We start from the raw sequence: 57,482 nt of genomic DNA, 5'->3' as shown, positions 1-57,482 counted from the left end.
TATCATCACTGACCCAGCATGGAAGCCGGTGATTTGGGATATGAAGGACGTTCCTGGCAATGGCGACACTTGGATTGGAACAGATTTCCCAGTATCTTGGTGGACACAAGGAACACCGCTCACACCTGTGAAATCAGAGGAAGTCGCGAAGTCTTAATAGATTGATAGGATTAGTGACAAGTAGGTTTACTTTACGTTAACCCCAAGGGCAAGTGTTTCCTTTTTTTGAATAGGAACCTTTCGACTTTGTTGAAAGAAACGCTTGCCTAAAGGGTTGGTTTACATATGAGCTACCAAATTAGTCTTTTTAGCTCTTCTTTTGAGAGTCTATGAGGAAAACTTACTTTTTCCAGTAACCAAGTCTCTCGGAAATTAATTCTCCGGAACGGATCAATTCACTAGCAAAATACTGTATCCGTTGTTTGGAGATTCGCGAACTAGGTCCTACTAGGTTAATAGCAGCAATGACTTTTCCGGTATGGTCTCTGACTGGTGCCGATACGGATGTCCGTCCAATGGTATATTCATCGACACTAACAGAATAGCCGTGCTTTAAGATCGTTTTCAACTCTTGCCGGAATCTATCTGGGTCTATAATCGTTTTCGGTGTGATTGCATTGAGCCCATTTTGAATCACCAGATCAACTAAGTGGGTGCCACTATGCGCAAGAAGAAGTTTTCCTGAACTCGTACAGTGAGCATAGTTATGAAATCCTAAGTGAGATGGTACTTTATTCGAGGTTTTACTTTCGACTTTGTCTAAATAGACAACATGATTCCCATCTAAAATCGCCAGGTGGGCGGTTTCCCCACATTTATTGGCAAGGTCGGTTAGAATCGGATGTGCTTCCGTATGCAAATCGATGTTGCCTAGGACAATGGAGCTCAATTCAACAACGGAGAGACCCAATTCATATTTATTGGTCTCTTTATTTTTTTGTACTAAACCCTCGGATGCAAGGGTTGTAAGAATTCTTTGGACACTGCTTTTTCCTAGTCCAAGCTCATTCGCTAGTTCACGTACCCCTTTTTGCGGATTATTCATTTTAAAAGCACGCAGGATTCTAATGGCATTTTTTACAGAAGAGAGCAGCTTTTCTTGTTCTTGTATCATATTTTCCTCCGAATATAAAAAATTATATAAAAATTCAGAAATTGTCCCGTATAAAGGGACAATGGTGTTGTTAGTAGCTTGCCAACCCCTTAAAATAAAAGTATACATCAGGTTCTAGACAATTAAGAAAGATTTGGTGCCGAATATTATGAAAACGGTACCACTTTTCAGTATATTTCGTCAATATGATTTGTTCATGTTTTACAAAACAAAAATTTAGGAGGAACAGGGCATGACTAATTTTATCGAACCAATTTTTGATGTAGCACAACTAGCACACGTGGAGATTCTTTCTCCAAAACTGGAACAATCTGTTGAATTTTTCACAAGATTTCTAGGAATGGAAGTAACGGCTCGTTCCGGAGGTTCCGTTTATCTTCGGGCATATGAGGATTTTTACCATAATACATTAAAAATCACCGAATCAATAGAAGCGGGAGTCGGCCATATTGCTTGGCGGGCAACATCCCCACAAGCACTACAGCGCCGCGTAGAAGAAATTGAAAAAACGGGATTAGGTAAAGGCTGGATCGACGGAGATATCGGTCATGGAAAAGCTTATCAATTTACTACTCCTGATGGTCATTTAATGGAAATCCTTTGGGATGTCGAATACTACAATGTTCAAGAAGAGCAACGCTCAAAACTATTAAACCGTCCATCCAAACGTCCAGATCGTGGTGTACCGGTTCGTCGCTTGGATCATATCAATCTTATGACTTCCAATCCAGCAGCCGATACGAACTTCTTAATTGATAATCTTGGCTTCCGATTAAGAGAGCAAATTCAAGATAATGGTCATGTCCTTGGAAGCTGGATAAGCGTTTCCAATCTTGTTCATGAAATTGCTTATATGCAAGAGCCTAATAGCGTGAAAGGAAAGCTTCATCATCTTTGCTATTGGTATGGCATTCCGCAAAACCTTTATGATGTGGCTGATTTAATGAAAGATCATGATATCAAGATTGAAGTTCCTCCTAATAAGCATGGAATTTCCCAAGCGTTCTGTATGTATGTGATTGAACCAGGCGGCAACCGCATCGAATTGTTCGGAGATGCAGGCTATATCATTACGGATCCAGCTTGGAAACCAGTGATTTGGGAAATGAAAGATGTTCCTGGCAATGGCGATACTTGGATTGGAACCGATTTCCCAGTATCTTGGTGGACGCAAGGTACTCCACTAACATCAAGTGAGGCTGTTGAAGAAGAGGTTTTAAAACCTTAATTCATTGAATACTAGAAAAGCGGGGTGAAAGTTTTGACGAAAGTAAAAGTAGCGATTTTAGGATCTGGAAACATAGGAACAGACCTGATGTATAAAATTTTAAAAAGTGATGGAAACATGGAGTTAACCTTAGTGGCAGGGATTGACCAAAATTCCGAAGGACTAGCGAGAGCAAGAGAAAAGGGAATTGCAACAAGCCATCATGGAATCGATGCAATTTTGGAAGATTCTGAGATTAAGATTGTGTTTGATGCAACAAGCGCGAAAGCTCATAAGCTGAATGCGCAAGCACTAAGAGAACAAGGGAAATTAGCCGTTGATATGACCCCGGCAGCCATTGGACCGTTTGTCGTTCCAACTGTTAATTTACATGATCATCTTGAAGCGATGAATGTCAACTTGATTTCTTGCGGCGGCCAGGCAACGACTCCACTTGTTCACGCCGTCAATCGCGTGGTGCCTGTTCATTATGCAGAAGTCATTGCGACAGCGGCAAGTCTATCGATTGGGCCCGGAACAAGACAAAATGTTGATGAGTTTGTTCGCACAACGGCGAATGCGGTTCAGCAAATTGGCGGAGCGAAAATAGCAAGAGCCATTCCTGTTTTCAATCCAGCAGAGCCACCCATTAATATGACGAATTCAGTTTATGCGGTGATTAAAGAAGAATTTGATGAAGCAGCGGTCATTAAGTCGGTTCAATCGATTGCAGCTGAGATTTCTAGCTATGTTCCAGGCTATCGTTTAAAAGGTACGCCATTTGTTGATTATCGTGAAACTCCATGGGGCCGCTTGCCAACAGTAGTCATCATGAATGAAGTAATCGGAGCGGGAGATTTCTTCCCTACATATGCCGGGAATTTGGATATCATGACCGCATCCGCCTACCGAGTCGGAGATGTATATGCCGGACATTTTCTTTCTGCTAAGGAGGTAACACGATGAAGAGTCCTAGACTGACAGATACAACCCTAAGAGATGGCGATCATGCCGTTAGCCATAGTTATACGCCTGAACAGGTACGGACAATCGTAAAAGATTTAGATGAGGCCGGTGTGCCTGTTATTGAAGTGAGCCATGGCTCCGGTTTAAACGGCTCGACGATTCAGCAAGGGTTCTCCATTCATTCTGAATATGACTTGATTAAAGTGGCGGTAGAAACCGCGAAACATGCTAAAATTGCTTCATTATTCGTTCCGGGGATTGGGACGAGCAAAGAGTTAAGAGAAGCGGCTGAACTTGGCATATCTGTAATTCGAATTGCTGTTCATTGTACAGAAGCAGATGTTACGGAGCAGTACTTCCGCTTAGCGAAAGAATTAGGACTTGAAACGGTTGGTTTCCTCATGATGTCTCATACGCAGCCAGCAAGTGTGCTTGTGGAGCAGGCAAAGCTGATGGAATCGTATGGTGCCGATTGCGTTTATGTTGTTGATTCTGCAGGGGCTCTTGTTCAAAGTGGCGTTCGTGAAAGAGTGTCAGCCTTAAAAGAAGCCTTGTCCATTCAAGTCGGTTTCCACGCTCATAATAACCTTGGGTTGGCAATTGGCAATACAATAACGGCGCTTGAAGCTGGTGCCAATCAAATTGATGGAACGCTAAGAGGACTAGGGGCGGGAGCTGGTAATGCTCAAACGGAAGTCCTTGTTGCGGTGCTTAATAAAATGAACATCGAAACCGGTATTAACTTAGCGATTTTAATGGATGCTGCAGAGGAAAAGATAGCACCACTCATGCAGTCTCCAATCGTGATTGATCGAGGTAACTTATCAAGTGGCTATGCTGGAGTTTATAACAGCTTTTTATTACACGTTAAACACGCTGCGGAAAAGTTTGGTGTCGGTGTATCCGAAATTATGGAAGAGCTTGGTAAAAGGCAAGCGGTTGCTGGCCAGGAGGATTGGATTTTAGATGTAGCGGTAGAACTAGCTGAGAAAAAAGGGTTAAAAGTATAGTCCTAGGGTAAGGAGGAAACAGTTGTGTCAATTATTCAAGAAGCAGCCACTTATCTATTGGAAGCAGAGGAAACAAAGCAGGTTATCAAGCCGTTAACGGTTTCCTATCCAGGGATTACCGTCGATGAAGCGTATCATACACAGTTAGAGATTATCCGTCGGAAAGTTGCAAATGGTGGAATCATTGTTGGGAAAAAAATTGGTGCGACAAGCAAAGCGATTCAAAACATGTTTGGTGTCAATCAGCCTGATTATGGTCATTTATTAGCAGATATGATGTATGTCGAAGGTGAAGAGATTTCACTAGAACAATATATTCAACCGAAAGTAGAATTTGAGATAGCCTTTATTTTAAAAAAGGATTTAAAAGGCCCGAATGTTTCCATCCTTGATGTCATCGAAGCTACAGATTATATTGTTCCGGCAATTGAAGTGATTGATAGCCGGATTGACGATTGGAAGATTAAGTTTGAAGACACAGTCGCAGACAATGGATCTTCTGCTAGTGCGATAATTGGCGGGAAACCTACAAAGCTTGATGGCTTAGATCTCACTCTTATCGGCATGGTCGCTTATCGAAATGGAGAAATGATTGATTCAGGAGCAGGGGCAGCCGTTCTTGGAAATCCACTTCGTTCGGTCGCATGGCTGGCGAATTCATTAGGTAAGTATGATGTATCCCTAAAAGCAGGGGAAATCATTCTTTCAGGCGCATTAACAAGTGCTATTGAAGTGAAGGAAAATGATACCTTTACGGCGGAGTTTGCCCATATTGGTTCAGTCACGGCTTCTTTTAAAAAATAAAGAGAAATCTCGGGTCAGGGGGTTTTTCCCCCACTGATCGATGGGATATCAAAAGAAACAAGGTGATAACATGATTAAGACGGATGTAATCGATCAAATAGCTTTTGAACTTTTTGAGGCGGAAAAACAGAAAAAAGCTGTGAATAAATTTGTTGACGCCTATCCTGAACTGGACGAAGCGTTAGCTTATCAAGTACAAGAACACTTAGTCGAAATGAAATGCAAAGAAGAAAACACAAAAAGGATTGGGCTTAAACTCGGATTAACGAGCAAAGCAAAACAAGAGATGATGGGGGTTCATGAGCCATCTTACGGGATCTTGCTTGAAAGCATGCAGCTGTTTGAAGGGGAAAAGATTTCGCTTGCACCTTTCATCCATGCAAAGCTGGAGCCGGAAATTGCCTTTATTTTTAACAAAGAATTGAAAGGACCGCATGTAACGGTAGCAGATGTGCTTCAAGCAACCGAATATATTGCACCTGCTGTTGAAATCATTGACAGCCGGTTCCATGGGTTCAAGTTTACTTTAGCAGATGCAGTTGCAGATAATTCATCTTCTTCCCGCTTTATTATTGGCGAAAGATTCTATTCACCGAAAAATTTCGATTTGAAATTGATGGGAATGGTGTTTAAACAAAATGGAGAAGTTGTGGCGACAGGTGCGGGAGCTGCAGTGATGGGGCATCCAGCGAGAGCAATTGCTTGGTTAGCCAATCGGTTGTATAAAGTGGGTCAAAGTATTCAACCAGGAGAAGTCGTGTTAAGCGGCTCCTTATCCGCGGCGATTAAAATTGAAGCGGGTGACCATTTCACGGCTGGCTTTGATGGCCTTGGCTCGGTTGAAGCAATATTCACGGAATAACTTCATAGCGAAGGGAGAGGTTGATATGCCATTTATTCAGGTTAATATTCTTAAAGGGAGATCACCTGAAAAGAAAGAACGATTAATTCGAGAAATGACCGATTTAGTATCAGAGGTGTTAGATGCTCCCGTCCAAAGTATTCGCGTCATGATTAATGAACTAGATCCGGAACATTGGGGCATCGCTGGCGAATCAGTTAAAAAGAGAAATGAGGTTTCAAAATGACAAACGTACAGACCGGGGTCAGAGAAGTTGGTCTTTATATAAACGGGGAATATATAAAAGCTAGCAATGGTGCCACTTTTGAAGTGAAAAATCCTGCAACACAGGAAGTCATTGCGAGAGTAAGTGAAGCCACAAAAGAAGATGTGGATCGTGCTTGCACTATTGCACGGGACGCTTTTGAAAATGGACCGTGGAGAACGATGACCGTAGCCGAGCGTTGTGCAAAGCTTCGTCGTATGGCTGAAATTATCCTTGAGCGAAAAGAGGAAATCGCTCGCTTAGATGCGACCGATGTAGGAAAACCATTTCACTCTGCAGTACAGCATGAAGTTCCACGGGCTGCTAACAATATCAAATTTTTTGCCGACTTCATGGAGCAACAAGGCGGAGAAGTGTATCCAATGGGCGAAGAGTATTTAAACTATACTCGCTATGAACCAGTTGGAGTAGCTGCACTCATTACGCCTTGGAATGTTCCTTTTATGCTCACCACTTGGAAACTTGGTCCTTGTCTTGCAGCAGGAAACACAGCTGTTATTAAACCAGCTGAAATGACTCCGCTTTCTGTTTCTCTTCTTGGAGAAATTGCGAAGGAAGCAGGAATCCCAGACGGGGTAGTCAATGTGGTTCATGGCCTAGGTGGAGTTGTTGGTACTGCTCTGACTACACATCCTAAAGTAGATCTTGTTTCCTTCACGGGTTCGACAGCTACAGGAAAGCGAATTATGAAAAACGGCGCAGACACGTTAAAGAAGGTTTCTTTTGAATTAGGCGGAAAAGCGGCGAATATCGTGTTCGAAGATGCGAATCTTGATAAAGCGATTCCTGTTTCGATTCATGCAGCGTTCATGAATTCCGGGCAAATCTGTCTTGCGGGATCAAGAATATTGGTGCAACGTACGATTTTAGAGGAGTTCCTTGAAAGATTTAAGAAAGCGGCAATGGAACTAAAAGTCGGTGATCCACAAAATGTGGATACAAAAATGGGACCGGTTGTGAGTGAAGAGCATTATAAAAAGGTAACAAGCTATCTTGAGATTGCTAAAGAAGAAAATGCGACATTAATCTGTGGTGGAAAGCGCCCGGATCTGCCTGAATATCTACAAAATGGTTATTATTTAGAGCCTACAGTCTATTTGACTGAAAATCCGAAGTCGCGAATTTGCCAGGAGGAAATCTTTGGCCCTGTTGTGACAATTATTCCGTTTGATTCTGAAGAGGAAGCGCTGCGAATTGCCAATGATACCGACTACGGATTGAACGGTGTCGTATGGACAGAAAATCTCCAGCGTGCTCATCGGATTTCACATTCTGTACGTGCCGGTACGATTTGGGTAAATTGTTGGTTTGTTCGTGATCTCCGTGCTCCATTCGGTGGTTTCAAAAAGAGTGGCGTCGGTCGTGAAGGCGGCCATCACAGCTTGGAATTTTTCACTGAAGCGAAAAATATTTGTATCGCTTTGAAATAATTTTCGATTTTCTCAATGATATGAAAAGTATAGAGGGAAAGGCGAATAGCTGCATTTTGTACTATCAGCCTTTCCTATTAATCTATTTTGGGGCAGTGTTATATCAATATTTTGCGAAAAAGGTAATGAAGGTGAGATAAAAACTTAATGAAAAAACAAAATGGAGCCAGTATTGAAACCTGGCTCCATTTTTATGGAAAATTATTTCCTCTTTAATGTTTAAATAATACGAGTAGTTACCATACCAGAAATTTGTTTGATTTTTTCCTCTATTGACGGAATAACATCACCATTTACTTTATTTTCAATGTCAATCATCGTATAGGCATATTCTCCACGGCTTCTGTTGACCATATCCGCAATATTTAAATGGTAACTAGATATAGCGTTGGTAATCTGTCCGACCATGTTTGGAACATTGTGATGGAATGCCACTACTCGCTGCTTTCCTGTATATGGAAGAGAAGTATTTGGGAAATTCACTGAGTTTTTGATGTTTCCTGTTTCTAAAAATTCCTTTACCTGACGTGCGGCCATGATTGCACAATTTTCCTCAGATTCTTGTGTGGAAGCACCTAGATGCGGAATTGGAACTGTATTTTTCATTTTGAGTATAGCTTCATTCGGGAAATCTGTAATATACTTCCCAACTTTCCCGCTTTCGAGAGCTGCTGCCATGTCTGTTTCATTCACAAGCTCACCACGTGAGAAGTTTAAAATATGAACTCCCGGCTTCATCATGCTAAATGTTGCTAAGTTAAACATACCTCTTGTGTCCTCGGTTAATGGTACATGCACAGTAATATAATCAGATTCAGAGAACAATTGTTCAATGGTCATTGCCCTTTGTACTTTGCGGGATAAATTCCAAGCTGTATCGACAGAGATAAACGGGTCAAACCCAATCACATCCATATCTAAATCAAGCGCGTCATTCGCTACAAGCGCACCAATGGCTCCTAAACCAATGACACCTAATGTTTTCCCTTTAATTTCTTTTCCGACAAACTGTTTTTTCCCAGCTTCCACTAGCTTTGGAATTTGGTCACCTTCATTCTCCAAAGCCTTTGCCCAAGCAACACCGTCAAAAAGATTGCGGGAAGAAGAGATTAATGAGGTTAGTACCATTTCTTTTACGGCATTGGCATTCGCACCAGGAGTATTAAATACAACGATACCTTGCTCTGTACATTTTTCTACCGGAATATTATTTACACCTGCTCCAGCTCTTGCAATTGCTTTTAAATGATTTCCGATTTCAACTGAGTGCATATTGAAGCTGCGAACAAGGATGGCATCTGGATTTTCACTGCCGTTGTCGATCTGAAAATTACCCTTATTGAATACATTTAAACCACTTTCTGCGATATTATTAAGTGTTTTGATAGTTTGTATTTTTTCTAAAGTGATAGTGCTCATCATTAATTCCTCCTAATTTTCCCCTTTAATAAACAGAAAGAGGTAAGGGAAATAATTCCCTTACCTCTGCCCAGGCGAACGGCTGCGACACCATGTGCTCCCTCGCGGTTATCCGCGTTTCGCCAGTTACACATGGTCTTTTAAATTTATTTAATATTATCATAATTCTCTGTAGTTTTCTACCTAAACAACTTAAATAAATATATTTTCCAGTTTATGATATTTCTCAAGAAAGAAGGGAAATTTATCCATGCACAAAGCAACGAGTGTAAATATGATAGGGGTCAGTCCAACGGGCTGACCCCATTTTTTGCCGTTTTTTGTTTTTAGAAAAGGAGGAATATTCTTTAAATAAAAAGTATATATGTATAGTGGAAGTAATTAACCTAATGAAAGGATGATGTCTGAATGGATTGGCTATGGCTGGTTGGTCGGGCAGTATTTGGTCTTTATTTTGTTTATTCTGGTCTTAATCATTTCATCCAATTTCAAGGTTTAAAGCAGTATGCCTCTTATAAAGGGGTCCCAGCACCAGGTCTATCTGTAGTCGTTACCGGATTAATGCTCCTTGCGGGTGGATTAAGTATCCTTACGGCATATTGGGTTGAATGGGGACTCTATTTATTAGTAATATTCTTGGTTGTTTCAGCTTTCTTGATGCATAATTTCTGGAAGGTTGAGGATCAGACGGCAAAAGCAGGGGAGAAGAGTCAATTTCTTAAGAATATTGCATTAGCAGCTGCAGCTTTAATGTTACTCTCCATCACAAACTGGACTTGGTAAATGAAAATATGCAAAAAGGCAGGTTGCTGTTCGGGCAACCTGCCTTTTTTATTGTATAAATAAAGTGCCTGTCACTTGTTGAATGAATGGCATTTATAAACACCAAATATTTACATATCCTACGCGAAGAGTTTACCATAAAATTGGAAGGTGCCAGGCGCTTTTTGGAAATCGAAGCTGTGGCTGAATTATAAAGGTGGTATAGGAATATGAATTTTATTTGTTCAAAATGTGGGAACAAGGTCGATGTAAGCACAAGAGAATCTAAGTGTAGGTGTGGAGGACTTTGGAAGCTTGATTATCAACCGCCTACATTTGATGTGAATAAAATAGATAAAGATGCATGGGGAATTTTTAGATATCGTGCTTTTATGCCTCTTGAAGGTGATAGTTGGAAAGATATTACTTTGGGAGAAGGAATGACTCCTATTGTTCAGTTTGATGAAGATGTCTTGGTGAAAATGGAGTATTTTATGCCAACTCTTTCATTTAAGGATAGGGGTGCCGCTGTTTTAATCGCACATTGTAAAGCAATTGGGGTTGATTCGGTTGTTCAAGATAGCAGTGGTAATGGAGGAAATAGCGTAGCTGCCTATAGTGCAAAAGCCGCAATCCAATGTGAAATTTTCGTACCAGAAGGAACATCACCAAAGAAAATTGATATGATTAAAGCCCATGGTGCCACTGTAAATATCGTTCCAGGTACTAGAGATGATTGTGCCGAAGTTTGTAGAGATAAGGTAGATTCAGAAAGTAAGTATTATGCAAATCATGTTTATAATCCATTTTTCTATGAAGGAACGAAAACGTATATATATGAAGTTTATGAGCAGCTCCATCGTATACCTTCTAATATTTTTGTACCATTAGGAAATGGAACGTTATTTATTGGAGTAGTGAAGGGATTAGAAGAACTCATAGAAAGTGGAATTATACAGGAAATGCCTACTATAATAGCGGTTCAAAGTGAAAAGTGTGCACCATTTTATGAAGCTGTCTTAGAAGGAGAAAAGAAACCCGCAAAGGTTCAGGCACAGCCTACTTTAGCAGAAGGAATTTCAATTGGTGTACCAATGCGTGGAGAAGAAATACTAGAATATATTTATAAATATAATATTCAAGTCGTTACGGCTCCTGAAGATAAAATTTTAGATGCTAGAATGGCATTAGCACGTAAAGGAATATATTGTGAACATACAACTTCAGCATGTTATGCAGCATATCTAAAATATTGTGAACTGAATGGAAGAACAAGAGACAGTCTAATTCCTATGACTGGGGCCGGCTTAAAATCAGATCATTAATTTTAATAAGAGGTGTAGGAAATGGTAAAAAGTAATTATCAAGAAATCGATACGCCAGCACTGATCATTGATAAAGATATTATGGAGAACAACATCGTATACATGCAGGAAAAAGTAAACAGTTGGGGAATAAACTTGTGTCCACACACAAAAACACATAAAAGCCTGAGCTCGCTGGACTTCAAATGAAAGCAGGAGCTGTGGGCATAACAGTAGCCAAAGTGGGTGAAGCGGAGGTAATGGCTGTCTTGGTCGTGGCAAAATACAATAATATAGTGTCATGGTATATTCAAAAAGGTAGAGGTGCCAGCCTAATCATATGTTGATATGCCGAAAACATGCAAGTTTTTATTCATCTCCTGCATGTTTTCGGCTTTTTTTAATTGAGAATCATATACGATCTGCTTACCTTATTTGAATGCTATCAAAAAGTTATTTTACATTTGAATAGGCTGTTCAGTATTTTCTGCCATTCTCTGTTTCTTAGATTTTTTAAAATACAATAATTCATACACACATGGGATGACGATCAATGTTAAGAGTGTCGCGAGAGCCAGCCCGCCAATAACGACAACAGCCAAGCTTTGAGAAACCAAGCTTCCGGTCTGAGATGCTTTAAACAGGAGTGGAATCATCGCACATATCGTTGCGATTGCGGTCATCATAATCGGCCGCATTCTAGTAGCCGTTGCTTCAACAATCGCTTCACGAATTGTCATTTTTTCTTCATTTTGCCTAACACGGTCAATCAGAACAATCGCATTGGTGACGACAATTCCAATCAGCATAAGCGCTCCAAGCAGTGCAGTGATATCAACAGAAATCCTGCTGATTAAGATTCCTAGAATTGCACCGATGGCCGCAAGCGGCAGGGAGGTTAAAATCGCGATTGGTGCTTTAATCGACTTAAACGTGATGACCATAATCAGGAATACAATTCCGATTGATACGAGCATGATTAAGAAAAGATCGGTAAAATCGTCCATCTGCTGCGCACTTGCCCCTCCAACAAGAACATCTACATCTTCAGGAATGTCGATTCCTTTATTGTCTTTTTGATCACCGAATAATTCCAGGTTAATCTTCGTGGAGATATCAGAGAGCTTAGCAGGATCGACGGTTGCAATGACGCGAAGGTAGGTCTCTCCATCTTTATGGAATTGGCTGGTTGAGCTCTCAGCCTTTTGTAATGTTGCTATATCAGAAACCGGCACCATTCCGCTTTCAGTCATAATCGGAATGTTTTTCAAGTCGTCTTGTGTTTCTGTGTTAAGTAAAGGTTCAAGAACAACCATTGTTTGTTTTTCATTTACCTTAATCGTTCCCAGTGGTGTTTGATTTAACATAACACCAAGCTGCTGGGCAATTTGCTGTGTATTACCTTTTGCAGGATCTACGACTAACGAGTAGACGGTTTTCTTTTCATCTTGATTCGTTGTTACTTTTTCAACACCGTCAATATCAGACACGGTTTCTTTAATAGTATTTGCTGTTTTTTCCAATTGATCGATATCCTCACCAACAACATCAATCGTAATATTCGTTGCCGATCCGCCCATCATAAACGAAGCCGTGGCAACTTCTAATACAGCATCCTTATAGTCGTCCTTTTTCTGTTCAATTTCTTTTAAAACTTTATCGGTATCGTCTTTATCTTTTAATAGAATACTGATGATCGCTTCGGTTGGAGAACCAATTTCGCCAAATTGAGCGAAATCAGCCGAAGAACCGACTTGGTTAAAAACATATTCAACCTCATCCATCCCAGCAATCGAATTTTCAAGCTCGAGTGCCTTTTCTTTGACCGTTTCAAAAGGTGTTTCATTTGGATATTTCAAGGTAGCTGATACAAAGTCGGCAGATGAATTGTCAACGGCACCCTTCGGTACGGCAAAGTAAGCGACTATCGATCCGGCAAACAGTAGCAGGGAAATGGTGAAAATAATCCATTTATGATTTAACGACCATTTGACTACTTTTGGAAAGCGTACCGCCGGTTTATGTTCTGGAAGTTTGGTATTTTTCAACAAACCAGCACTCATTAACGGTACGACTGTTAATGCAACCAAAAGTGAGGCAAGCAATGAATAGGTAACGGTTAAGGCAAATGGTAAAAGGAATTCTTGAAGTCCACCGTTTAATAAGCTCATTGGCAGGAAAACCGCGACCGTCGTTAACGTGGAGGCCGTAATCGCGACACCCACTTGTTTGGTTGCATCAATCACCATTTGGACTGAAAATTTCTCTGTTTGCATTTTGCGGTAAATATTTTCAATGACAACGATACTGTCGTCAACAAGCCGCCCAACGGCAACGGCAACTCCTCCGAGTGTTAAAATGTTTAACGTTACCCCGGAACGTGAAAGTAAGAACAAGGTAAAGCAAAGTGACAGCGGGATGGAAACAATCGTAATAAACGTTGTTCGGATATTTCGTAAAAAAATCATAATCACAATCGTAGCAAATAAAGCACCAAGGAGGACTTCTTTCATCATCGTTTGAACAGATGTTTCAACCATATCAGCTGAGGCAACATAAATAGTAGATTCTTGTGTATCGTATTTTTTGTTAATTTCCTTTGTTACTTTTTCGATTTCTTTACTAATGGTTACAGCATTCGAATTACTATCCTTCGTTACACTGATGCTTAGGGCTTCGTTCCCGTCGAAACGGTTAACAAAATTGGATTGTGTTGTTTCCTCAATAGATGAGATATCATCTAGGGATACATTTGGCGCGACGGGCAGGCTTTTTAGCTTTTCGAGACTTGTTACGTCGCCAATCACCTTTATATTGCTTGTTTTTCCGTCAATATTCTTTTCACCAATGGCAAGAGCGGTGTTTTGACCTTGAAGAATTCCCAGTACCGACTGAAGAGATACCTGGTTTTCTGCTAACTTTTGATTATCGATTTTTATTGAGATAACAGGATCAACTAAACCATAGGTTTGAACTTGGGCCACACCGTCAATATCTTTGTATAACGGTTCAATTTTCTCTTTTATCAATTCCAGGTTTTCAGTCGTAAGGCCATCTTTAAAGGTTACAGCGATGTTGGAAATGGGAATCATCGAGGTATTTAGCTGTGAAATGATGGGCTTTGATAGATAACCTGGGAGTGCTACATTTGATAATGCCTCTTGAACATCTAATTTTGCCTGTTTCATGTCGGAACCAGCTTCAAAAAATAAATCAACTTTTGAAAAGCCGTCTCCCGTTGTAGAAAAGATAGAATTTTTTCCTGAAATGCCGGTAACCGCTCGCTCAATTGGAGAAGTGACATCACTTTCCATTGTTTTTGAATCGGTTCCTTGGCCCATTGTAATAATCGTTACTTGCGGATTATCGGCTGAAGGCAAGAATTCCATCGGTAATCTAAAATAACTAACGACCCCAATGATTAGAATTAATATCGTTATTAATGAGACAGCGGCTTTGTTCCGAAAAGCCCATTTCGTGAAAACTGACATAGGTACATCTCCCCTTTGAAAAAGTATAAAAACCAGGTTCAAACTTAACACATTCTTGTGATCATTAGGAATTATTTACCATAAATTATCAAACTCTTAATAAAGTCAATCAAGAATTTAAATTAACACCGCCTTTTTGCAAAATATTTTATAGTGCTTTATGACAATCACGTCATCCTCGAACCTGCTACCTAAATATCCCATATTTACTTTGTTTTGAGGAGACTGAATTTTTTCTACGACTTAAGTCTTACCGATTGCTTTATACATGAGGTGTGTGTGCTAGATGGGCACGGTCTTGGACCTGGTCTAATGCAGAATCTGAATAAAAAAGAAGCGTTTTAAAGACGCTTCAAATAATTAAAAGTGGAAATTCATACAATCTAACCGAAGGTGAAGAATGAATAGCATTGCTTAAGAATATCTTTCTAAAATTTGTTGTCTATCGTAATATTGTTCTCCATGTTAAAATGAATAAATTATACAAACATGATATTTTTTTCATAGATTATAATAGTACTTTAATAATAGGTGTGATGGAATTATGCAGAGAACAAAAGCAGCAATATTTATTATTACTGGGTTAATATGTGTGGGTGTGCTCCTTTATTTACTTCTGCCAGACCGTAATCAGGCAAGTCTGGAGAGTGTAGAGACGACCGCTTCTGTTAAGCATGAACAAGTTGAAAATACAGTCGTTACTGACGATGAAAATAAAGCAGCTGAAGAAGAGGTACAAATAGAAGTGGTTGAAAAAAATGATCACTCTATAACCGAAGAAATTAAGGCTAAGGTTCGGGAAGTAGTAGAGGGTGCCATTGATTTATTTAAAAAAGATCAAAGGATTGTGTCTATTGGTGACTCTCTAACCGAAGGGGTTGGAGACGAATCAGAAAATGGCGGTTATGTTGGCATACTCAATAATACGTTTGAAGACAATGACCTAAATATCACGATAGAAAACTTCGGTAAAAAAGGTAACCGGTCAGATCAATTATTAAAACGGCTAGAAAAAGAAGACATTACCTCTGCCATTAAAGAGGCTGATATTGTTCTCATCACCATTGGTGCTAACGATATTATGAAAGTATTAAAATCTAATTTTATGAACATTACAATGGACCTTTTCGACGAAGAAAAGGTGGAATATAGGAAACGATTAACAGCCATCTTTGATAAAATCAATGACATAAATCCAGATACCCAAATATATTTAATCGGTTTTTATAATCCTTTTGAGCAGCACTTTAGTGAAGTCAAAGAACTTGGCATGATCATTGACAAGTGGAATGAGGCTGGAAAATCACTTACAGAAGAATATGACAATGTTAGCTATATTCCAACAACAGACCTATTTAGTCAATCTCCCATCGATTTATTGGCAGAAGATGAATTCCACCCAAACACAAGTGGATATAAGCTTATGGCCCAGCGTGTTTTAGACTACTTGAAAGAATCCAATGAAGAGACCGAAATCAACACTGCGGATATAGAATCTTAATTTAAAGTGTTCCGAATTAAAACAAATAGGTAAAAAAGAAAGCCAAATAAAAACACTGTTGAAATGGTCCAATAAATTTATAGAATGAAGAAAAATGGAAGAATAGTGACCGATAATTTAAGGGGGAAAATTATTTGAATCAAGCTTTACTGATTATTGATGCTCAACAGGATTTGATAGAAGGTAATAAAGAAGAAAAGGGAGTTTTTGAAAAGGAAAAATTGGTTAATAACATTAATACAGTAATTGATAAAGCAATAGAAGCAAGTGCATCCATAATTTTTATACGAGATTTAGATGTTTCGACTGGAGTAGGACCTGGTTTCCAAGTACACAAAGATATTAGCGTACCATCCACTGCTGCCATATTTGATAAGACTGCTACAAATTCATTTTACGGAACAGCGTTACAAGAATATTTAAACCAAAACAAAATAGAGCATTTGGTAATTATGGGATGTAAGACAGAACACTGTATTGATACGGCTGTAAGAACGGCTACAATCAATCATTTTGATGTAACATTAGTTGGAGATGGACATTCTACTTCAGACTCGAAAATTTTATCGGCAGAACAAATAGTTTGTCATCACAATGAAACTCTTCACGGTCATTATAATGTAGATAATTTTTCAGTTGTTAGAAATACAGATGAAGATTTATTTATCCCTATTCACAATAAATACCGATAGAATCCTTATTAAACTAATGGGATTTAGTTGAACAAGGTTCGTCCTGTATATCAGGACGAGCCCTGTTTTTTATGCTTTTTAATCAGCCATTCAATTTGTGATTTTAGGTGTCATTTCAATTCGTTTTTTTGAATATGCACCTCAAAACGGTACAGCAGGATGGTTAGAGACCACTTCATTGTCATCTTTCACTTCAAATACAATTTAGTTGGATATGCCCCACTAAAGCAGGCGATACAGCGGCTGCTGGTTTCAGCTAAATCTACATCAACCGCCTCTAATAACCCTTCAGTACTTAAAAAAGCTAAAGAATCTGCTCCAATCACTTCTCCCATGGCTCGTTCATGTTCATGTATGTTGGCAAAAAGTTCTTCTTTTATTGGCATATCCACTCCATAAAAACAAGGGTTTTTTACCATAGGGGAACTAATTCGTACATGGACCTCTTTGGCACCTGCTTGACTGCAAGTCTCACCGGAGAATTAGAAAATATAAAAGTGAAATGAAAGGACAAGGCAGCTGTTTGTGTGGTCATGTCTTCAGCAGGTTATCCAGGTCCATATGAAAAGGGACAAGTCATACATGGATTGGACCAAGTCGTTAATCCAACGATTATTTTCCATACAGGTACCGCTGCAAAGGATGGAAAAATTATTACAAATGGCAGTCGGGTTGTCGGAATTACTGCCATCGGTGAAACTCTTAAAGAAGCGCGTGAATTGGCTTACCATTCGGTTGAAAAGGTATCCTTTAATAGTGCACATTACCGAACAGATATAGGAACAAAAGCATTCCATTGATTGGTTTGCAGCTTAATAAAAATAGGAAGAGTGAATGATTGTAATAACTCGAATACATAATTACCGAAAAAGTGGTGGTGCTAGGTTCAGGGGGCTAGGAAAAGAGTCGATTTTTTGAGGATCTATGTTTTATGTCTATGGGTAATCGCCTAATCCTGGGACAATTGTGAAACATAGTATGAGATTGTGGTTAATTTATATGTGATAAATAACCATTTCAGTTGTGAATAAGGATGATGAAAGTAAACAACTTGGGTGGGGGAATGTATCAAAATGAATGAACATAATCAATACCGTCACGATTTATTGGAATGGTGTCATGAAACAGCTAAAAGTTTATCTGAACAATTGGAATTGTTAACTAGAGAATTAAATGCTTATCAAGATCAAGAAGAGATTGAAGTTGATTATGTAAATCGTTTGGAGATGGAAGGACAAATCCAAATCGAGGAAGAAAAATGGGAAACAAATGCTTTTCAATACGAGATGGAGATTGAATCAGACCAATATGTTGATAGGGAGGAACTAAACCAATACAGAGAGGATTTATTGGAATGGTGTAATATCCTTTATTCAAATTGGAATAGAACGAAACCGAAGTTATCAAACCTTGTTGCGTACGAAAGCTTAGAGGGCTGGGAAGGAATGTGCTCTCGATTAAAAGAGAAATTACAGGAAGATCTGTCATTAGACTACGAAGACTATGAGACAGCTAATACCTTGTATGAACAGTGGGAAAAGCTTCTTGAGGAATCGTATTCTTATCAAGAAGAAAATGAAGTTTGATTAGAATTTAGACGCAGTCCTTAGAGCAAAATGGTTTTTTACGAAATAAGATGAATGATGCCAAACACACATAAAAACACTATTTCACTACTAAAAACAGCGAATGTTCCTCTTCATTTATTTGGGTGGGAACATTCGCTTTTGGTGTTTTGTGTTAATGGAAGGCTCTTTTCTTAAACTTTGTTGCTTTTTGAAACAAAATTTAATGATTGTGCTAAGTTTCAGCAGAAAATAGAATAAATTTAATAAGAAAAGAGCTTGCAAACTAAATTCTAAAGCGCAAAATTACTATTTCCACGTTAAAATCGGCTTTAAGATTTTAACAACAATCTTTACGAAAACAACCTAATGGAAAAACCTCGGGGATGTTCTCATGGCTCAAAATAGGGTTTGACCAAAAGAACCGTCCCCATGGTCGCCCTTCAATCCATTTCATCGACAATTCTCAACATAAATCTGCTATAATAAAATGTGATAAAAAGAAGGTGGTGAGAAAAAGTGGAAAAAACACTTAATTTGATTTTGGCTGAACAAAAAAGACAAGGTGATTTATTGCATCAATTAATTAATGCTGTTGCAGCAACAAATGTAAAAGTTGCCGAAATGGACGGAAAAATTACCGAAATGGATGGAAAAATTGTCGAAATGGATGGAAAAATTACAGAAATAAACGGAAAAGTGACTATAATTGAAAAAAAACTAGATTCAGTCTTCGAGGAGGTTAAAGAAATAAAGGCGACAATGGCAACAAAACATGACCTCGAATACTATGATCAAATGATTTCAGAGCATTCTAGGGAAATTTATAAACTAAAAAATCATTAAACCTCTCCAATGAAACTCCTCAATAATATACTTAATTCGTTCTGAGAATTTCATAACTTCTTTGAGTTTGTACCCTAACAAGACATGGCCTCTTTGTTCATCCTACACTTATATTAAAAAACAAAAAGGCAGCATCCGATTACTAAGTGCGAGCACCATCCATAAACTTGGAAGGTGCCTGCCACTATTTTAATAGTTTACACATTATTCATTTTGATGCAGGTACCAGAAAGAACTGTTCTATTCGTACACAACTTGGGCATATGAATGGAAACAGGAGTTTAATGGACATGGTTTATCTGCGTTTCTATATGCATGTAGTTATTTTTGAATGAATGGTAGGAGATAATATGGCGTCAAATACTTATTATTATTTAGGCTTGATTTTTGTATCCATTGTTTGGGGAATCAATTTTGGGATTTCACGGTGGGCAATGGAGGTTTTCCCCGCAGAGGTGTTTGTATTTCTTAGATTTGGACTAGCATTGCCCATATTATTTCTTATGTTAAAGTGGACAGAAGGCAGTGTAAGAGTAGAGAAAAAAGATTTGCTTAAATTAGCCTTCATTGGATTAATTGGCATCACGGCTTTAGAAATCATGGTAATGTATTCAATCAAGTATACAACACTTGCTAATGCTTCTTTATTGAATGTCGCTCCGTGGCCCATTTTTGCTGCTCTTTTTGCACCATTATTTATTCGTGAAAAAATAACAACCAGGGTAGCTACGGGAGGTTTAATTGCTTTAGTAGGGGTAACGATGATCATCCTAGGCGGGAAGAATGGCTTTGATTTAGGCTCTGAGTATATGATTGGAAACTACATTGCTCTAGGCATTAGTTTAATAGGTGCGTTATTTAATTTAGCCACCATGCCGTTGATGGAAAAATACTCTCCTCTTCGCGTGACCACATGGTTCATTTTTTTTGGTTCACTCTTTTTATTTCCGATTACATTCGATAAATGGAGTACAATCCAATGGGATAATCTATCGTTCGTCACATGGGGAGCCGTTGCCTACAATGTGCTAATGTGCACAGTCTTTGCTATTGTTATTTGGAATATATCGATGAAACATGTTGGTGCAGCAAAAGCGAACTTCTTCCGTTATTTCGTGCCAGCGGCCGCTACTGTGGCGGGTGCGTTTTTCTTTAATGAACCGATTTGGGCAGCTCAGATCGTTGGTGGAGTCGTCATTGTTTTTGGTTTAGTTTGGATTGGAACGGAGAGAAAGCAGCAAATTCCACCCATATTCTCCAACAACAATCGATAGCTAAATGAAACTAATCGAAAAACTTTCGATTAGTTTTTTTGTTGGTTGATTTTTAATAAGCAGATTGTGAAGAATGTACATCTAGTAATAGCTTAACAGTTGGTGACCATAGAATCACTATGATAGCATAATGTGAATAAATAAAAGAGGTGAATAAGATGAAAAGGATTTTAGATTGTAGAGGTTCTGATTTTCGGCAAATGGGTAGAAAAGAATTAAAGCAGGCAATCCGTGCAGCAGAAGGAAGAACGATATTGGCTGAAACGGTAGTGACATCTCAACCGTTACTTCCAGAGGTGTCCAACCCAGAAGTAATGAAGGCATTTGGAGCGGATATGATTTTACTGAACATGTTCGATTGTTTCAACCCTGTAGTTAATGGGGTTGAGTCATACAGCATATTTCAACCCAATGCTACAGACAGTGAAGTAGATGAAAAAATTATACAAAAAATAAAAGAACTAACGGGTCTGCCAGTCGGCATTAATCTTGAACCTGTTGATCCGCATGCTAATTCCTTAGAAAAATTGCATTCATTGCCTGAAGGGCGTACAGCTACTGAAAATTCACTAGCGATGGCAAAGCAATTGGGATGTGATTTTATTTGTTTAACTGGTAACCCAAAATCAGGGGTAACCAATGAGAAAATTGAACAGGCTATAACACTAGCGAATAAACATTTTGGAGGGCTTATCATAGCGGGCAAAATGCATAATGCTGGAACCTCAGGAAGCGTGTTTGATATGAATGCATTTTCTCGCTTTGCAGAAGGAGGGGCAGATGTCATTCTTTTCCCCGCTCCAGGTACAGTCCCTGGTGTTCGTGAGGAAACTCTTGCTAAAGCAATAGAAAACGTTAAAAATAAAGGGGCTTTAACCCTTGCTGCGATAGGCACCAGCCAAGAAGGAGCAGATGAAGAAACAATCCGTGCAATCGCTTTAAGCTCTAAAAGAGCCGGAGTCGATATTTTTCATATCGGGGACGCCGGGTTTTCTGGAATGGCATTACCTGAAAATATTCAAACCCTTTCGATTACGGTAAGAGGTAAAAGACATACATATATAAGAATGGCCGCTTCTGCCTTAAGATAATAACATCCATATTTTCCCTTTCTATAATAGAAGGAGATTTTTTGTTGAGTCTTGTTAAAGGTATGGACTACATTGTTTATGGATTCTCCCTCCATTTAATTCTGAAGTCATGTGTTATGCCTATGGGCATTAGTCTAACCCTGGGACAATCGTGGAACATAATATGAGATTGTGGTTCATTTATATGTGATAAATAACCACTTTAATTGTGAATGAGGATGATGAAATTAAACAATCTGGGTGGGGGAATGTATCAAAATGAACGAACAAAAGCAATACCGTCACGATTTGTTGGAATGGTGTCATGAAACAGCTAAAAGTCTATCTGAACAAATGGAGCTGTTATATAGAGAATTAAATGCTAATCAAGAAGAAATCGAAGTCGATTCTGTAAACCGTTTGGAAATGGAAGGGCAAATTCAACTCGAGGAAGAAAAGTGGGAAACAAATGCTTTTCAAGACGAGATGGAGATTGAAGCATACCAATATATTGATATAGAGGTACTAAACCAATGCCGAGAGGATTTATTGGAATGGTGTAATATCCTTTATTCAAATTGGAATCGAACGAAACCAAAGTTAACAAACCTTGTTGATAACGAAAGCCTAGAGGGATGGGAAGGAATGTGCTCTCGTTTAAAAGAGAAATTACAGGAAGATCTGTCATTAGAATACGAAGACTATGAGACAGCTAATACCTTGTATGAACAGTGGGAAAACCTTCTTGAGGAATCGTATTCTTATCAAGAAAAAAATGAAGTTTAATGAGAATTAAGGTGCAGTTCTTACCAACCAACATAGTCGAAGAAAGCCCCCGCCTTCTGGCGTGGGGATGAATTCGACACATATGAACAAAATAGACGGACAAGGCGAATAGTTTCCCTTGTCTTTTTCTATTAATTTAGAATTGAATGATAGAACATCTGTTCCTTGTAGAGAGGAGGAAACGAGATGGCAGATCGTACCCCAACCTTTATTATTGGCATAGAAATGGATGTTTCACCACAATTAAAGTGCAAGAATGAATGCATTGAATTTTAGGGAAACTAGATGTAGATTGAGTGTTTGGTTAGTGAATGTAACTTACTGATTACGGTATGATGATACAAAAATGGAGGAAAAACATGGAGCTCATTCGCAAACGACTACTTGAATATGAGATGGACCCAGTCCTTACTGATTATCTTGCTGCTATTATTATGATTCTTCTTTTAGTGGTTCTCTGTATAGCTGCGAATTTTATCACGCAGAAGGTAGTATTGAGGTACATTACTCACATTATTACGAGTAACAAATTCGAATGGGATGATATGCTTTTGGAAAGGAAGGTTTTTCACAGATTATCCCATATTGTTCCGGCACTTATTATTTATTACTTTTCATCTACCTTTCCTGACTATCAGCATTTGATAGAAAAAGGGGCGATGACCTATCTAATGTTAGTCGGATTAATGGTCACCAACAGCTTTTTAAAAGCATTTAATGATATTTATTTAACCTTTGAAATCTCCAAGATTAAGCCAATCAAGGGGTATATTCAAGTGGTTCAAATCATAATTTTCATTCTTGGAGGAATTGTCGTTATCGCTCATTGGATGGGGGAGAGTCCTTTTATTCTTCTCAGCGGGATTGGTGCTTTATCAGCTGTTCTCCTGCTTGTGTTTAAAGATTCGCTTTTAGGACTTGTAGCTGGTATTCAATTAGCGGCCAATGATATGGTTCGCGTTGGCGATTGGATTGAAATGCCTAAATATGAAGCGGATGGAGATATTATTGATATCTCATTGAATACGGTAAAAGTTCAGAACTTTGATAAAACAATTACGACAATCCCAAGTTATGCTCTTATATCTGACTCTTTTAAAAACTGGAGAGGGATGCAAGTTTCTGGTGGACGTCGAATTAAGCGATCTTTATTTATCGACACGAAAAGTATCAAGTTTTGCACGGAAGAAATGATAGAGAAATTCAAAACAATTCAATTCCTTTCCGAATACATAACTACTAAGGAACATGAAATTGCAGAATACAATGCCAAGAATGAAATTGATCGGGATAATCCAGTGAATGGCAGGGCACTTACCAATATCGGTGTATTCAGAAAATATATTAACACCTATCTGCAACATCGCCCAGGTATTAGTCAAGAAATGACCTTACTTGTAAGACAATTGGCTCCAACTGAAAATGGATTGCCACTAGAAATTTATGCTTTTACCAATGATATTCGCTGGCATGTGTATGAAACGATCCAATCCGATATCTTTGATCATCTATTTGCAGTAGCACCGGAATTTGGACTACATATTTTCCAGAATCCTTCAGGGAATGACTTTAGAAATATGATGGAAGAAGTTGAAGGGAATAAAAAGAGTAGAGAAACTGCTCACTACTCATAGGGATACCGACTTCAGGCGATAAGACTCAAAAAAAGAAATAATCCATAACCTATAGCTGTTCGGAATTGTGGCATTAGCGCACAATAGACTAAAACTAGTAGGCATCCCCCAGCTTCTTTCAGATAATAATCAAGATAATATAAAAACAAGTGGAGGAAAACGTTGTGTTTTCCTCCACTTGTTTTATTTTAGGGACTTATCGGACACCACCTTTGTTATATCTTCTTTTTTTTGCAATTTATCTATTTTATGCAATGTATGCATTGTTCCCCATTCGTGCATTGCTTCTAAAATTGGCTCCAAGCTTCTTCCGTATTCAGTAATCGAATATTCCACTTTTGGAGGAACCTGGGGATATACAACACGCTTAATAATATCCTCATCTTCTAATTCACGTAATTGGGTAGTCAACATCTTTTGGGTAATTCCAGGCAAACTTCTTTTTAATTCACTGAATCTTTGAGTACCGTTCTTCAATAAATGCAGTAAAATAATTGGTTTCCATTTCCCAACTAAAATCCCTAAAGCATCATCTACCCGACATAATTCTGGCTCTTTTTCCATTCCTGATTCTCCTTTAGTATCCTTTTGTATACTATACCACTTTAAAGTGTGTACTTCCTGATTTGGTGATTATGAGCAATAATAACATTGTAAATAGAAAAAGAAAACAACTTAATATAAAAAGGTGGTTGACTAATTTGGAAAAATATCGAATCGACCTAAGTAAGGGCCTAGAATTTGGAATTTATACGCTAGGTGACCATATACCCAATCCTCATACAGGAGAGCGTATTTCAGCACAACAACGCATTCATGAAATCATTGAATTAGCTAAGCTTGCTGAGCAAGCAGGAATTGATTTTTTTAGTGTCGGTGAAAGTCATCAGGAGTATTTTACTACGCAGGCACATTCTGTTGTACTGGCAGCAATTGCCCAGGCAACAGAAAGAATTAAAATTGCAAGTTCTTCAACGATTATTAGTACATCGGATCCAGTGCGTGTATATGAGGATTTTGCGACCATCGATTTGATTTCGAATGGACGTACCGAGATTATCGCCGGACGTGCTTCAAGGGTAGGTCTCTTTGAATTATTGGGCTATAGCCTTCGAGATTATGAAGAGTTATTCGAAGAGAAGTTTGAGTTATTATTGAAAATTAATAAAGAGCAAGTAGTCAATTGGAGTGGAAAATTTCGTGCTTCATTGAAAAATGCAAAAATCATCCCACGTCCGCTTAATGGCTCCCTGCCGATTTGGCGTGCAGTGGGTGGACCACCTGCTAGTGCAATTAAGGCAGGATTGGCAGGTGTACCAATGTTTCTTGCTACTTTGGGTGGTTCAGCTACTACTTTTAAACATTCTATTGATGCCTATCGTGAAGCAGCAAAACAGAGCGGATTTGAAGCTGCAGAGCTTCCGATTGCAACTGCTGGTTTCTTTTACGTAGCTGAAACAACACAACAGGCTCAAATAGAGTCCTATCCCCACGTTAATCAGGGGTTACAGCTAATAAACGGTCAAAGTTATCCAAAGCGTCAATTTGCCCAGGGAGCCGACCCGCGAGATGTAATGAATATCGGCAGTCCGCAGCAAATTATTGAAAAAATACTTTATCAGTATGAACTATTCGGTCATCAACGTTATATTGCACAAATGGATTTTGGCGGTGTGCCATTTGATAAATTAATGAAAAATATTGAACTAATCGGAACTGAAATATTACCAGCTATAAAAAAATATACTTCAAAAAATTAGGAGGATTAGAAAATGAAGATTGTCGGTTTATCTGGTTCTAATGTCGGCTCGAAAACGAGAACAGCTATGAATTACACAGTAAATGTTCATGTTGAAAAATATCCAGAGGCTGAAGTGAAATTAATTGATTTAGCTGAATATGAGGTTCAGCTCAGTGATGGTCGTAACTACATGGAATATGAAGGCGATACAAAATTTATAGCACAGACAATAATGGAAGCAGATGCCATTTTTATTGGCACACCTGTTTTTCAGGCATCGATACCGGCTACTTTAAAGAATATATTTGACCTACTTCCTGTAAACGCATTTCGCGATAAAGTAGTGAGTATGGTTGTGACTGCGGGGACTCCTAAGCATTACTTAATGGCAGAGCAACAATTAAAACCAATCTTGGCTTATATGAAAGCACAAATTGTTCAAACGTATGTATTTATAGAAGAAAAAGACTTTCATCGAAAAGAAATTGTAAATGATGATGTCCTCTTCCGAATAGATAGATTAGTAGAGGATACCGTTTTGTTAACAGAAACATATTCAAAAATTCGTCTTGAAAAAGAAGAGAAATATAATTTTTAAAAAATGGATACGGTGTTTCAACAAGTAATTCTGATGGCTCTTGAAATAGAACTCAGGGGGGAAATGGCATGAATAGAGTACATTCTCGTGATATACAGAAGGTTTGGACAGTCCTGGAAAGAAAAATAAGTGCGGCTCATCGTGCTGGAGCAGTCTTAGAACCTGGATATTGGGTAGATTATGATCCGTTTTTTTGACTACGAATGTTCAAACAGAACTAGTTCCAGTTCCTGTTTCCAAAGCCGTTCTCTTCCCGAAGAAAAGTATGTGTACGAATAGGAGAAGACTAGGAAGTTATGAACCCACTGCATTTATGCATGTGGAGCATCAGCAAAACATTCATAAATAAGATGCTCCCGTTCGTCACGAAGAAGGAGCACTCATTCGAGTATATTCTGGTTCAATTACTAAAATGAAACCTTGTCATTCAAATCATGACAAGGTTTTTATTTTTTCTGGTGCATATATCAATAGGCAACTGGAAAAAATTATGGAGACGTTCGGTTTTTACTAAGAAGCTAATTATAAGATAGTTAGAAGAAACAAATTAAAAATGGTTAGTCAAGCTTGACAGGTACTACGTTACTATGAATGTATTGAACTACTCACCCCTTAACACCCTTACGGGTTGTTGGAAGGGGGAGATTCCTACGAACACCGAAGTATCCTTCAGTTTTTTTAGTAGGCTATCCCCGTCGCACCGACGGTTAGAAGTCTTATGGCTTCATTTCTAAGATTGATACCTGCGTTAATATCTCGGCTTTTGTGTTGAGTTCCGCAAGAAGGACACTCCCATTCACGCAAAGCAAGATTTTTAACGTCTTTGTTTTGGTAGCCACAACATGAACAAAGTTGACTAGATGGAAAGTTTTTCGCTACTGTGACGACTTGTTTTCCATACCACTTGGATTTGTATTCAATCATGGTTTTGAATTGTGACCACGATACTTCACTGATAGCTTTTGAAAGGTGATGATTTTTCAACATATTGGATACTGACAAATTTTCCATGCCGATGATGTCGTGATTTTTGACAATCTCAGTGGAAATTTTATGCAAGTAATTGTTTCTTTCGCTTGTGATTTTCTCATGTAGACGTGCCACTTTGATCTTTGCTTTATACCAATTCGCACCGCCTATTATTCGTCTACTCATGATTTGCTGTGCTTTCGCTAATTTTTCTTCTAAAGTACGGAAAAATTTTGGATTCGAATAGGTTGTGCCGTCCGACAAAACAGCAAAATCTTTAAGACCTACATCTATACCAATAGCGGATTGTGTTTTTGGAAGTTCCCATACTTCTGTTTCTGTCCCTATGGAAATGAAGTATTTACCCGAAGGATTGCGTCTAACCGTTGCATTTAAGATTCGTCCTTCAACATCACGACTTTTCGCAAAGCGAATAAGACCAAGCTTAGGTAACTTAATATAGTTGCTTTTAACAGTGATGTTTCCGTTCGTATGCTTTGTTGTATAAGACTGAACAGGATTCTTTTTCGATTTAAAACGAGGATACTTATTTTGTTTTTTATAGTATCTGTCGAAAGAATCTGCTAGATTTTCAACAGACTTCTGCAAAGCGATACTGTCTACTTCTTTTAAGAAGGTATACTGTTTTTTTAATTCCTTAACAGACTTAACCGTTTCGTATTTGCTTAGGCACTTTCCTTTCCAGTTGTTCGCTTGAAGTTGACCGTTTTGAACCATTTCTTCAACGATATACCAGTAGGCATCTTTATCTTTTTGTTTACCGAGAAAAAAATTGAATACAAATCTGGAACAGCCAATGGTTTTATTAATAAGTTCAATCTGTTTTTTATTTGGATAGATACGAAATTTATAGGCTTTATTTACTAACATGACTTTCACCTCACTAAACAAGAACGTTTGTTCCTATTATACCATAGTGAGGAAAGTTTTGGCTATCGCCAACCGACATTCATCTCCCTCCTACTCACTGGGCAGTCGTGCTGCACGTTCCTTGAGGTGGGAGTCTTTTGTCGGAAAACGATAAAAAATATTTTGCGAGGAGAGTTTTGCCATGAATAATGAACATACTACAGACTCGGAATTGAATACGCTTGCACACAGCGATCATCGCAATGGTTCGTTTCCTTGGATGGATAAGTCGCTGCCTGAGCGCGAGCGTGCCGAAAAGCTCCTAGCCGCCATGACCTTGGAGCAGAAAATCGCCCAGCTTCACGGCGCGATGGAGACCATCAACATTTATGCCTTGCCGTCTGCGGATGAAATTAATGCCATGAGCTCTGAGGAGCAAGAGCAGCTTATGGCCCAGATCCAAGTGCAGCGCCATGTAAAGGGGATAGAGGAACTGGGAATCCCACGCTTTCGGATTACAAACGGCCCAGTAGGTGTGGGCATGGGCGACGGGCACCCTAGTCCTCCCGCTACCGCATTGCCGATGTCCATCGCTCTGGCTGCCGGGTTTGATCCTGAGCTAGCACGTAAGTACGGGGACATCATCGGTTCAGAGACCGCAACGCTAGGTCAGCACGTGCTTGAAGGGCCGGGTGTTTGCCTGCACCGAACCCCGATTGCTGGCCGCAATTTCGAATACTTTTCTGAAGATCCGTACCTATCTGGGGTAATGGGTGTCGAGGTGACAAAGGCAATTCAGAACCACAATGTTATTGCCATGGGCAAGCATTATGTGGTCAATGATCAGGAATATGAGCGCTTCCGTACAAGTGTCGAGGTGGATGAGCACGTGTTACGCGAGCTGTACCTGCTGCCGTTCGAAATGCTGGTCAAGGATGCCGACATTGCCGCAATGATGAGCGCCTACAACCGTGTTCGTGGTATTTACGCCACCGAGAACCGCTACATACTAAATGACATCCTCCGTGACGAGTGGGGGTTCAAAGGCTACGTGCAGTCCGATTTCTGGTCCTGCCGTTCTTGCGCAGCCTCTCTAAGCGCAGGTATGGACCATGAAATGCCAGACGCCAAATGGTGTAACGAGACCAACGTCAAGAATGCGCTCGAGGACACCAGCCTTGAAATTCAGACCGTCAACCGTGCGCTTGTTCGCCGCTTCACACAAATGTTCCGTTTCGGTCAGTTCGAGCGTCCTTACAAGCCGGGCGTTATCGATGCGAAGGAACATGGCGCCATCTCCCGTAAAATTGGCTCCGAGACAGCTGTTCTGTTGAAGAACGAGGGCGGGATACTGCCACTCGACCCTAAAGCTTATCGCTCAATCGTGATTATCGGCCAGTCCGAGTTCGTCGATGATGCCTGCAATGGAGGTGGCGGTTCGTCAAAGGTCACACCGCTCTACACGGTTCCACCGGTAGAGGGAATGCAGGACGTCCTTAACGGTCTTGGTTCGAGTGCGTTGGTCAGCAAGGTCACCGTTGCCAAAGACCTGTCGAATCTAGAGGAGGCGAGGTCGGCTGCCAATGAAGCAGACCTGGTCATCCTGATGGCTGGCTTGGTCGCTTCTGAGGGTGCCGATTTGCCTAGTCCGAACATGCTTAACAATCAAAACAGCATGCTCGAAGAACTTCTAAAAGTTAACCCGCATACGGTTCTGGTCATGAAAAGCAGCAGCCCTGTGTTGATGCCATGGATCACCAAGGCTCCGGCGGTTCTGGAAGCGTGGAACCAGGGCACTGAAGATGGTCACGTGGTCGCTGATTTGCTTTTCGGCGTTGTAAATCCATCCGGAAAGGTGCCTACCACCTACGCTGCGTCCGAGAATGATCTCTTGTACTCCGGTCACCCTGACCGCTATCCTGGCACCGACGAAGGCAATGGCTTCCCGGTCATTCGGTACTCCGAAGGTCTTAACATGGGGTATCGATGGTTTCAGTCTCAAGGTATCCAGCCGTTATTTCCGTTCGGCTTCGGTCTGTCCTACACTTCCTTTGAGCTTTCTGGATTCTCGGTAACACCGGCTCAGACGGACGGCAAGACCCCAATCATGGTGAAGGTGACTGTGACCAATAAAGGGAAGATGGCAGGAGCAGAGGTCGTCCAGGTCTATCTGGGCATTCCTGTTACAGGTCAGCCGCCCAAGCGCCTGGTCGGGATCCATAAGGTATTTCTCGAGCAGGAGCAATCACGTGAGGTTACCATCACAATCGATCCGTCTGCTACGAACCATCCGATGAGTGTGTGGGACTACTGTGAACGCGACTTCGTGGTGAAGGCTGGCGAGTACACGGTATACCTTGGCACCTCCAGTGAAGACACTGCTTTCAAAGCGAAGGTAGTTGTAGTCTAAAGTTAGAAAATATAAGGATTGAATTCGGACGATATAGGAAAGAAAAGTGCCTCACACCATCCAAAAATTAGGGTGCTTGGCACTTTTTTTTATGATTTATTAGATGGTTTCAGCCAACCAATGGGTATTAACAAAGGATTTGAAATAAAATGTACGAGGAGGAAGAAGGCATGACAGTGAACAGGGTGCATAAAGTTTTTAGAGTCAAGTATGGGGATGAACGACGCAATTCGGATTATTTATATTATTTCGTTTTTCGTAAATCTAAATACTGAACGGTCTTTCCATCTCGATCAATCTGAACGATTAATTGGTTTTTATTAAATTGATAAATGATTTGTTCACAAGTGGCACTCTCATAGCAGCTTACGATTTTTATTTCATTCGGGTTTCTATAAGCATTAAGGATTTTATTTTTCTCAGTTGGGATAGAAGTTGTTTTCAAAAATTCTGGATACACTTGCAGCTGTTCAATGGAATCATTGGCTGGATTGATGGTTACACGAACTCCGGCACCTTCATTCGTATAATAAAGCGACCTGGTATTCTTTTCGTCCTCTGTTTTGGGTGGTTGCCCGAATTTTTGAACAAGCTGATTGTAAGAAGACCCCACTGTGATTCCATTAATATGAAGAGGCTTCTCCGTTAAAAAGAAAGCATCTTTTATCCCGTTATTCTTTACATTCTTAATCATTTTCTCCGCTTTGGATTGACTCGAAAAGGCACCAGTCTGAACGCGATAATAAGTTTTAACATTTATAACTTTATTAACCACGATCGCTTCAATCCCCTTCTTTTTCAAAAAAGCGACTCGCTTATCTGCATTACTTTTCTTGCTAAAAGAACCAGCGACGACAACATACATTGGTTTGGTTTGTTCAAAATCTGGAATGATTAACTTTTGACCAGCAATAATCTTGTTGCTTGTTAAATGGTTGTATTCCTTTAAATCTTCAATGGGAATATTGTATTTCTTGGATATGCTATATAAGGTATCACCTTTCTTTATAATAATAGATTGATCCTCGGCAAATGCCTTCCCATTACCGAAATAAAATAACGACCCCATCAACACTGTACAGAGAACAACTTGCATGAAACGTTTAAATTTTTTCATGTTTCCTAATCACCTCAATTATTTTGACGAGAAAAATACCGTTTCGATTCTACTAAATAAGCCCAATTATTGTTGTAAAACAAAAAAGGGCGGATTCTGGTCGTTTTTTACTTTGATTGGACAATAAAGTACAATAAATGTACTGATAATGGAAGAATGAGAGGATAGATAATGACATTTTTAGAAAAAATTAAACCACACTTGATTAGTGATGATATTTTAATCCAAGAGGTAGTCGTGCATGCTCTGCATGATTATCCAAATGTTCCAGTAGAATGGACCAATGAATTGCTGAAAGAAGCATTTAGAAATAAGGACAAACAATCTTCGATCTTGATCTATGTAGAAAATCAAGCCTTCAATGAAAAGGCTGTTAAGATATTAATTGAAAATATTCCATTAATGCAACCATCCAAACGCCATTTAGCGGTGAACTTGCTCCACCGTCTGGAACCCGAACTTGCACTTAAATATAAGGAAAAGCTTCAAGAATATATTCCGAAGAATACATGGGCTTTATATGAGTTATTGTTACATGGTACGGAAGAAGAAGTGTACTCGGAATATGGTCAAATCTTAAATGACCTTGAGCGGGCCGGTTCAGAGCAGCATGATTTCTACATAAAAGCAAAAAAACTGGCAGCCTGTTTGGTTAAAAAGGGCTGGGTTACAGAAGTTGAAATAGACCTAATACTTGAAGAAGAGTTAAAGGAACAATGGTTTTCATATAATGGAATCTTGAATGTCTATATGATTGGATTGTTAAAACTAGAAAGATATATACCTTTATTGGTTCGCTTATTGGATCGCGATGATGACAGTTTGTTAGAAGAATTATCCGTAACGTTAACCAGTTTCCAATCGGATGAGGTGGTAAAGGAAGTAGCACCTTATCTTAAGAAAGATAATTCCATCATTTATGCAGCTTCAATCATTGAAAACATTAAATCGGACTTTGCGGTCAAGGTTCTAAGAGAAGCCTACCGTTCTGCAAAAGAACTGGATGATCAAGATATTCTAATCGAGGCTCTTTGTCACCAGCTTTCGGAAGAAGCTCTTCCTGAAATTAACGAACATATGAAGCTAGATTATACTTCTGGCCTTGTTGATATTGAACAGACCGTCTATAGCTACTTTTCGATTCTAGGGTTAATGCATCGAGAACTAGCTATATGGAGACAAGTAGCACTGGAAAGAGAACTGGACTTTAGACAAAAGGGGAATAATCTCCCGCCCACTCCTGTCCGAAACGAAAATAAAATTGGCCGAAATGATCCTTGCCTTTGTGGAAGCGGCAAAAAATATAAAAAATGCTGCGGGAAATAAAATTAATTAAAACAACTTACAATGGTTTGGTTATACGAGAATAAAGATGCTTAGGGCTTCCTCAGGAAGTCTTTTTTTCATTCATTAAGAGCAATATTGAATACATTACAACGAGATACTGTTTATCAGCTGTATTTAAGCGGATAGGGGAATGATTTTGACCTATATCTCGTCTAGCTTTAAACCAAATAATAGTTGTCAATATGTTTCAATGAAAAAGTGCAACCCAAAAGGTTTACTCTCCAAAACTATGATTCACTGCGGAGCCAATCATAGTACATAACTTCACCTGTTTCGAGCACATAGCGTATTGGCTTGCTTTCACTAACCTCAGTTAATTGATTGAGAAAGAGTTCTTTTAATTTATTGGTTACAATTCCGTAAAAGAAGGCAATTGGTTTTACTACAGATTTAGTAGATTTCAATTTACGGATCAGCTGCTTAAAGGACTGAATCGCGATACTGAGAATATCATCTGTATTTTGATTATATTCAAATCGAAAAGCAGCGATTTGGACCATATGCCAGTATTCTTCAATCGTTTTAGCATCTGAAAAGAAGTATTTTACGGATTGAACAAATGCTTGAGGAACTTTATCACTAACAAAAGTGTAATCGAGTTCAATCGGCGCTTCGTTACGTTTATTATTCTTTTGATTATTTGTTTTTAAAAGATTATTAGTTTCTTTAGGCTGGTCCAATTTTTCCGCCTTGGGTGGTTCACTTTGTGGGAAGCGATTAAAGCTATAAAGGTTGCTGGACTGTGAACCATTTTTCCGTTCTGTTTCATAAGTGTTAACGATTCCTAAATCCTTTGCTTTGATGATCATCCGTTTAAAAGTAGAACGGGAGATTCCATTACCATGATACTCTTCGTTAATCGCCTTTAGTAGAGTTCCAATTTTTGCATTGCTAACCCCAGGGACCTTTGCAGAAAAACGAACTAGACGTTTTAATCCGACGAGCTCACCCTTCGAGAACTCATGCTTCTTCACCGCTAACCACATCTCTATATGCGTATTAAACTCCTTCACACTCTTAAACTGAGAATACCCTTCAAAGCCTTCAATTCTGCCAGATTTCAAATTCATAAAAAAGCACCACCCTTTCTACCCTCTATATAGGAAACTAGGGGACAAAAGGACATGGTGATTTGATAGAAGTTGTTACAGTATTGTGAACTGATAAGAGTTCAGATAATATCTCCTAGGTCAATCGTGGAACATAGTTAATTTCTAAGAATTTTCGTTATAAATGCACTTGAAATTGTTCAGAATCAGACTCAATAAATATAAAGCGAAGGAATATTTTTACCCTTCTTAAGAGGCTGCCCATTTGCTCCACGGACATCTCTCATCTGTATAAGCCCCTGAATATACTGATGAAACAATGGGAGGTGAACAACTTGAGAGAATTATACATGGATGCCCCCTCAAATCGAGAACAGCTAAACGTGTGGGAACGAGCTGCACTGGAGAATTTTTCTGTCAAGATGAGTGATAAAAATCGGCCTTTTCCTTGTATTCCTGCCACAATCGGTTTTTCAAAAAACCAATTACGTTATGGTTTTATTGGAGACCCGCGGAAAACAGATACTTTACATGAACTGGCAGAATTATTGAGTGGATTTACACGTGAGTCTAGAAATTTCGGTCCCTATACATCGCTGATTATTTTCAATCAAACACCTGAGGATCTAAGGGATGCCTACACGGTGGAGGATTATGAGCAGTTATTTTGGAATCAACTTAGTGGTCTGTCGAGTCTCGATGTCTCTGACTGGCCTGCAGATATACCGATGGATCCACATAATCCAATCTGGGAGTTTTGTTTTTATGGAGAGAAATATTTTATGTATTGTGCGACACCAGCCCATATAAACCGCCAAAGTAGGCATTTTGATGTTTTGATGCTAGCCATCACCCCTCGATGGGTACTGCAGGAGTTTAGTAAAAAGGGGGGGGTTGCAAAGAACTTTAAAGCTAACATCCGTAAAAGATTGGCCAACTACGATTCAGCCCCAATCCATCCAGAATTAAACAGTTACGGTGGCGAAGATAACTTTGAGTGGAGACAATATTTTATGCGAGATGACGATACTTCTCTATCTAAATGTCCTTATCATCGGATGCTGAGTTTTTTAAAGTTGGACAAATAACAGCGCAGGAGTCTCCCTGCGCTGTTATTTGGCTGAGTTCGTTAAGAAGACCATCAGTGGTTACAATCGTTGCAAATTCTTTTTGCAGCATGGCTAACTCATGCTCCTGAATGGATGCCGCGTCGTGATAAATTCCTTTATGGTCTGTAATACCAAATGCCGCAATGGCATCCTCTACTAAAAATGTTTGATATCCAAGGTTGGCACTCATCCGGGTAGTGGTTGATACACAATGCTGAGTAGACAAGCCTGTGATCACGACTGTTAGGATGCGATTCGCTTTGAGGTAGGTTTCCAATTCTGTACCAATAAAACCACTGTTAACATTTTTGGTATACACGGTCTCATTAGAGAATGGCTTTACGAGATCTTTAAATTCTATACCATGTTTGTTTTTATAATGGAGGGGAGAATCGGGCAGCTAGGATAAATGTTTGGTGTAGATGATGTGTCCTTTTCTCTTTCTCCATTCTTTTTGCAATCTCGAAATGTTTTGCTCAACATCGGGATTGTTCCGTTCTCCCCAAAAAGGATCATCAAAGCCGTTTTGAACGTCGAGAATGAGCAGGGCAGGCAGTTCTAAAAAATGGTTCATGTGATTGTCCTCCGTGATTTGGGGTTTCACATTATTATTTGGAAAAATGAAGAAATTAAACTGAAAAACTTGTGCGTAATTTCCTACAGCTGCTCTATAGTTAAAAATATATCAATGCCACTTCGATAAATAATCAAATAGAACATAGTAGTATGGGCATGGGCTTCCTCTGGAGGTCCATTTTTTATTTTTTCAGCAAGGAAGTTTCCGAAAAAAAGATAAAACCATTCTGAATGCAAAGGGATAACGATACGTTCACGAATGATATACGATACGTGGATAAAAAGAAAAAGAAAATTAAAAAGAAAAACAAAAACAAGTTCTTTACCCATAGAGAGAGTAAAATCCAGGAATAGAACTCCAATCCAAATCATTAACAATAAGTTTAAGAGAAATAAAAGTTTTTTAGTATAGTCATAAATTATTCACATCTTTAAAAGAACCACCATGTCCTTTTTGTCCTTTTTTCCATATATCTACTATGAAAGTAATTAAATTAGTAGAAAGGTTTGTGATGGATAATGGCAAAAGAAGAATTTTGCTTTTATCTTTGCATCCAGCAGGGAAGAGGCCATTCACTTCTACACGAGAACATTTCATCAAAAACCATTGAACTGTCATGAATCTTTACTAGATTACCAGTTTTATAGAGGAAAGGATGTGATTTCGTTTCGGGACATGAGGAGGGAAATCGATGATTTTCCAGCAATCGCGGGATATTATTCGCGAGAGTATTGAAAGTAAGAGAGAAAAGGGGGATATTCATGAGAAAACGGATGGGGGGTGTTGCCGTAATCACAGCGGTTACCTTTCTAGCATTTTATCCATTTCCAGCACTGAAAGAACAAACAGTAAAAGAAAGCAGCCTTCAGGTGATGGAGAATCCAGTAAGTGATGGTTTGAAGGTAAAGGGCTTTGTCCTTCCGGATGCTCAAGTGCCAGTTACGTTAGTCGATACCATCGATGGGGATACAATAAAAGTATGGGTTAACGGAAAACTGGAAACCGTGCGCTATTTATTGATTGATACACCGGAGTCAAAAAATCCAAACATATGTGTTCAACCCTATGCTAGAGAAGCCTCACGACGGAATAGCGAACTAGTAAAGAGTGGCAAGCTAACATTGGAGTTTGAACAAGGAAACATCAATGATTCCTACGGACGACTGTTAGCCTATGTTTATGTGGATGGAGAATCGGTTCAAGGAACGCTGCTGGAAGAAGGCTACGCACGAGTGGCTTATATCATGAATCCTCCCTATAAATACCTTGAACCATTTAGGGAGGAGGAACATCATGCAAAAAGGGGGAAAATCAATATCTGGAGCAGGTTGAACTTTGTGACGAATTGGGGATTTAATGGATGTTTGAATTAATATGAAAGGAAAAAGGAAAGTGCTAGGTACCATTCGAAAATTGGATGGTGTCTGGCACTTATTTTGATAAAATAGTATTTCATATTGATTCAATTTCTTAATAGGGAGTTATAGATGTGGGAAGTAAGAAGCGAGGCCATTATTGTATTGGGTGTGGGGATTATCTACCCAATGAAAAATTTAGTGGGAAGGGCCACCGGAAACATCTGTGTAAAGAGTGTAAAAGGAAAGAAATAACAGTTTCCTCAGAGTCAACTTCAGAATATGATCGAAAGCTGTATCTTCTATCCCAAGGTATTAGAAATTGTATGCTAGTGTATATGCAAAATGAAGGTTTCTTCTTATTTGAATATCAAAGATCACGGTATATGATCAGTGATGACTTGAATTCCAAAATTTATGTTTATCAAGAAAATAGCGAACAAAAATTTATCGTATCTGAAGCACTACAAAAAGGTGAAATATTAATGGAAGTTTTATACAAAAAATACGAAGAAACAATGGAAAACGGTCATGTTCTTGACTATGAAGATGGTGTGGAAGAGGAGTATTTAGAAATATCAAAGAAACGCAGACAATTTCTAGGAGTAATCGTAGCCATTCAACAGGTGATGTGATTCATATTATCCATCATAAATGGTAAATCAAGAATGAAATATGCACCCCAATGGGTTGATTGTGTATAATGCTGGAACGGCAGGAAGCGTTTTTGATTTAAATGCATTTTCTCTCTTTGCAGAAGTAGGAGCAGATGTCATTCTTTTCCCGTTCCAGGAACAGGTTACGGTAAGAGGTAAAAGACATACATATTTAAGGATGGCCGAATCTGCTATAAGATAATAACGAGTTATTATCGCTTTCTATTTTAGAAGGGGATTTTTCTATTTTCTTCTTAATTTTTGTATAAAAGGCGAACAGCAACAGGCACTGTTCGCAATGAAAGTCTCGTATTGCAGATGATTTTATATCGTAGAATAATATAATGGATTTCAGTGATATTTTTGTAAAATAATAAAGATTAAAGACATTCAATATTCTATAGAATATTTTATTGACAAACTATAGGCACAGAAATAATAATAGAAATATATTAAGAATTGTCTGATAATTAATAGGAGGTGAGGTAATTGACCCAAGGATACTTGGATCTATCAAAAGTTGAATCAGTTGAAAGGCAGCCGTTAAATGTCAGGATTTATGAAAATTTAAAGTCGGCCATCATAAAAGGGGATTTACATGCCGGCAATAGGTTAACCGAAACAGAAGTAGCGAAACAAATGAATGTAAGCCCTACTCCTGTCCGAGAAGCATTTCGCCGATTAGCCGCGGAAGGTTTGGTGAAAATTGTACCTTGGAAAGGAGTAGTCATCCAGAGTTTTTCTGAGGCGGAAATTATTGAATCGTATCAATGCAGGGAAGCATTAGAGGTACTTGCTATTAGATTAGCAGTCGAAAATATCGATGAAAAGGGGATTGAAAAACTGCGGGTATTATTAAATCAATCCTTTGAGGCTGAAAGTTCAACTGAATTCGTCAGTTTAAATTCCGAAATTCATTCGGTATTTATAGAGTACGCACGTAACGCCAAATTAAAAACGCTGTTGGATTTAGTCAATGATGTGATCTTCCATGACCGTAATATTTCTGCCTATAATTCAAGCAGAAGAGAAAAAATAATTGCAGAACATATGGAGATTTTCAATGCTCTTAAGGAAAAAAATGCGGACAAAGCGGAAAGCGCGATGAGACTGCACATAAAAAATGGGCTGGAATATATCACTCAAGAAAACTTGTCCAAAAAGAAGGTGAGTAGCTCTCCATAATAAGGGGATATTCGTGAGAAGTATTAACTCTCACTTTTTATTAAATATAGATTCTATAGAATATAGTAATAAAAAATTTTATTAGACTAAGGGGAGAAAGAACAATGAAATCCATTCTTATGAGTAAAGGGGCCCGAACGATTGTAGAAGTTTGTGCGGGTGTCAAACCAAATGAACAAGTATTAGTTATTACAGAACCAAAAATGATCAATATTGCGGAAAGCATTGCAGCAGCTGTCGTTGCAGCAGGGGCTGAGCCTACTATGGCAATGATGACCCCGAGGACCTCGGATGGGCAAGAACCCCCAGCACCTATAGCGGCTGCAATGAAGGAAAGCAACGTTTTTATTAGTGCAGTTTATACATCTATTACGCATACAAAAGCGGTGAAAAATGCAGTGGATGCAGGTTCAAGAGGGATTATGCTGACCCAGTTTCACGATGAAATGCTAATCGAGGGCGGAGTGCATGCTGATTTTAAGGCAATTGAGCCAACTTGTCGGGCAGTTGCGAATGCTTTGGAGGGAGCAAACGAAATTAGGCTCACCACTCCACATGGAACGGACCTTATACTTTCTGCGACAGGAAGACGTTCAAATGCAATGCCGTGTATGGTAGTCCCAGGTGAATTTGCCCCAGTACCTACGGTAGAAGCTAATGTGTCTCCTCTGGAGGGATCCGCCCATGGAGTTATAGTTGCGGATGCCAGTATTCCTTACATAGGGATTGGGCTGCTTGATGAGCCAGTGAAGGTCACTGTAGAAAACGGAATGATTGTTTCCATATCGGGGGGCAAACAGGCGAACATATTGGCTGAAAATTTGGCTTCAAAAAATGACCCACAAGTTTATAACATTGCCGAAATCGGTGTCGGCCTTAACCCTAACTGTAAATTTATTGGTTCCATGCTCGAGGACGAAGGTGTTTTTGGATCCGTGCACATAGGTATCGGTACAAACATAACGTTGGGCGGAAATGTAAAAGCAGCGTGCCATTACGACTTGATTATGACTGGTGCTACCATTGTCGCTGATGGAAAAGTAATTTTACAAAATGGGGAAGTTCTAGTTTAGAAGCCAGAATCGTCAAAAAGGAATGGCTCTTCGAAATATGTATGTTCCAATCTTGAGTTTACGAGAATTGGATTTTAGTAGAGATTGCTATGAGTTTGCAAAAACCACTTAAATAGGGGGAACGAAATATGAAAAGGATGTTTAGTGTAATTGTTCTATTGATGGTTATGTTTCTTGCTGCTTGCGGTGTTCCAAATCCTTCTAAAGAGGCTAGTAAAGAAAGCGGTTCAAAATCTGATTCTCAAACTGAAACGAAAGAAATTACGATCGCGGCTAATGGTGGAAAAATTGAAAAGTTAATTCGTGATGAATTGGGACCTATGTTTAAAGAAAAGTATGGAATTACCATTAATTACGTAGCAGGTTCTTCAAATGAAATTTTAACAAAAGTTCAGTTGCAAAAAGATAATCCTCAAATTGATATTGCCATGTATGATTCCCCTGTAGCAGTTCGTGCCGTTGAAGAGGGCCTGACTGAGGCAATTGCGAAGGAAAGTATTAAAGGACTAGGAAATATTGATGAGCGTTATTTAATTGATGAATACAGTGTTCCCGTGTTAGGTTACTCTGTTGCGGTAGGCTATAACACAGATATTTTTAAAGAAAAAGGATGGAAGCCAATCGTTTCTTGGAATGACCTTGTTAGTTCCGATTATAATGGCATGACGGCATTCCCTGATGTGTCAAGTAATTCAGGGTTTACAATGTTCTTGAGCTTGGCAAAAGCGAATGGCGGTGGTATTGATAATATGCAGCCTGGACTGGATAAGGGGAAAGAATTGGCGGCTTATTCCGATACGTTCTATAAAAACTCTACGCAGATTCAACCAGCGATGCAGCAAGGTGCGGCTGTTACGGTACAAGCCAGCTATACGATTGCGGGCTTACATGATGCAGGTGTTCCAGTCAAAATGGTGATTCCAAAAGAAGGAGCTCCGTTACAGGCAATTGTAGCTACAGTGGTAAAGAATTCCCCGAATAAAAAGGCAGCAGAAGAGTTCATTAATTATTTACTGGCAGAGGATTCTCAGAAAAAGATTGCGGAAATTGCCTTTTATCCAGTAGTAAAAAGTGTGAAATTACCTGAAAATTACGAATCCATTATTGGCTTTAAAGAAAATGACCCTGTTTATACACCGGATTTTGCTGGAATTGCAAAGATTCAATCAGAGTGGACAGAAAAATGGACGAAGGAAGCTACTCCGGAGCTTGGTAAAAAGGTAAAGAAATAAATACACCAAAGATAGTAGGAGGGATTAAAGATGATTACCAGTGATGTGACGATTCGAGGTGTCAGTAAAAGATTTGGAACGAATATCGTACTGCAAAATATAGACTTAGATATAAAGCAAGGTGAGCTACTTACCTTGCTTGGTCCCTCTGGCTGCGGGAAAACAACAACATTAAATGCTATTGCGGGTTTTCTCGATCCTGATGAGGGTGAGTTATTTATTAAAGGGAAAAAGATGAATGGTGTGCCCCCATATAAACGGGATCTTGGGATGGTTTTTCAAACCTATTCGCTGTTTCCGCACATGACCGTATATGAAAATCTTGTATTTGGTCTTAAGGTGCGTAAATTGAAGAAAGAAGTAAATTGACAGCAAGATTAAACGAGCACTAGAATTGGTAAAATTGACAGGATTGGAAAAGCGGTACCCAAGGGAATTATCAGGCGGACAGCGGCAAAGGGTGGCCATCGCCCGTGCTTTGGTTGTAGAACCGGAATTATTATTGTTGGATGAGCCATTGAGTAATTTAGATGCAAAGCTGCGCCATGAACTCCGTGCTGAAATTAAGCGTTTACAAAAGGAAGTTGGCGTTACCACCATTTTTGTTACTCATGATCAAGAAGAGGCACTCTCCATGTCAGACCGAGTTGTGGTCATGAACCAAGGGAAAATTGAGCAAATCGGCACTCCTACTGAAATCTATCAAAATCCTCAGTCTGAATTTGTATTCCAATTTATTGGAAAGTCGAACCGTTTTGAAGGATTGGTTAAAACAGTTGAAGATAATCATACGGATATTCAAATTGACGAGGGATGGGTTATCAGGACTCAAAAAGAAAATATAATCGGTAAAGATCGGATCTTCCATACCCATGACGCCGTAAATCTGTATATTCGGCCAGAATTAGTTTCAATCAAGTCAGTCGGCCAGAACTTGGGTGTTCCTGAGAAGGAAATCGTGCAACAAAGGGCCGTAATCAAGCAAATGAATTATCTCGGTTCACAGTGGGAAATTGAGGTTTCCATTAATGGCGTACACCATTTGCAGGTTATCGGACCAGAGATTGAAAATTCCTGGTCAATTGGGACGGAGGTGTCAGTAGAATGGAAAACGTCGGATATACGTCTGACCAAAAGATAAGTACTAATGCAGAGGAATCTCTTAAACTGGCACCTAAAAGGAAGGGAAAGGAATTTAAAAAGTATACTGCAGCCATATTACTGCTCGCACCACTGCTTTTATTTATCCTTGCCTTCTTCGTTGTCCCGATGATTTACGTTTTTTATTTAAGTTTCATTGAAGTAGAAGGACTTGATATCTCGAATGCCAGTTATAGTATCGGGAACTATCTGACGTTTTTTTCAGACCCATATTTTTTAAGGTCGCTTTGGATGACGATTAAGGTGAGTGTTTATGCGGTCATTATCGCTTTAATCCTTGGTTATCCAATCGCCTTGACAATGGCTAAAAGCTCAGCGCGGATGAGAGGCTACCTTACCCTTCTCGTGGCATCACCTTTATTGATTAGTGTAGTGGTACGTAATTTTGGCTGGTATTTGTTACTCGTGCCAAATGGGGTTATTGATCAATTTTTGATGAAATTAGGGGTTATTGACTCGCCTTTAAAGCTATTATTTTCTGTAGAAGGGGTTGTCGTCGGGTTAGCCAATTCTTTCTTACCATTTATGGTTCTATCTATCGCGACGAGCCTTTATAATATTGACCCTTCTTTGGAGAAGGCGAGCAGTATTTTGGGGACAAGTCCGTTTAAAACCTTTTTAACAGTCACTTTGCCGCTGAGTTTACCGGGTGTTGTGGCGGGAATCGTTCTTGTCTTCAGCATGTCGATGAGTTCCTACGTAACTCCTGCGTTAATGGGTGGGGCAAATGTACCTGTTATACCAATTGTCATTTATGAGCAAATTAATACGTTATTCCGCTGGACATTTGGTTCGGCCATCTCCTATATTTTACTTGGCGTTACATTAATTTCTGTTACGATTTTTTCTCGGATATTTGAAAGGAAGTTCAAGGAGGTGTTCCGATAATGAAAATCGCAAGGATTACCGTAACCGTGATAGGTCTTATTTTTCTACTAATCCCTCTCATTGTCACAATTGGGGCATCGTTTACCACAGCAGGATATCCAACCTTTCCACCAAAAGGGTTTTCTTTACAGTGGTATGAAAAAATATTGGATCGGCCTGAATACATGGTTGCCTTTTTCAACAGTGTCAAATTTGCCTTCTTAGCATCGTTCTTTTCTGTTTTACTGGGTACCATTGCGGGGCTGGCACTAGCAAAATATGACCTCCCTGGTAAAACCTATATCGTTTCACTGCTGACTTCGCCTTTAACCATCCCTCATTTGGTACTGGGGGCGGCATTATTGATTTATTTTACGCCGATGCTATTGGCGGGTAAGCCAATCGGCTTCATTATTGCACACATCGTCATTTGTGTTCCTTATGCGATACGCTTTGTCCTAACTGGTTTAAGCGGTTTTGATTATACGTTGGAACGGGCGGCCATGGTACTAGGAGCTAATCCATTTGTTGTTTTTTGGAAAATTACGCTCCCAATTATTCGACCTGCGATTCTTTCCGGTGCCATGTTCGCCTTCTTAATCTCGTTCGATAACGTCACTGTCTCTCTATTTATGGTTTCTACTGATATGAGAACATTGCCGCTTGAACTGTTTTTCCATATGCAAGATTCATATGATCCAATGGTAGCTTCCGTATCAAGTATCGTTATCTTCATATCTGTCATTTTTATTCTGATATTTGAAAAAATATATGGAATCGGAAAACTATTTGGTGGTTCGAATTAATGGTTAAGTAGAACTCTAGGCTGTTTAGGCTGGGGTTCTTTTTTGCAAATTAGGAAGGAGTGGCTGCTTTAGCCATTAATGCAGCGTGGAACTGAATGCTATCCTTTAACAAATGCTGCTGCTCCTGAAGTGTTACTTTATGTACCTAAGGAAAATGATGATTTCCAATTAGTTGGTGTGGAATATTTGTCAGAAGGTCCTAATTCATTGTTTGGGTAAGAATTTGATGGTCCTAGTGCAGTTCCAGAACACTCGCTGCACGTTTTGATTTGGAAAAGTAAACCTAAGGGTATGTTCGCTAATAAAGGTCCTGTCACTTGTCGAATGCACAAATTCCGAGTGGTGACAGGCACTTTTTTTAGGAAAAGCTTCCGCCAGTTGTCGATGAATTAGGAATTGATATCGTATTCTCCGGCCATGATCATTCCTACGGCAGAACGAAAAAATTGAAGGCCGGCAAAGAAGACCCGAACGGAACGGTTTATGTAGTCGCCGGTACAACAGGTAAAAAACACTACGATGCCGTGGCAGATGAGAAATTTGACTATGTCATTATGGAAAACATTGCTGTTTCCATGCAAGCTAAGGTAGACAAAGATCAAATCACCTTCACCACCATTACTTCTTACGGTGAAACCATTAATCAATTTACGGTCATCAATCCTGATTATCACGAAGAAGAAGAGGTTGAATAAGGAGAAAATAGAAAGAGTGCCAGGCACCATCGGGTGGTGCCTGGCACTCTTTTCATTATTTCTACAAACTTTGGGCGGTGACACCGCTCGAACTTTTCCGTCTTGCCCTGCTGCGAAGAGGATGTTTCCTAATGAAGCAGGAGTAGAATAGGTATAGACTGTGGAAAAGTGGTTTGTTAAAAGTGGGTGGATATTCACTTGACGGTTCAAAATCATTCCTGATATTCTTAGTCCATTGTATACGTCGATGTATTGCTACTAATACTTTTTTTGTTGAAAATTTGTATACTGGATTTTATCCCAAAAGTTGGAGGTTTTTTTTTGAAGGTTATAGTCAATCTATTTAAGAAAATGACTTACAAACAAATAGTTTGGTATACGATCATCTTACTTTTTTTTGTTTCCTCCGTTTTTTTTGTCTATCACAATCATTCATTTTACGAAAGACCAATAGTTGAGGTCATTGAAATAGAGTTGGGCGATTCTACAGAAATGATCGATATGCATGAAAATAAAGATCGTCTTTACACTCAACAGATTGTAGCCGAAATAAAAAATGGTGACCACAAAGGAAAGCTTATCCATTTAACAAATGAGTATTCCATATCGGGAGCGTATGATCAAGAATATCATATTGGAAATGAATTGTTTGTTTCGATTGATACGAAAAAAAAGGAAAGTACAGATTTAATTGGAACCATAATGGACGTAAAACGCGATAAATACATATTGTTGGTAGCATGGGTGTTTATTTTCACTCTCCTTTTCGTGGGAAAAAAGCAAGGGTTGTTTTCTATTATCAGCTTGGCTGTTAATGCCGTTTTGTTATCCTATGCATTGGATGTTTATTTGAATACCTCAGGCATCAGCTTGTTATGGATATGCAGTATAAGTGTGATATTGTTTACGGTCATTTCTTTATTGCTCGTTAACGGCTTTAATGAAAAAACATATGCCGCAATTGTTGCAACATTATTGGGAACTTTTGTCTCGCTGTTCATCACCTATCTAGTAATGTGGATAACGGCCGAAAAAGGACTTCGATATGAGGAAATGCAATTTTTAACTCGTCCTTATAGGGAGGTGTTTATGGCAGGGTTATTTATCGGATCGTTAGGAGCCGTAATGGATGTGGCCATTACCATGTCTTCTTCTATCTTTGGGTTATATGAGAAGGATCACAATATACCGGTAAAAGCACTTAAAGCTTCAGGAATGGAGATTGGCAAAGATATCATGGGAACCATGACGAATATTCTATTTTTTGCCTATATCAGTGGGTCCATTCCAATGCTTATTTTGTATTTGAAAAATAATTCCCCATTGATATTCACTCTGTCCATGAATCTATCCTTGGAAATGGCTCGGGCCCTGGCAGGCGGTATAGGAATCGTCATGACAATCCCAATAGGGCTTTATACTACCATTTTTTTCGTTAATCGAAAGAGGGCAAGATGATGAATGTATTATTGTGGATGGCAGCCATTTTATTAATCCTGATGATTCTTATTGGCGGTGATAAAGGGAAACGGTCATTTATTGCGATATTCCTAAACTTTGGAGTAATCTTTTTTACTATCTTTATTATGACAATACCCAAAGTTGATCCTATTATCTTAACATTGATCGCATCAACCGTGATCAGCTGCATTAATCTCTTTTATATTAATGAAGTGAATAACAAAACCATCACAGCCTTCATTTCTACTATTATTACAGTTGTTATACTGCTCCTTTTTATTCTGATTGTGACAGAAAGTGCCATGATTCAAGGATTTGGCGCAGAAGAAGCAGAGGAGCTTTCCGTCTTTTCCCTTTATATTGGGGTGGATTTTACTAAAATAGCTGCTTCTGTCATTATCATGAGTACAATTGGTGCCATTACAGATACAGCCATAGCCATTTCATCTCCTATGCGGGAAATGTTTCACCATTATCCATCCATAAGCAGAAAAGAATTATTTGCTTTTGGAATTAGTATTGGGAAAGACATATTAGGAACAAGTACGAATACGTTATTTTTTGCCTTCTTTGGAGGCTATTTGGCCCTGCTCATTTGGTTTAAAGATTTATCTTATACGCTTGAAGAAATCGTCAATTCAAAAATCTTTAGTGCTGAAATAATCACCATCTTTTGTGCGGGAATAGGTGTCGCTCTCATTATTCCGATTACTGCCTGGATCAATTCTTATTTTTTAATTAAACAAAGAGTAAAGAACAAGATCATTAATAAAGATACATAACAATGCCTAAAAAAGCATTCAAAAAGTATTGGGGATAAGCTGTACTTAATCTTTCTTGATTATGAAGTAGTTCTAGGGGAAAATCCCCTATTATAAAAACACTCACAAATTTTGATTAATCAATGTTTGTGAGTGTTTTTTTTATGAAAAATTTTGGTTTAAATATGTATCTGAATGCATTCAAAAACAGGACAATCGGATCTTAGGCTCTATGAATATTTTTAATTGACATTGTTTTTTCTGTAGTTTAAAATGTTTCCTAAGGGAAACTTTTTTGAATTAGACCATATATATAATTAAAGTGAGATGTGGTAAATTTCCACTTTATTTTTTTAATTAAAAGTTGTACTAAGTCAACATTTTTTATACAAAGAAAAATATTAGATATGAAGGAGATGATTATTAATGAATCCAGCGCTTTCAGTGAAAAGTTTGTTTGTGTCCTACCATGGTAATGAAGCGGTGAAAAATGTTAGTTTTTCAATAGAACCAGGTAAATTAGTTGGGATTATTGGTCCAAATGGAGCTGGGAAATCAACTCTATTAAAGGCATTGTTAAACCTTATCCCGAAAGATAAAGGCGAAGTTCAAATATACGGAAAAAGTTTTAATGAGCTAAGAAAATCCGTTGCCTATGTCCCGCAAAGGAGCAATATTGACTGGGATTTTCCAATCACTGTTTTAGATACTGTCTTACTCGGAACGTATCCAAAACTAGGTTTATTCAAAAGACCAAAAAAGTCAGAAAAAGAATGGGCGCTACAATGTTTACAAAGGGTTGGTATTGCAGAATTTAGTAAGCGTCAAATTGGAGAACTTTCAGGGGGACAGCAACAACGAGTTTTTTTAGCAAGGGCACTTGCTCAAGAATCTGAACTGCTCTTTCTGGATGAGCCTTTTGTTGGTATAGATGTATCAAGTGAAGAAACCATTATTACTATATTGAAAGAATTAAAGAATAGTGGTAAAACGATTCTTGTTGTTCATCATGATTTAAGTAAAGTCAGTGATTATTTTGACCAACTTGTTCTGTTAAATAAAGAACTTATTGGTTTTGGAGAAATAAATCAGGTTTTAAATGCGGAAGTTTTGGCTAAAGCGTATTCTGGACAGTTTTCGTTTCTTGATAGTTTGGGGGTGAAGGTATAAATGTCTTTTATTGAGGCTGTGATTCAATACGGATTTTTACAAAAAGCTCTTTTAACCTCTATAATGGTTGGAATTATTTGTGGAGTAGTGGGCTGTTTTATCATTTTAAGAGGAATGGCACTAATGGGTGACGCGATTTCTCATGCTGTTCTTCCAGGGGTGGCAATTGCTTACATGCTTGGAATTAATTTCTTTGCTGGAGCCGTTATTTCAGGTGTTTTGACCGCAATGTCAATCGGTTTTGTTAGCCAAAATAGTCGTATCAAAAATGATATTTCCATTGGAATTATGTTTACGGCTGCTTTTGCATTAGGGATTATTCTGATTACCCTAATGAAAAGTAGTACGGACCTTTATCACATCTTGTTTGGGAATGTATTAGCAGTCCGACCTTCAGATATGTGGACTACTCTGGGCATTGGAATATTTGTGTTAATTTCGATTTATTTGTTCTACAAAGAACTACTAGTGACTTCTTTTGATCCAACCATGGCAGAAGCGTACGGATTACCAATTAAAATCATCCATTATTTTTTAATGACGCTACTGACAATGGTAACTGTTGCTTCTTTACAAACAGTGGGAATCATACTGGTAGTAGCTATGCTAATCACTCCAGCAGCAACAGCCTATTTATTAACCGATCGATTATGGGTAATGATTTACCTTTCAGCTGGTTTAGGAGTGATTGCATCGGTTGTGGGGTTATACTTTAGCTTCACTTATAACTTAGCCTCAGGAGCAACCATTGTCTTAGTTTCAACTGCTCTCTTCCTATTAGCCTTTGGTTTTTCACCAAAACAAGGAATCTTATGGCGTTTCTTAAAAGCAAGAAGGAAAAAACAAGCCCTTTCTTAAAAATTTAGGAGGAATAGCAATGAAATATTTTCTAAAATTATTTATTACAAGTCTTTTTGCAATTGTCATTCTAGCAGGATGTAGTGAAAATAAGGAAACCGTTAGTGAAGCAGGAAAAGAACATAAAGAGGATAAGTTACAGGTGGTTACGACTTACTCCATTCTTTATGATATCGTGAAAAATATCGGTGGCGATCAAGTAGAGATTCATAGTTTAGCTAAAGTAGGATCTAATCCGCATGAATATGACCCACTTCCATTAGACATTCAAAAAACAACAGATGCAGATGTCGTTTTTTATAATGGCTTAAATCTTGAAGCAGGTAACTCTTGGTTTGAGAAACTTATCCAAACAGCGGGAAAGACTGGTGAGGATGCCCCTGTATTTCGACTAAGTGAAGGAGTAGATCCTAAATTTTTAACATCAGAAGGAAATGAAGGCGAAGAAGATCCACATGCATGGCTTGATATCCGAAACGGAATTAAGTATGCAGAAAATGCAAGAGATGCACTGATTGAAATAGATTCAGCGAATGCAAATATTTACGAAAAAAACGCTAAAGAATATATTTTGAAATTAGAAAAACTACATCAAGAAGCGCTAGAAAGCTTTAATAAAATCCCTAAGGAAAAGCGTTTTTTAGTTACAAGCGAGGGAGCCTTTAAATATTTTAGCGCTGCTTACGAATTTGAGGCAGGATACATTTGGGAGATCAATGCAGAAAATCAAGGAACACCGCAACAAGTAAAGCAAATAGTGGATTTAATCAATGAACAAGAAATTCCAGTATTATTTGTAGAAACGAGTATCGACCCTCGCAGTATGGAAATGGTTTCAACAGAAACTGGTGTTCCAATTGGTGGGACATTATTTACAGACTCTCTTGGAAAACCGGGTGAAGATGGAGATTCTTATATTGGTATGATGGAATGGAATATCTCTGTTATTTTAGAAAACTTAATGGGAAATTAGGGATAAATGAATTAACAAATACAATCTAAAAAAAGCCGTTGAAAATCGGCTTTTTTTTAGATTTTTAAGAAAGGTCGATATATTCCTTGAAAAAAAATTCATACCACCTGCAGCGGTGTTTTTCTATTTTACCTAAAAGAATATTGATATGGACTAGGTTGCACACTCAACAGTCAGGAAAGATTATTTTTGTTTCGCCCCTCTCTTTCACAATTCTCATTAATTAGCTATCATAAAAGAAAAAGGTTCTAAGCTTAACAGGGGAAGGAGTATTCATCATGCCACTTGAAATCGTCCGTAATGATATAACCAAAATGAACGTAGACGCGATTGTCAACGCTGCGAATCCACAGCTGAAAATGGGTGGAGGAGTGTGTGGTGCCATTTTTAAAGCAACAGGCAGTGAAAAACTTCAATAGGCATGTGAGAGAATAGGGCATTGCCCAGTTGGCCAAGCTGTGATCACGGAAGGATTTGATCTTCCTGCCAACTATATTATTCATACACCTGGCCCCATTTGGGAGGGCGGCTTTCATCGGGAAGCAGAGTTTTTGAAGGATTCATACAAGAATTCGTTAATAAAGGTGCCTGTCACTTGTCGAATGCGACAAATTTCGAGTGGTGACAGTGGTTGACCCCCACAGTGGGGGGTCAGGCACCATATTCTTGCTGTTTCTAATGACAAACTTCTTTTGTTTCCAATTCTACTTCTTATTATGGATTGCGTTGATGATTTCTTGTGCAGCTCTTTCTCCGCTCTCCACAGCCCCATTTAAATAGCCTGGATACTTAATAGATGTATGCTCACCTGCAAAAAAGATATTTCCTTCCCGTTCCCCTGCAATTCCGGCAAATTTCGTAAATTGCCCCACTTTCCAATATGAATAGGATCCTTGCGTCCATTGGTTGCTAAGCCAGTGGTCAACAGTGGCTAAACCATTCCAGTATTGATGACTTTCTGGCATGACAAGATTTAGCTTGTCCAAAAATTTTTTAACAATCTCATTCAATTCTTCATTTGTTGAAGCAATCTGTTTTGCAGCCGTTTCGTCTCCTGTAAAGTTACATAGAATCCCTGGTGTTCCTTGTTGGGCCCGTGTTGACTCGAAAGTTTGCTGGGAGCCGGCATCCGTGAAGGTTTCACCATTATTTCCAAGCTCATTCCAAAACCGTTTGACAAATTGGACATGCAGCTTTGTATTAACCCCCATTTCCAGTTCCTCAATGGCTGCTTTTTTCAATTGACGAAAGCTTGCATCCTCATAATCTATCATTCTTAATATTGAAAAAGGTATAGCAAGAATCACTTTATCGGCTGTAACCTCCCACTCTTTTCCATTTTTTTGAAAAACGAGCGTAACTTCACTTTTCGGCCCATTTTGGGTAATCCTGACTAGCCGGGCATTATATTGTATTTGTCCATCAAGATTTTTTGCCAATAAGGCTGGGAGCTGGTCGTTACCCCCTCTAATATGAAAGCATTCATCTGAGTCACCATAAATTTGAAATTGATCCTTTTGAGCAAACCCCAACAAGTAAAGTAAATTCAATGCACTTTGTTTATGGGCAGCTGCTCCATTTTCGATTGTATAAGCAACCTCCAGTAATTTCCCAAATCTTGAATGGACACCTCCCGATACGATTTCATTTATATAATCGGTAATGGACATATGATCGAGCTCGAATCCACGCTGTGTATAGCTATGATAAGAAGTCATTTCCCCTGCTTCTATTAAATCACTTTGCAGTTTTGGATATATTTGTTTAAAGTCATTTTTCACTTCATCAAAGGAATAAGGTGCTCCTTTAAAAAAATAAAATGGTTTGGTACCCATGATTTCTGACTTGATCAAATGATCAAATTGCAAACCCAACTCCTTTGCCAGCTCTTGAATCTCCCTATGGCAAGTATCGATAAATTCTCCTCCACGCTCAATAACTTGTCCGTTTTTGAAATATCCTCTCCTTGTCCAGCAACGACCTCCAACCCGTTCAGTCGCTTCATAAATAGCAGCGATGACTCCTTCCTGCTTAAGTCGATATGCACAAGTCAGGCCTGCCAAACCCGCTCCAACAATAGCAATCCTTAAAACTGATTTCCCATCCCATTTATCATTGAAAAATTGCTTCTTTTCAATTCCTGAAGTTACTAAGCCCTTTTGTGAAGAGTTGCATTCTATTATTCTTTCTATCCTAGGATTTATTTGTTCCTCCATTTCAGCACATGCTAAAGCAAATGATCTCTGCAAAATACTTGCTAATGCTGTACGCGCCAAAAATCCCACCTCCTTTTGCAAAAATAAACCGTACAAATGCACAATTAACTATTGTAAAATAAAAATTACTTTCTATAAAATATGCACAGTTTCTTATTTTGCTGTAGGTAGGGAGCACAAATTCAGATACAGTGAATCGGTGGGTAAACACTTTTAAGAATAATGGTGAGAAGGGACTTGTAAACCCACGCTCTATTTCGCAGCCTTCTCAGTCCAAGGACATTAAGCGAATCCGGTATGCCACGGAAGGCAAACTGTTGGGATAACGCTGTCATTGAGAGCTTTTTTTCGCAGTTGAAAACTGAATTCCCTTGTTTTTATCCCAACAGCCCAATTGATTCTTTTCAACAAAATTTAAAGAAATATATTCGTTATTACAATGAAAAACGAATCCAAAAAAGAATGGGATTCGTTTCTCCTAAAAAGTATTACTTAGATTACCAAAATGCAGCCTAAGTGTCGAACTTTTAAATGTCTACTTTTCGGGGGCTTGACCACAGGCACTTAAAGAGGTAGTAGTATTGAACCATTAGAAGAATACAAATAAATTAAAAAGTTTTTAGATATAGGGGATGAATGAAACAATGAAGATTCGTGAAATGGAAGAAAGAGACAATTCGTTTGTTTAATTGTGTATCAGCTTATGTAGAATGGGGAACTTAGGATAATTAAAACTTTTTCTCAGAATTGACGGAAGCCAAAAAAGCCTCTGCTAGGATAAAATATGGAGGTGTAAGAGAATGAATAAGCGATGGACGATTGATAAAATTAAAGAATTTATTGAAAACAACTCGGAAAGTAAGTTGCTAACGACGGAATTTCACGGTTTTTCTCAAAAATTACAATTTAAATGTGCGTGTGGCAGCAACTTTGAAAAAACATTTACGAAATTTAAAAATAATAACCAACGTAAATGTGAGGTGTGCGAACCGCCAAAAGCTTCACGCTAAACGTATAGCAAATTAGGCATCTTGGAATAAATACAGAGCATAACTCAGTTCATATTAAACTGTATTTCTATTAAAACAACTCCGAAGAATAAATAAGAGAAGGTGTTAACTTGGCTAAGTTTAAAATTTTCCTTGCCTTTATTTTTGGTGTTATTACAACTTTATTGTTTATGATAGTGATCGACCGTTTTAGTCATTCATCTAGAGATAATGAAATTTCAGATGAATTAATTGAACAAGCTGCTAAAAAATATCAGGATCGTAATGATTATCTTACTTGGTATGAGAATTCGAATAGTACTTTACATGGTGACTTAACTGAAATGGAAATGATTTTTAGAGACGAGAAGAACCAATTCTACTTTTGATGGAAGTTCCTATTTCAATGATATAGGTTGGAACATCATTGAAGAATGTGATGAAATCATAAAAAAGGATCCACCAAAGGAAACTGATTTAACCAAAATTCATAAATTATATGTCCAACCAGCCAATGAGATAAAAAATTTTTTAGTAGATGATATAGATTATGATAGTATGTTTGAACTATATAAACAATTTGGTTTCATTTATGGAGAAGGACAATTTACATTAGAAAAGTCAAATGATTTATATAAAGAATTAACGGGAAAAGAATATGTCGGACAGTCGCATTTAGATTGAATTATATAATATAGTCAAGCAGACAATGATATAAAAGGTACAAAGAAATATTTAAAAAAGATTATTAACAGATTAGGACTTCTTTTGGGAGGTTCTATTTTTTTGTGGTTTTGATCATTACATTTCTTACTGTAATCAGAATCAGAAGGTAAAAAGAAGAACCAGTTTCGAATTTCTGTGTCTCAAATCCGACAGATATTCATAAAATTGCTTTTACCACAATCCATGAAGGTGAAAGTAGGGGATATCAATTTAATCAAGTTCAGAAATGGTAATTAACGGATGCAGGTTAGCTTAAGAAGAAACCATTATGTGTCCTTCGAATAAAGTGATAAATTAAGCACAAAATGAAAAGGGAAATAAATACCGTAATATAAATAAGATAAATGAAGGAGTGAAAGTATGGATAAAAACAAAGGGAAAGCACCAAATGTTTCAGGAAGTTTTCAAGTTGAAGATGACCGAAAAGAAACGATTGAGGAATTGAGAAAAGACAACAAATTAGATGAAGAAACGGAATACTACGCACGAATTTTTATGGAAGATTAGGCGTTTCTGTCAACTATGTACACCAGGAAAATGGACCAGGTTTCTTTTTTGCAAAAGGTGAAATGAAATAACTTTGTTTAATTTAAAAAGACCTGGTATTCATTCCAGGTTTTTATCATTGAATCGGTCTAAGTAGGCAAAAGAGCCCATAAACATATCAATCAGACGGTTTGGTCTGTTGATCCAACAAGTTGGCTAAAATAGCCGAATTTTCCTGATCGGCATCAAATTGGACAACATCGTCATAGTCAAATAAGTGGAAACTGTCTGGAAATTGTTCGGTCATATATTGGATAAAGGCTTGCGGGTCTTGTTCCCCGCCACGCCGAAACTCCATCATAATGGAACGAAACTTATGCTGCGGTAAATCTGTTTTGATGTGGTAGGACTTTGAAAATCCCAATTGGTCGGAACTATATAAGTTATAGGTGTAGGACAAACCAATCTCCCTTTCTTTTATCATTTCTGTTTTATTTTTCCTATTTACCAAAGTGTTATGCCCTGAGCACCCAATGGTATAACAAAATAGTCATCGGCTAAGATTGAAATTCATACGTTTTCGAAAGAACTCTCTGTTCCACTACCATGATAATTAACTTCTGTTAGATCCGAAAAATGGCAATACTTAAATAGACGCAGCTCATTCGTTTTTTAAAAAAGAGAGGAGCGCCTGATCAGCGGTGTATAGGGACTTGATTAGTGGATTAGGAAGCTTCAGTAATTGTGACAGAATAACCTAAGTTTTCAAGTCTTCGAACGGAATGGCGGACATTAGATATTTGTCTTTGTTTATCGAAATAATCTTCACCTAAGTCAACATACATTTCTTTTCGTGTTAGAAGATAATATGCGATTCGCAACATCGCATGGGCGACAACTATTGCAGCCCTTTTCTTTCCTTTTCGTCCAGCTGTATGCCTGTACAGTGCACCAAGGTAGTTTTTAGACCCTCTTACTGATTGAGCTGCTTCTGTTAATGCAGATCTTAAATATTTATTTCCCTTTTTAGATCTGCTAGATTTCCTTTTGCCTGCACTCTCATCGTGACAAGGAACCAAGGCTGCCCATGAACATAGGAATTGGTTTCCAACATCGGTACCAATTTCAGCTAAGATTTGTTCAGCCATTCTTGTGGCGATTCCAGGAATTGAATCGAGTCGTTGAATATCTTCTTGAAAAGAGCTTACTCTTTGGGCTATCTCTTGATCTAACATCTCAATTTGCTCAGTTAGAAAATCAATGTGAGTTAAAATCGTTTTTAACATTAGGCGTTGGTGTGGGTTAACATAGCCCTGAAGTGCCAGTTCAAGTTCTTCTTTTTTCTTCTTCATTGTACGTCGAGCGAAGTTTGCTAGTTTCTCAGGATCATCCTCACCATCCGCAATGGCACGAAGCATATCCTTCGATGAAACACCCATAATATCAGAAACAACAGAACCTAGTTTGATGTTGGCTCCTTCTAAAACCTTTTGAATCCGATTATGTTGTCTAGCGCGTTCTTCAATGATACTACGGCGATAGCGTACAAGTTCCCGCAGTTCTCGTTGATTTCGATCTGGAATGAAACTAGCTTTAAGAAGTCCATGGCGAAGAAGTTGGGCAATCCATTCCGCATCTTTAACATCAGTTTTTCGTCCAGGGAGAGCCTTCATATGTTGAGCATTCACCACCAAAAACTCGATTCCTTCAGACTCTAATAAGTTAACAATTGGTTTCCAATAAACGCTCGTACTTTCCATGCTACGTGGGTACAGCTATTCTCCTTAATCCAAACCGCACGATTGAATATAACGATAATCGTATTAGTCGGTTCATTGCCCAATATGGAAGATGTGCTGTTTCAGGAATTGAACTTGGCTTTAGTGACTGGCACTGTCATCATAAAAATCCCTATCACCTTTCCAAAGATGATAGCTATTCAAACTTGATAGTGTTACATGAAGGCGTTCACCGACTCGTACACCTGAAGGATATTGATAAAATCATGTCTTTACTTAATGCTTTACAATTAAACAATAAGCAAAAAGAAAAGCTCAATGAACTTCGTAAACAATGCAAAAATGATACAATCTGATTTGGAAATATGCTTCTCTTCATTAAATACATAGAATTGAATGAATTGGACTAGTTGGAGCGCCGTATGCGATGAAAGTTGCACCTACGGTGCGAGCAGGGGGAAAAGGGGGCGATAACTTCAAACCCTTACCTATCTGTCATGAAGAAACAAAAGCTAAACGTGATAAAATAATGAATATAATTTTATGCATAAGGTGAAAGGGTGAAGAATTTTTGGAGTTAATTTTTAATAAAATTCTCAAAGAAGAATTAACAATTAAAGAAATCCAAGAAGCATTCGAGACGGGAGTTTTAACTTCAAAAGAACTCGTAATGTACTACCTATACAGGATAGCTAATTATGACCAAAGTGGGTCCAAGTTGAATTCTATACTTGAGATAAATCCTGACGCAATCTTTATTGCAGAGGGTTTAGACCATGAAAGAAAAATAAAAGGAGCTAGAGGTCTACTTCACGGTATTCCTGTTTTGCTTAAAGACAATATAGAAACAAAAGATAAAATGCATACAAGTGCAGGAGCCTTAGCTTTAGAAAATCATTTGAGTACAAAAGATGCATTTTTAGTAGAAAAACTACGGGAAGCAGGAGCTGTTATTATTGGAAAGACTAATATGACCGAATTAGCGAATGGAATGTCTACAACGATGTGGGCAGGTTACAGTTCAAGAGGTGGTCAAACGCTAAATCCTTATGGTCCAGGTGAATTTTTTGTTGGGGGTTCTAGTTCAGGCTCGGCTGTGGCGGTTGCAGCCAATTTAACCATATTGTCCATCGGAACAGAAACTGACGCTTCCATTCTTAGTCCTGCCATTCAAAACTCGGTGGTGGGGATTAAACCAACAGTTGGTTTAATTAGCCGAAGTGGAATTATTCCTTTTACTTACACACAAGATACCCCAGGTCCTTTTGCAAGGACAGTTACTGA

58 protein-coding genes, 6 pseudogenes and 1 riboswitch (1 of these 65 running past the window's edge) are annotated in these 57,482 nt (G+C 38.7%); of the genes and pseudogenes, 50 read left to right on the top strand and 14 right to left on the bottom strand.

Annotation, left to right across the window (positions count from 1 at the left end):
• Positions 1-157 carry the end of a catechol 2,3-dioxygenase gene (locus J2Y03_RS11575; RefSeq protein ID WP_310194178.1) on the top strand. It extends 833 nt beyond the left edge of the window, so only the last 157 of its 990 coding nucleotides appear in the window; its start codon lies off the left edge, out of view; the stop codon is at positions 155-157.
• Positions 158-340: 183 nt separating this feature from the next.
• On the opposite strand, the gene J2Y03_RS11570 is transcribed toward J2Y03_RS11575, so the two are convergent.
• Positions 341-1,114 carry an IclR family transcriptional regulator gene (locus tag J2Y03_RS11570; protein ID WP_310194175.1) on the bottom strand — a complete coding sequence of 258 codons (774 nt, stop codon included), beginning with the start codon at positions 1,112-1,114 and terminating at the stop codon, positions 341-343.
• Positions 1,115-1,346: 232 nt separating this feature from the next.
• On the opposite strand from J2Y03_RS11570, the gene J2Y03_RS11565 reads away from it, so the two are divergent.
• The 7 genes from J2Y03_RS11565 to J2Y03_RS11535 all read left to right on the top strand — a co-directional run bounded on the left by J2Y03_RS11565 (position 1,347) and on the right by J2Y03_RS11535 (position 7,658).
• Positions 1,347-2,342, top strand: coding sequence for a catechol 2,3-dioxygenase (locus tag J2Y03_RS11565; RefSeq protein WP_310194172.1), 996 nt, complete (start codon positions 1,347-1,349; stop codon positions 2,340-2,342).
• Positions 2,343-2,375: 33 nt separating this feature from the next.
• A complete protein-coding gene (locus tag J2Y03_RS11560) occupies positions 2,376-3,287 on the top strand; it encodes an acetaldehyde dehydrogenase (acetylating) (RefSeq protein ID WP_310194169.1) in 912 nt (303 codons plus the stop codon).
• Positions 3,284-4,297, top strand: coding sequence for a 4-hydroxy-2-oxovalerate aldolase (gene dmpG, locus J2Y03_RS11555; protein ID WP_310194166.1), 1,014 nt, complete (start codon positions 3,284-3,286; stop codon positions 4,295-4,297). Before J2Y03_RS11560 ends, dmpG begins: the two co-directional genes overlap by 4 nt.
• 24 nt (positions 4,298-4,321) lie before the next feature.
• On the top strand, positions 4,322-5,101 hold the full coding sequence (locus J2Y03_RS11550) for a 2-keto-4-pentenoate hydratase (protein ID WP_310194164.1): 780 nt from the start codon (positions 4,322-4,324) through the stop codon (positions 5,099-5,101).
• A 70-nt stretch (positions 5,102-5,171) separates the two neighbouring features.
• Positions 5,172-5,963, top strand: a complete 792-nt coding sequence (locus J2Y03_RS11545) for a 2-keto-4-pentenoate hydratase (RefSeq protein WP_310194920.1) — start codon at positions 5,172-5,174, stop codon at positions 5,961-5,963.
• 25 nt (positions 5,964-5,988) lie between these two features.
• Entirely contained in the window at positions 5,989-6,189 is a 201-nt protein-coding gene (locus J2Y03_RS11540) for a 2-hydroxymuconate tautomerase (RefSeq protein WP_310194162.1), read from the top strand.
• Complete coding sequence (locus tag J2Y03_RS11535) at positions 6,186-7,658, top strand: aldehyde dehydrogenase (RefSeq protein WP_310194159.1); 1,473 nt, start codon at positions 6,186-6,188, stop codon at positions 7,656-7,658. Before J2Y03_RS11540 ends, J2Y03_RS11535 begins: the two co-directional genes overlap by 4 nt.
• 219 nt (positions 7,659-7,877) lie before the next feature.
• Here J2Y03_RS11535 and J2Y03_RS11530 read toward each other — a convergent pair whose 3' ends face one another.
• Positions 7,878-9,077 carry a phosphoglycerate dehydrogenase gene (locus tag J2Y03_RS11530; protein ID WP_132095203.1) on the bottom strand — a complete coding sequence of 400 codons (1,200 nt, stop codon included), beginning with the start codon at positions 9,075-9,077 and terminating at the stop codon, positions 7,878-7,880.
• Positions 9,078-9,138: 61 nt separating this feature from the next.
• Positions 9,139-9,217, bottom strand: a riboswitch (ZMP/ZTP riboswitch).
• A gap of 268 nt (positions 9,218-9,485) precedes the next feature.
• On the opposite strand from J2Y03_RS11530, the gene J2Y03_RS11525 reads away from it, so the two are divergent.
• The 3 genes and pseudogenes from J2Y03_RS11525 to J2Y03_RS11515 form a co-directional block, all read left to right on the top strand.
• Positions 9,486-9,860 (top strand): DoxX family protein, encoded by a 375-nt coding sequence (locus J2Y03_RS11525; protein WP_132095201.1) that lies wholly within the window; start codon positions 9,486-9,488, stop codon positions 9,858-9,860.
• Between the two features lie 209 nt (positions 9,861-10,069).
• Positions 10,070-11,164, top strand: coding sequence for a threonine synthase (locus J2Y03_RS11520; protein ID WP_310194155.1), 1,095 nt, complete (start codon positions 10,070-10,072; stop codon positions 11,162-11,164).
• Between the two features lie 21 nt (positions 11,165-11,185).
• A pseudogene (locus J2Y03_RS11515) lies at positions 11,186-11,409 on the top strand (D-TA family PLP-dependent enzyme); the annotation flags it as partial.
• Between the two features lie 192 nt (positions 11,410-11,601).
• On the opposite strand, the gene J2Y03_RS11510 reads toward J2Y03_RS11515, so the two are convergent.
• Positions 11,602-14,634, bottom strand: coding sequence for an efflux RND transporter permease subunit (locus J2Y03_RS11510; RefSeq protein WP_310194152.1), 3,033 nt, complete (start codon positions 14,632-14,634; stop codon positions 11,602-11,604).
• 544 nt (positions 14,635-15,178) lie between these two features.
• On the opposite strand from J2Y03_RS11510, the gene J2Y03_RS11505 reads away from it, so the two are divergent.
• Both J2Y03_RS11505 and J2Y03_RS11500 read left to right on the top strand, forming a co-directional pair.
• The gene (locus J2Y03_RS11505; protein WP_310194149.1) at positions 15,179-16,135 is read left to right on the top strand and encodes an SGNH/GDSL hydrolase family protein; all 957 of its coding nucleotides are present in this window, start codon (positions 15,179-15,181) and stop codon (positions 16,133-16,135) included.
• 134 nt (positions 16,136-16,269) lie between these two features.
• Positions 16,270-16,827 (top strand): cysteine hydrolase family protein, encoded by a 558-nt coding sequence (locus J2Y03_RS11500; RefSeq protein WP_310194146.1) that lies wholly within the window; start codon positions 16,270-16,272, stop codon positions 16,825-16,827.
• A 188-nt stretch (positions 16,828-17,015) separates the two neighbouring features.
• Here the strand turns inward: J2Y03_RS11500 and J2Y03_RS11495 are convergent, their stop codons facing one another.
• Positions 17,016-17,246 (bottom strand): hypothetical protein, encoded by a 231-nt coding sequence (locus J2Y03_RS11495; protein ID WP_310194143.1) that lies wholly within the window; start codon positions 17,244-17,246, stop codon positions 17,016-17,018.
• Positions 17,247-17,354: 108 nt separating this feature from the next.
• Here J2Y03_RS11495 and J2Y03_RS11490 point away from each other — a divergent pair, with 108 nt between their 5' ends.
• The 7 genes from J2Y03_RS11490 to J2Y03_RS11460 all read left to right on the top strand — a co-directional run bounded on the left by J2Y03_RS11490 (position 17,355) and on the right by J2Y03_RS11460 (position 24,002).
• Positions 17,355-17,627 carry a phosphoribosylglycinamide synthetase C domain-containing protein gene (locus tag J2Y03_RS11490; RefSeq protein WP_310194142.1) on the top strand — a complete coding sequence of 91 codons (273 nt, stop codon included), beginning with the start codon at positions 17,355-17,357 and terminating at the stop codon, positions 17,625-17,627.
• 273 nt (positions 17,628-17,900) lie between these two features.
• The gene (locus J2Y03_RS11485; protein ID WP_310194139.1) at positions 17,901-18,413 is read left to right on the top strand and encodes a hypothetical protein; all 513 of its coding nucleotides are present in this window, start codon (positions 17,901-17,903) and stop codon (positions 18,411-18,413) included.
• A 498-nt stretch (positions 18,414-18,911) separates the two neighbouring features.
• The gene (locus J2Y03_RS11480; RefSeq protein ID WP_310194137.1) at positions 18,912-19,238 is read left to right on the top strand and encodes a hypothetical protein; all 327 of its coding nucleotides are present in this window, start codon (positions 18,912-18,914) and stop codon (positions 19,236-19,238) included.
• A gap of 350 nt (positions 19,239-19,588) precedes the next feature.
• Positions 19,589-20,512 carry a DMT family transporter gene (locus J2Y03_RS11475; protein ID WP_310194134.1) on the top strand — a complete coding sequence of 308 codons (924 nt, stop codon included), beginning with the start codon at positions 19,589-19,591 and terminating at the stop codon, positions 20,510-20,512.
• Between the two features lie 158 nt (positions 20,513-20,670).
• Positions 20,671-21,603 carry a DUF7916 family protein gene (locus J2Y03_RS11470; protein WP_310194130.1) on the top strand — a complete coding sequence of 311 codons (933 nt, stop codon included), beginning with the start codon at positions 20,671-20,673 and terminating at the stop codon, positions 21,601-21,603.
• A 258-nt stretch (positions 21,604-21,861) separates the two neighbouring features.
• Positions 21,862-22,368: a hypothetical protein gene (locus J2Y03_RS11465; RefSeq protein WP_310194127.1), complete on the top strand. Its 507-nt coding sequence runs from the start codon at positions 21,862-21,864 to the stop codon at positions 22,366-22,368.
• Between the two features lie 359 nt (positions 22,369-22,727).
• Positions 22,728-24,002: a mechanosensitive ion channel family protein gene (locus tag J2Y03_RS11460; protein ID WP_310194124.1), complete on the top strand. Its 1,275-nt coding sequence runs from the start codon at positions 22,728-22,730 to the stop codon at positions 24,000-24,002.
• A 183-nt stretch (positions 24,003-24,185) separates the two neighbouring features.
• Here the strand turns inward: J2Y03_RS11460 and J2Y03_RS11455 are convergent, their stop codons facing one another.
• On the bottom strand, positions 24,186-24,566 hold the full coding sequence (locus tag J2Y03_RS11455) for a winged helix-turn-helix transcriptional regulator (RefSeq protein ID WP_310194121.1): 381 nt from the start codon (positions 24,564-24,566) through the stop codon (positions 24,186-24,188).
• Positions 24,567-24,703: 137 nt separating this feature from the next.
• Between J2Y03_RS11455 and J2Y03_RS11450 the strand changes: the two genes are divergently transcribed.
• The 3 genes from J2Y03_RS11450 to J2Y03_RS11440 all read left to right on the top strand — a co-directional run bounded on the left by J2Y03_RS11450 (position 24,704) and on the right by J2Y03_RS11440 (position 26,538).
• The gene (locus J2Y03_RS11450) at positions 24,704-25,762 is read left to right on the top strand and encodes an LLM class flavin-dependent oxidoreductase (protein ID WP_310194118.1); all 1,059 of its coding nucleotides are present in this window, start codon (positions 24,704-24,706) and stop codon (positions 25,760-25,762) included.
• A 12-nt stretch (positions 25,763-25,774) separates the two neighbouring features.
• On the top strand, positions 25,775-26,341 hold the full coding sequence (locus tag J2Y03_RS11445) for an NADPH-dependent FMN reductase (protein ID WP_310194115.1): 567 nt from the start codon (positions 25,775-25,777) through the stop codon (positions 26,339-26,341).
• Positions 26,342-26,409: 68 nt separating this feature from the next.
• A complete protein-coding gene (locus J2Y03_RS11440) occupies positions 26,410-26,538 on the top strand; it encodes a hypothetical protein (RefSeq protein ID WP_310194112.1) in 129 nt (42 codons plus the stop codon).
• 481 nt (positions 26,539-27,019) lie between these two features.
• Here J2Y03_RS11440 and tnpB read toward each other — a convergent pair whose 3' ends face one another.
• On the bottom strand, positions 27,020-28,201 hold the full coding sequence (gene tnpB, locus J2Y03_RS11435) for an IS200/IS605 family element RNA-guided endonuclease TnpB (protein WP_310194109.1): 1,182 nt from the start codon (positions 28,199-28,201) through the stop codon (positions 27,020-27,022).
• Positions 28,202-28,382: 181 nt separating this feature from the next.
• Between tnpB and J2Y03_RS11430 the strand changes: the two genes are divergently transcribed.
• Positions 28,383-30,590, top strand: coding sequence for a beta-glucosidase family protein (locus J2Y03_RS11430; RefSeq protein WP_310194107.1), 2,208 nt, complete (start codon positions 28,383-28,385; stop codon positions 30,588-30,590).
• Positions 30,591-30,834: 244 nt separating this feature from the next.
• On the opposite strand, the gene J2Y03_RS11425 is transcribed toward J2Y03_RS11430, so the two are convergent.
• The gene (locus J2Y03_RS11425; protein ID WP_310194105.1) at positions 30,835-31,707 is read right to left on the bottom strand and encodes a LysM peptidoglycan-binding domain-containing protein; all 873 of its coding nucleotides are present in this window, start codon (positions 31,705-31,707) and stop codon (positions 30,835-30,837) included.
• A 171-nt stretch (positions 31,708-31,878) separates the two neighbouring features.
• On the opposite strand from J2Y03_RS11425, the gene J2Y03_RS11420 reads away from it, so the two are divergent.
• Positions 31,879-33,033, top strand: a complete 1,155-nt coding sequence (locus J2Y03_RS11420; protein WP_310194103.1) for an SEC-C metal-binding domain-containing protein — start codon at positions 31,879-31,881, stop codon at positions 33,031-33,033.
• A 248-nt stretch (positions 33,034-33,281) separates the two neighbouring features.
• Here the strand turns inward: J2Y03_RS11420 and J2Y03_RS11415 are convergent, their stop codons facing one another.
• Positions 33,282-34,124 (bottom strand): hypothetical protein, encoded by an 843-nt coding sequence (locus tag J2Y03_RS11415; protein WP_310194101.1) that lies wholly within the window; start codon positions 34,122-34,124, stop codon positions 33,282-33,284.
• A 329-nt stretch (positions 34,125-34,453) separates the two neighbouring features.
• Between J2Y03_RS11415 and J2Y03_RS11410 the strand changes: the two genes are divergently transcribed.
• The gene (locus tag J2Y03_RS11410) at positions 34,454-35,191 is read left to right on the top strand and encodes a YqcI/YcgG family protein (RefSeq protein WP_310194917.1); all 738 of its coding nucleotides are present in this window, start codon (positions 34,454-34,456) and stop codon (positions 35,189-35,191) included.
• A 37-nt stretch (positions 35,192-35,228) separates the two neighbouring features.
• Here J2Y03_RS11410 and J2Y03_RS11405 read toward each other — a convergent pair.
• From J2Y03_RS11405 to J2Y03_RS11395, 3 genes and pseudogenes are all read right to left on the bottom strand, one after another.
• Positions 35,229-35,786: pseudogene (locus J2Y03_RS11405) on the bottom strand (cysteine hydrolase family protein); the annotation flags it as partial.
• Between the two features lie 83 nt (positions 35,787-35,869).
• A complete protein-coding gene (locus J2Y03_RS11400; protein WP_310194099.1) occupies positions 35,870-36,118 on the bottom strand; it encodes a hypothetical protein in 249 nt (82 codons plus the stop codon).
• Between the two features lie 82 nt (positions 36,119-36,200).
• Entirely contained in the window at positions 36,201-36,407 is a 207-nt protein-coding gene (locus tag J2Y03_RS11395; RefSeq protein ID WP_310194096.1) for a hypothetical protein, read from the bottom strand.
• Between the two features lie 143 nt (positions 36,408-36,550).
• Here J2Y03_RS11395 and J2Y03_RS11390 point away from each other — a divergent pair, with 143 nt between their 5' ends.
• The 17 genes and pseudogenes from J2Y03_RS11390 (at position 36,551) to J2Y03_RS11305 (ending at position 50,677) form a co-directional block, all read left to right on the top strand.
• Positions 36,551-37,162, top strand: a complete 612-nt coding sequence (locus J2Y03_RS11390) for a thermonuclease family protein (protein ID WP_310194094.1) — start codon at positions 36,551-36,553, stop codon at positions 37,160-37,162.
• A gap of 116 nt (positions 37,163-37,278) precedes the next feature.
• Positions 37,279-37,779, top strand: a complete 501-nt coding sequence (locus tag J2Y03_RS11385; RefSeq protein ID WP_310194091.1) for a hypothetical protein — start codon at positions 37,279-37,281, stop codon at positions 37,777-37,779.
• A 55-nt stretch (positions 37,780-37,834) separates the two neighbouring features.
• Entirely contained in the window at positions 37,835-38,002 is a 168-nt protein-coding gene (locus J2Y03_RS11380; protein WP_310194088.1) for a hypothetical protein, read from the top strand.
• 287 nt (positions 38,003-38,289) lie between these two features.
• Complete coding sequence (locus J2Y03_RS11375; protein ID WP_310194085.1) at positions 38,290-38,985, top strand: GntR family transcriptional regulator; 696 nt, start codon at positions 38,290-38,292, stop codon at positions 38,983-38,985.
• Between the two features lie 104 nt (positions 38,986-39,089).
• On the top strand, positions 39,090-40,058 hold the full coding sequence (locus J2Y03_RS11370; RefSeq protein ID WP_310194082.1) for an aminopeptidase: 969 nt from the start codon (positions 39,090-39,092) through the stop codon (positions 40,056-40,058).
• 128 nt (positions 40,059-40,186) lie between these two features.
• A complete protein-coding gene (locus J2Y03_RS11365) occupies positions 40,187-41,290 on the top strand; it encodes an extracellular solute-binding protein (protein WP_310194079.1) in 1,104 nt (367 codons plus the stop codon).
• Positions 41,291-41,320: 30 nt separating this feature from the next.
• A pseudogene (locus tag J2Y03_RS11355) lies at positions 41,321-42,431 on the top strand (ABC transporter ATP-binding protein).
• Positions 42,395-43,339, top strand: a complete 945-nt coding sequence (locus tag J2Y03_RS11350) for an ABC transporter permease (protein ID WP_310194072.1) — start codon at positions 42,395-42,397, stop codon at positions 43,337-43,339. The pseudogene J2Y03_RS11355 and the gene J2Y03_RS11350 overlap by 37 nt, the downstream one beginning before the upstream one ends.
• Positions 43,339-44,124: an ABC transporter permease gene (locus J2Y03_RS11345; RefSeq protein WP_310194069.1), complete on the top strand. Its 786-nt coding sequence runs from the start codon at positions 43,339-43,341 to the stop codon at positions 44,122-44,124. Before J2Y03_RS11350 ends, J2Y03_RS11345 begins: the two co-directional genes overlap by 1 nt.
• 78 nt (positions 44,125-44,202) lie before the next feature.
• Positions 44,203-44,343 carry a hypothetical protein gene (locus J2Y03_RS11340; protein ID WP_310194067.1) on the top strand — a complete coding sequence of 47 codons (141 nt, stop codon included), beginning with the start codon at positions 44,203-44,205 and terminating at the stop codon, positions 44,341-44,343.
• Positions 44,344-44,570: 227 nt separating this feature from the next.
• The gene (locus J2Y03_RS11335; RefSeq protein ID WP_310194065.1) at positions 44,571-44,819 is read left to right on the top strand and encodes a hypothetical protein; all 249 of its coding nucleotides are present in this window, start codon (positions 44,571-44,573) and stop codon (positions 44,817-44,819) included.
• Positions 44,820-45,140: 321 nt separating this feature from the next.
• Complete coding sequence (locus tag J2Y03_RS11330) at positions 45,141-46,277, top strand: YibE/F family protein (RefSeq protein ID WP_396954200.1); 1,137 nt, start codon at positions 45,141-45,143, stop codon at positions 46,275-46,277.
• Entirely contained in the window at positions 46,277-47,062 is a 786-nt protein-coding gene (locus J2Y03_RS11325) for a YibE/F family protein (protein WP_310194063.1), read from the top strand. The genes J2Y03_RS11330 and J2Y03_RS11325 overlap by 1 nt, the downstream gene beginning before the upstream one ends.
• Before the next feature lie 405 nt (positions 47,063-47,467).
• Entirely contained in the window at positions 47,468-48,211 is a 744-nt protein-coding gene (locus J2Y03_RS11320) for a metal ABC transporter ATP-binding protein (protein WP_310194061.1), read from the top strand.
• Positions 48,212-49,069 (top strand): metal ABC transporter permease, encoded by an 858-nt coding sequence (locus J2Y03_RS11315; protein WP_310194059.1) that lies wholly within the window; start codon positions 48,212-48,214, stop codon positions 49,067-49,069.
• Between the two features lie 19 nt (positions 49,070-49,088).
• Positions 49,089-50,042 (top strand): metal ABC transporter substrate-binding protein, encoded by a 954-nt coding sequence (locus J2Y03_RS11310; protein WP_310194057.1) that lies wholly within the window; start codon positions 49,089-49,091, stop codon positions 50,040-50,042.
• A 278-nt stretch (positions 50,043-50,320) separates the two neighbouring features.
• Positions 50,321-50,677, top strand: a pseudogene (locus J2Y03_RS11305) (macro domain-containing protein).
• 69 nt (positions 50,678-50,746) lie between these two features.
• On the opposite strand, the gene J2Y03_RS11300 reads toward J2Y03_RS11305, so the two are convergent.
• Positions 50,747-52,327 carry a flavin monoamine oxidase family protein gene (locus tag J2Y03_RS11300; RefSeq protein ID WP_396954205.1) on the bottom strand — a complete coding sequence of 527 codons (1,581 nt, stop codon included), beginning with the start codon at positions 52,325-52,327 and terminating at the stop codon, positions 50,747-50,749.
• Positions 52,328-52,555: 228 nt separating this feature from the next.
• Between J2Y03_RS11300 and J2Y03_RS28930 the strand changes: the two genes are divergently transcribed.
• The 5 genes from J2Y03_RS28930 (at position 52,556) to J2Y03_RS11280 (ending at position 54,480) form a co-directional block, all read left to right on the top strand.
• A complete protein-coding gene (locus tag J2Y03_RS28930) occupies positions 52,556-52,774 on the top strand; it encodes an IS3 family transposase (RefSeq protein ID WP_396954199.1) in 219 nt (72 codons plus the stop codon).
• 284 nt (positions 52,775-53,058) lie between these two features.
• Positions 53,059-53,268, top strand: a complete 210-nt coding sequence (locus tag J2Y03_RS11295; protein WP_310194052.1) for a hypothetical protein — start codon at positions 53,059-53,061, stop codon at positions 53,266-53,268.
• Positions 53,269-53,378: 110 nt separating this feature from the next.
• Entirely contained in the window at positions 53,379-53,636 is a 258-nt protein-coding gene (locus tag J2Y03_RS11290) for a hypothetical protein (RefSeq protein ID WP_310194050.1), read from the top strand.
• A 169-nt stretch (positions 53,637-53,805) separates the two neighbouring features.
• Entirely contained in the window at positions 53,806-53,931 is a 126-nt protein-coding gene (locus tag J2Y03_RS11285) for a hypothetical protein (RefSeq protein WP_310194048.1), read from the top strand.
• A gap of 402 nt (positions 53,932-54,333) precedes the next feature.
• Positions 54,334-54,480 carry a hypothetical protein gene (locus J2Y03_RS11280; protein ID WP_310194044.1) on the top strand — a complete coding sequence of 49 codons (147 nt, stop codon included), beginning with the start codon at positions 54,334-54,336 and terminating at the stop codon, positions 54,478-54,480.
• 157 nt (positions 54,481-54,637) lie between these two features.
• Here J2Y03_RS11280 and J2Y03_RS11275 read toward each other — a convergent pair whose 3' ends face one another.
• Complete coding sequence (locus tag J2Y03_RS11275) at positions 54,638-54,970, bottom strand: hypothetical protein (RefSeq protein WP_310194041.1); 333 nt, start codon at positions 54,968-54,970, stop codon at positions 54,638-54,640.
• Between the two features lie 214 nt (positions 54,971-55,184).
• Positions 55,185-56,251: pseudogene (locus tag J2Y03_RS11270) on the bottom strand (IS110 family RNA-guided transposase); the annotation flags it as partial.
• On the opposite strand from J2Y03_RS11270, the pseudogene J2Y03_RS11265 reads away from it, so the two are divergent.
• Positions 56,249-56,554, top strand: a pseudogene (locus tag J2Y03_RS11265) (HNH endonuclease signature motif containing protein); the annotation flags it as partial. The pseudogenes J2Y03_RS11270 and J2Y03_RS11265 overlap by 3 nt on opposite strands.
• A 215-nt stretch (positions 56,555-56,769) precedes the next feature.
• Positions 56,770-57,482, top strand: a 713-nt coding sequence (locus tag J2Y03_RS11260; RefSeq protein WP_310194032.1) for an amidase family protein, incomplete at its 3' end; no start/stop codon positions are given.

Source organism: Neobacillus niacini (assembly GCF_031457145.1).
GTDB lineage: Bacteria > Bacillota > Bacilli > Bacillales > Cytobacillaceae > Neobacillus > Neobacillus niacini_J.
The sequence above is the reverse complement of the archived record's forward strand: the minus strand, read 5'-3'. Positions and strand labels throughout refer to the sequence as shown.

Bases quoted from the DNA above. Each gene is read 5' to 3' on its own strand.
- J2Y03_RS11570 (WP_310194175.1), bottom strand. From the start codon at position 1,114: ATGATACAAGAACAAGAAAAGCTGCTCTCTTCTGTAAAAAATGCCATT.
- J2Y03_RS11565 (WP_310194172.1), top strand. From the start codon at position 1,347: ATGACTAATTTTATCGAACCAATTTTTGATGTAGCACAACTAGCACAC.
- dmpG (WP_310194166.1), top strand. From the start codon at position 3,284: ATGAAGAGTCCTAGACTGACAGATACAACCCTAAGAGATGGCGATCAT.
- J2Y03_RS11545 (WP_310194920.1), top strand. From the start codon at position 5,172: ATGATTAAGACGGATGTAATCGATCAAATAGCTTTTGAACTTTTTGAG.
- J2Y03_RS11540 (WP_310194162.1), top strand. From the start codon at position 5,989: ATGCCATTTATTCAGGTTAATATTCTTAAAGGGAGATCACCTGAAAAG.
- J2Y03_RS11535 (WP_310194159.1), top strand. From the start codon at position 6,186: ATGACAAACGTACAGACCGGGGTCAGAGAAGTTGGTCTTTATATAAAC.
- J2Y03_RS11530 (WP_132095203.1), bottom strand. From the start codon at position 9,077: ATGAGCACTATCACTTTAGAAAAAATACAAACTATCAAAACACTTAAT.
- J2Y03_RS11525 (WP_132095201.1), top strand. From the start codon at position 9,486: ATGGATTGGCTATGGCTGGTTGGTCGGGCAGTATTTGGTCTTTATTTT.
- J2Y03_RS11520 (WP_310194155.1), top strand. From the start codon at position 10,070: ATGAATTTTATTTGTTCAAAATGTGGGAACAAGGTCGATGTAAGCACA.
- J2Y03_RS11510 (WP_310194152.1), bottom strand. From the start codon at position 14,634: ATGTCAGTTTTCACGAAATGGGCTTTTCGGAACAAAGCCGCTGTCTCA.
- J2Y03_RS11505 (WP_310194149.1), top strand. From the start codon at position 15,179: ATGCAGAGAACAAAAGCAGCAATATTTATTATTACTGGGTTAATATGT.
- J2Y03_RS11495 (WP_310194143.1), bottom strand. From the start codon at position 17,246: ATGGTAAAAAACCCTTGTTTTTATGGAGTGGATATGCCAATAAAAGAA.
- J2Y03_RS11485 (WP_310194139.1), top strand. From the start codon at position 17,901: ATGAATGAACATAATCAATACCGTCACGATTTATTGGAATGGTGTCAT.
- J2Y03_RS11475 (WP_310194134.1), top strand. From the start codon at position 19,589: ATGGCGTCAAATACTTATTATTATTTAGGCTTGATTTTTGTATCCATT.
- J2Y03_RS11470 (WP_310194130.1), top strand. From the start codon at position 20,671: ATGAAAAGGATTTTAGATTGTAGAGGTTCTGATTTTCGGCAAATGGGT.
- J2Y03_RS11465 (WP_310194127.1), top strand. From the start codon at position 21,862: ATGAACGAACAAAAGCAATACCGTCACGATTTGTTGGAATGGTGTCAT.
- J2Y03_RS11460 (WP_310194124.1), top strand. From the start codon at position 22,728: ATGGAGCTCATTCGCAAACGACTACTTGAATATGAGATGGACCCAGTC.
- J2Y03_RS11455 (WP_310194121.1), bottom strand. From the start codon at position 24,566: ATGGAAAAAGAGCCAGAATTATGTCGGGTAGATGATGCTTTAGGGATT.
- J2Y03_RS11445 (WP_310194115.1), top strand. From the start codon at position 25,775: ATGAAGATTGTCGGTTTATCTGGTTCTAATGTCGGCTCGAAAACGAGA.
- J2Y03_RS11440 (WP_310194112.1), top strand. From the start codon at position 26,410: ATGAATAGAGTACATTCTCGTGATATACAGAAGGTTTGGACAGTCCTG.
- tnpB (WP_310194109.1), bottom strand. From the start codon at position 28,201: ATGTTAGTAAATAAAGCCTATAAATTTCGTATCTATCCAAATAAAAAA.
- J2Y03_RS11430 (WP_310194107.1), top strand. From the start codon at position 28,383: ATGAATAATGAACATACTACAGACTCGGAATTGAATACGCTTGCACAC.
- J2Y03_RS11425 (WP_310194105.1), bottom strand. From the start codon at position 31,707: ATGAAAAAATTTAAACGTTTCATGCAAGTTGTTCTCTGTACAGTGTTG.
- J2Y03_RS11420 (WP_310194103.1), top strand. From the start codon at position 31,879: ATGACATTTTTAGAAAAAATTAAACCACACTTGATTAGTGATGATATT.
- J2Y03_RS11415 (WP_310194101.1), bottom strand. From the start codon at position 34,124: ATGAATTTGAAATCTGGCAGAATTGAAGGCTTTGAAGGGTATTCTCAG.
- J2Y03_RS11410 (WP_310194917.1), top strand. From the start codon at position 34,454: ATGGATGCCCCCTCAAATCGAGAACAGCTAAACGTGTGGGAACGAGCT.
- J2Y03_RS11400 (WP_310194099.1), bottom strand. From the start codon at position 36,118: ATGGGTAAAGAACTTGTTTTTGTTTTTCTTTTTAATTTTCTTTTTCTT.
- J2Y03_RS11395 (WP_310194096.1), bottom strand. From the start codon at position 36,407: ATGACAGTTCAATGGTTTTTGATGAAATGTTCTCGTGTAGAAGTGAAT.
- J2Y03_RS11390 (WP_310194094.1), top strand. From the start codon at position 36,551: ATGAGAAAACGGATGGGGGGTGTTGCCGTAATCACAGCGGTTACCTTT.
- J2Y03_RS11370 (WP_310194082.1), top strand. From the start codon at position 39,090: ATGAAATCCATTCTTATGAGTAAAGGGGCCCGAACGATTGTAGAAGTT.
- J2Y03_RS11365 (WP_310194079.1), top strand. From the start codon at position 40,187: ATGAAAAGGATGTTTAGTGTAATTGTTCTATTGATGGTTATGTTTCTT.
- J2Y03_RS11350 (WP_310194072.1), top strand. From the start codon at position 42,395: ATGGAAAACGTCGGATATACGTCTGACCAAAAGATAAGTACTAATGCA.
- J2Y03_RS11345 (WP_310194069.1), top strand. From the start codon at position 43,339: ATGAAAATCGCAAGGATTACCGTAACCGTGATAGGTCTTATTTTTCTA.
- J2Y03_RS11340 (WP_310194067.1), top strand. From the start codon at position 44,203: ATGCAGCGTGGAACTGAATGCTATCCTTTAACAAATGCTGCTGCTCCT.
- J2Y03_RS11325 (WP_310194063.1), top strand. From the start codon at position 46,277: ATGAATGTATTATTGTGGATGGCAGCCATTTTATTAATCCTGATGATT.
- J2Y03_RS11320 (WP_310194061.1), top strand. From the start codon at position 47,468: ATGAATCCAGCGCTTTCAGTGAAAAGTTTGTTTGTGTCCTACCATGGT.
- J2Y03_RS11315 (WP_310194059.1), top strand. From the start codon at position 48,212: ATGTCTTTTATTGAGGCTGTGATTCAATACGGATTTTTACAAAAAGCT.
- J2Y03_RS11310 (WP_310194057.1), top strand. From the start codon at position 49,089: ATGAAATATTTTCTAAAATTATTTATTACAAGTCTTTTTGCAATTGTC.
- J2Y03_RS28930 (WP_396954199.1), top strand. From the start codon at position 52,556: ATGCCACGGAAGGCAAACTGTTGGGATAACGCTGTCATTGAGAGCTTT.
- J2Y03_RS11295 (WP_310194052.1), top strand. From the start codon at position 53,059: ATGAATAAGCGATGGACGATTGATAAAATTAAAGAATTTATTGAAAAC.
- J2Y03_RS11285 (WP_310194048.1), top strand. From the start codon at position 53,806: ATGTTTGAACTATATAAACAATTTGGTTTCATTTATGGAGAAGGACAA.
- J2Y03_RS11280 (WP_310194044.1), top strand. From the start codon at position 54,334: ATGGATAAAAACAAAGGGAAAGCACCAAATGTTTCAGGAAGTTTTCAA.